A 57,671-nucleotide genomic window follows, 5' to 3' on the forward strand; every position below is an offset into this window, starting at 1 on the left:
TTTGTCAGGAGGTGCGACGTAAAGGACAGACAACACCTGTACTTTTTCTCACGGCTAAAGATACTATAGACGATCGCGTTCAAGGTTTAGATGCAGGTGCAGATGATTATCTCGTTAAACCATTTGAATTACGCGAGTTACTTGCAAGAGTTCGGGCTTTGTTGCGGCGATCGGGTGCTGAAGCGACAACATCGACATCTCAGAAACTACAAGTTGCTGATTTAGAACTTGATTGTGAGAATCAGCTAGCGTATCGTCAAGAACGAATGATTGAATTATCAGAAAAAGAAAGTCAACTACTCGAATACTTTATGCGTAATACTGGGCATTTGCTAACGCATACACAAATTCAACAACATTTATGGGGTGATGGCGAACCACCGAGTAGTAATGTGTTAGCTGCTTTAATTCGTTTGTTGCGTCGTAAAGTAGAAGCCCCAGGAGAAACACCATTAATTCATACTGTTTATGGTAAGGGTTATCGTTTTGGAGATGTTGGGTAATTGGTAATTGGTAATTGGTAATAGAGAGTTATGTTTATTTTTACCCACTTACTTGTTTTGTGTTTGGATAAATTCTGTATTCTAATAGATGAAGGATATTTCCATTCATTTTTTTATGTTCGTATGCTCTACTAATTTGACCTCCTAAAGCCTCTGGAATTTTTCGACTAGCAACGTTTCTGCGATCAACAGGATAAATAAGATATTCATATTTTAAATTAGCATCAACCCAATTTTTGATGGCTGCAATCGCTTCTAGTCCGTATTTATTACCATGTGCTGCTTTTTTTAGCCAAATTCCTAATTCAGGTTGTTGCTGCTCAATATCGTGTATGCCATGCATTCCAGCACAACCTAAAAATTCTTGTGTTACCTTATTTAAGATGACAAACCTTAGATCACTGCCAGTTTTTAAGTGAGTAATTCCTTCTTCAATAAATGTCTCTGTTTCTGATATTTCTTTCGGTGATTGCGGACGCAGATATGTAGTTATTTCTTCAGTGAACTCTGAAAAAATAACTTCTTTGTATTCCATTGAGATAGGTTTTAAGAATAATCTGTTTGTCACTATCTCTAGATCAAGTAAATTCATTTCAATACTGAATCCAGTTTAATTTCCTTGAATTTTCCTTTTTTTGGGCTTTAGGAATTCTATACTCTACTACATTTAGAGTCTTGCCACTCATATTTGTTTTGTAGTATTCATCGATAATCTTTCCTCCCAATGCTTCAGCAATCTTTCTACTAGCAATATTTGCTTTGTCAACTGGATAACGTAAATATTTGTACTCTAAGTTTTTATCAGCCCAGTCTTTAATAGCTGTAACTGCCTCTAATCCATATTTATTACCGTGTGCTGTTTTTTTGAGCCAAATTCCTAATTCTGGATTTTTCCGGTTTATACAATGAAGTCCAGCACAACCTAAAAACTCTTGGGAGTCTCTTTTCAAAATAACAAGTCCCAAACCCCAACCATCTACCATTTCACCGATGGAGTCACTAATAAAAGCTTCTGTTTCTGAAATATCTTGAGGTGGACATGGATACATATAAGTAGTAATTTCTTCCGTAAATTCTGAAAAAATTACTTCTTTGTAAATCATTGATATGGATTTTAATGTCAGTCACTCTGTAAATATTTCTATTTCAAGCAAATTCATCAGCGCTCAGAAATTTATTGTAGTAGTTAATTGATTAAGTTTTGCATTTTGTTACGTAGCGATTGTGCTTCTTGATAAGCACGTCGCCTTTTTGAATTACCATCTACTTTCAGCTCAGTTTTATACACAGGTTGAATGAAGTAGCACAAGCGCGATCGCATCGCCCAAACACCCATTGAAGGAAAAAGTGCAAATAGCGCTATTAAAGGGGAAAGTGGTAAAAAAGGAAGATAAATTTTTTTAGCTAAAGTTTTAAAATTGATTGCCCAAGGATGTAGATATTCATTACCAAGACAAACGACTGGAAGGATCGGGATATTGTAGCGATCGCTCAATTGAATAAAACTTGAATCAAACGTTTCTAATTGATATCTTTTATGCCATCCTTTCATTGGACCGCGTAAGCCTTCAGGCGCGTATAATAAAACTGTTTCTTGTGCTAATGCTGCTTCAAACTCGTCGCGTTCTGCTTTGACTCCACCTAAAACTTGTGCCCATCCAGAGGGTAGCCACCACCTCATCCAAGGGTGATCGAATAATGCTACACCTGCAAGTGGTTGTACAGTCCAATCGCGTGCTTCTGATAAGAGATAACCGAGTACCAAAAAATCCCACGGAAAGCACATTCCCGCATGGTTCATTACTATAAGCAACGGTGGATCTGGTAAATTCTCTATTTGTTTTAGGTCGGCGCGAAAGTAGAATTTAACTATTGGATTGAGAATTTCATTACGAAATGCTTGCTGATATTTAGGATCGAACAATTGTTGTTGATTTCTAGGGAAACGACAACCTAGGCGTAACCAACGGATAAACAATGCCAAATAAAAGCCGCAAGGAATGAGAAACAGAATATACTCTAGCCAATTCCAGCCATCAGGATCGGCGTGATAATGTTGCCAGTGGCGATTGAATAAAATTAACCACCCTGGGGGATACCACAAACAGAACCAGTCAAACCAGTTAAAGTTATAGCAATTCATTACTCTTGCACAGAACTACATTGATCCTAAACAAGGTGCTATGGAAATTGCTAAATCACTACTCTATTTTCTGGTTGCTGGATTTATATATATTTACGAAGAAAGCGATGCTATAAGCTTTTCAACTCTTTCTTTAACTTGTTCGCGCACTTCACGAAATTTATCTACTGATTCGCCTTCAGGATCGTCGAGTTGCCAATCTTGAAAGACTTCACGCAATACCCATGCTTCGGGTAAGTTAACACCACAGCCACACAAGGAAATGACTGCATTGTAGTCTTCTGGATTGAAATCGCTTAAAGGTTTGGATGTCTGATTGCTAATATCAATACCAACTTCTGACATGACTTCTACTGTGGTGGGATCGACTGCACTCGCTTCTAAGCCAGAACTTGTAACAGCAATTTTACCTTCTCCGATTGTACGTGCAAAGCCTTCTGCCATTTGGGAACGGCGCGAGTTTTTTTTGCACACGAACATGACTTTTTTCATTGTTTTACTGGTTGTTCGTTTTGACTTCTAAAGCACTATTGGCTATCTGGATAACTTCTTTTGCCGCTTTTTCTTTGCGTTCGCTGTATCTATCGGTGAGATAATCTATTTTGTCGCGCAGTAGTAGCGTGAATTTATAGAGTTCTTCCATCACGTCGATGACGCGATCGCGATAGGGCGAATCCTTCATTGTCCCGTCGTCATTAAACTCTTGATACGCTTTTGCAACCGAAGACTGATTCGGAATTGTAAACATCCGCATCCATCGCCCTAAAATTCGCAGTGTATTCACAGCATTAAATGACTGCGAACCACCACTCACTTGCATTACAGCTAGCGTTCTACCCTGCGTTGGTCTAACTGCACCTAAACTTAGAGGAATCCAATCAATTTGATTTTTCATAATGCCGGTGATATTACCGTGCATTTCAGGACTCGACCAAACTTGTCCTTCTGACCATAAACTTAATTCTCGCAGTTCCTGTACCTTATGATGTGTATCGGGTACGCTGCTATGAACAGGTAACTCACGCGGATCGAAAAACCGCACTTCTGCACCAAATTCCTCAATGATTCTTGCAGCTTCTTCTGCTAACAGACGACTGTAAGAACGTTCGCGTAAAGAACCATACAAAAACAAAATGCGTGGTTTGTGATTAAATGTCATCTCTTCAGACTTATTACTTGTAAGCACTAACACAACGAGGATCTCTTAAAGTTGCTTTTTCGAGTTCTCTAGGAAACCATGCTGCGGTTCGCTTACATACTTCAACCAACATCAACATCACAGGTACTTCGATTAAAACACCGACTACTGTAGCAAGGGCTGCACCTGAATTTAAACCAAAAAGGGTAACTGCTGTGGCGATCGCCACTTCAAAGTGATTACTCGCACCAATTAGCGCCGCTGGTGCAGCATCTTCGTATGACAATTTCATTTTCAGTGCGGCAACATACGTAATTAAGAAAATGAAGTTTGTCTGAATAAATAGCGGAACTGCAATGAGTAAGATGTGCAGGGGATTACTAACAATGAGATCGCCTTTGAAGGAAAATAGCAATACCAAAGTAACGAGTAATGCAGTAATTGCAATCGGACTCAAATATTTGAGAAACCTACGCTCAAACCACTCTCTACCTTTATGTTTAAAAATCCAGTAGCGGCTGTACATTCCTGCAATCAAAGGTAAGCCTACGTAAATCAATACCGATAAAACAATTGTTTGCCAAGGTACAGTCAAATCATTTGCTGCAAGTAACCATCGCCCTAAAGGTGCGTATAAAAACAACATTGCCAGCGAATTTACCGCTACCATGACTAGGGTATGTCCCTGATTGCTGTAAGATAAGTATCCCCACATCAACACCATGGCTGTACATGGGGCAATTCCTAACAAAATTGTTCCAGCAATGTAAGAATTTGCTAAGGTAACTTCAACGCCGCGAATCAGTTCTGTACCTGTGAGGAAGTTACGAAATAACCAACCTAAGAAAAACTGGGCAAACGCTACCATTGTAAATGGTTTTATCAACCAGTTCACCACTAAAGTTAGAATGACAGGTTTTGGGGCACGGATGGCATTTTTTGCTTGAGTAAAGTCAATTTTTACCATAATCGGATACATCATGAAAAAGAGACATATCGCGATCGGAATTGACACTTGATAGATACTCATTGCATCTAACGCAACCGCAACCCCAGGAAATAACCTACCGAGTAAAATTCCTGCAAAAATACACAAGAACACCCAAACAGTAAGGTATTTTTCAAAAAAACTGAGATTGCTACCAGCTTTAACTGCTACTCGATTTGCTTGAGGATTCTTTGTACTCATTGTTTGAACGAACCACGAAGGAAAAAGATAGAAATCTCAACTGAAAATAATATTTATGACCCATTACCCATTACCCATTACCTTGAGTAACTAAAACTTTGCTTGTCTACGTAATAATTCGCTAATTGTGATGTTGAGTTCTGCTTCTCCCTCAAATACTGTTCCGACTTTTCCGGTGTAGAAATGTCTCTCATTTAAGTCATACGCTTCTTCAGGTAAGGGGACATAACCTACTGAACTCACTAGCGTTGGGGCTTGCTTGTTGTAGAAATTCACAAAATCTTTGACTGCAGGTTTCTTCTGCGCGTACTGTGCATTAACGTAGATGAATAAAGGACGCGACAGTGGTTGATATTCGTTGTTTTCTACAGTTTGGCGCGAAGGTATCACCGCGCCTGCGCCGTTATCGACTGCTAAAGCTTTTAATTTGTTTTGATTTTCTTCTAAGTACGAAAAACCAAAGTAACCTAAAGCATCAGGATCTTTGCTGATTCCTTCTACTAAAACATTATCGTCTTCACTTGCTACATAGTCGTTGCGGCTAGCTCTTGTTTCTCCTACTACCGCCTCAGTAAAGTAATCAAATGTACCCGATTGTCTACCTGCACCATACAATTTAAATGGGCGATCAGGCCATGAAGATCTTACTTGGTTCCAGCGAGTAATCTTACCTTCTGCTGCTGGTTCCCACATTCTTTTTAACTCAGCAACAGTAATGTCTTGCGCCCAGTTATTCTGTGGATGTACAGCTACTGTTAGTGCGTCAAAGGCGACAGGAAGCTCAATGTATCTGACAGAATTTTTATTACAAGCTTCCATCTCTGCGGTTAAAATGGGACGCGAAGCCCCAGCAACGTCTATTTCTCCTGCACAAAACTTTTCAAAACCGCCGCTTGTTCCTGAAAAATCAACAGAAATTTGCGCTTGATTACCTTGAGTTGATTGAAACTCTTTTGCCACAGCTTGTGTAATTGGATAAACCGTACTCGAGCCATCAACTCTGACTGATGTATCTGCGGTGTTTGTTGCTGCGGTTAGCTGTGGTGATTGTTGCGTTTGTGTTTGTGTTGAGGAGTTGGGTGTCGTTGTGCAACTAGCAGTTAACGCCAACGTCCCAAGCGCGATCGCTTTGGGTGCTGCGCGTAGCGCAATCGCCAATTCTTTGAGCGTAACGTTCATTGTCCTCACCTAAATGGCAAGTGTTAATGGGATACCTCTATCATTTCAAAAAAAATTGATTTGTCAAGTAAAAAGATTTTACACAACGTAAATCAATCTTGAAATTGTTCAAACTAATCTGGACACGAACGACTCGGCATAATAGCACTAAAACGCCGAAATTCGGCTAAATATTGCTCTAAAGCGACAAATTGCTGTAAATTTAAGCTGTAGTAGATCCAACGTCCTTCTTGACGCGATCGCACTAAACCCGCTTCTTTTAATGTCTTGAGGTGGAAAGACAGTTTTGATTGCGTCACGCCTAAAGCATCGCACAATTCGCAAACGCACAACTCGCGATCGCGTAATAGTTCAATAACGTTAATTCGGATGGCATCAGATAAAGCATGAAAACCTAAAAAAACTGAGTCTGGAGATGTAACTTGCATCAAATTTAATTGAAACGTAACGGAACGATGTTTAAATGGTAGGCGATCGCCAAAGCTTTAAAGATGCTTTTCAAAGGCGAGAGAAGTTTTAATGTAGCTGTAGCCCATCTTTTCATAGAAAACGTGTGCCTGCTTGCGGATAATATTCGAGCGAAGATACACACTTTCGCAACCTTGCTGACTTGCCCACTGTTCCATTTGTAACAACAATTGCCGACCAATACCACTTTCACGATAGTTTTCATCAACAACCAAACCACCAATTTCGGCATGTAAGTTTGTTTGGAGAAGTAGACACAGGTGCGCGTGAATCCAACCAACTACACCAATGTGAGGAATTTCTGCGACATAAACAGCATGATTTGCTGAGTGCATTTGTGCCAGACGATGTAGTACGGCATTCGCAGTTGTAGGATAACCTAACTGATGAGATAGCTTCGCCAAAGCATTTGCATCGTGGGCGATCGCTTGTCTAATCACGTAATTACTGTTGCTCAACGTTGCATTATTTGCGATATGTTATTTAACCTTTAAATCATAACTACGCCCTAACGAATAGAATTCGTGGCTACACAAACGAAGTCTGCCTCCGCAGACTAATTATATTTCAGTTTACGGAGATGGAGCAAATATCTAGAGACGCTCAAAAGAACTAATGATGAAGCGCAATATTATTAAAATCGTTCAACTGAGTTTGATTATCTTACTTGTTGCTGTAGGCATCTGGTTTGTCAATCGCGTTGGCATTGAACAAATTAGAACAAATGTCGATCAGCTTGGTGTTTGGGCACCTTTGGCAGTGATATCTTTGCGGATGGTCAGCGTTGTAATTCCAGCACTACCAAGCACAGCTTACTCGATTTTATCAGGAGTGCTGTTTGGTTTTGTTCAGGGAATTGTGGTGATTGCGATCGCTGATTTGATTGCGTGTAACCTCAATTTTTACATTGCTAAACGCTATGGACGTAGTTTGGTGCAAAAGTTTGTCGGGCAAAGGTTTATGAGTAGAGTTGATTCACTCAGTCAAAAGTATCTCGAACGCAATATTTTTCTCGTAACGGGATTTTTGATGACAGGGTTATTTGACTTTGTTGCTTATGCTGTCGGACTCACGCAAATGAAATGGCGTAGTTTTATACTAGCGCTGATTCTTGGTATCGCCATTTCTACGCCGCCAATCGTCGCGCTTGGTGCAGGTGTTTTTGAAGGCGGTAGAATCTTACTCATTGTCGCCATGTTGGGAATCTTTGCGCTGGCAATGTTAACAGGGTGGTTAAGTCGGAAGAGAGTGGCTAGTGAGAGAGTAAAAGAGTAGGAGTGTGGGAGTGTAGGTAATAGAGATTTGTTAGCGTAGCGGTGCGTTAGCACGTTTTGTTAGCGTAGCGGTGCCTTAGCACATTTTGAATTGAAGAAAGTTTTATAACTCATAACTCATAACTCAACATTCATAACTCTCTTAGTTTCCCCGCCTACTCAACTACCCTACAATCCACCTACCCTCATACCTTATTAAATTGTGCGATAATTTTAGGAATTATTTGCAATAGTTGATAGCGCCTCCATGCCATGACAACCACTCTTTCAAAAGAAGCTTACTGGGAATTATTTGAAGATACGGCAACGCAGCAGGCGCATATCAACGATATCACTTATAAGTTTCCAACGCAGCTAGGGCAGGGCTATTGTCGTGATATTGATCTACGCGAAGGATTGGAATTGACGATCGCTAAATATCAACTGCATGATGACATGATATTAGAAATGCCAGAGCGATCGCACCCAATCGAGTATACATTCCTGCTTTCGGGAGTGGAACAATACGACGCACAAGTCATGAGTGCTGGACATTATAGCCTGTGTAGTAGTGGCATAGCGCCCAGAGAAAAGCCGCAATCTTTTGCTACTCAACTCATTTTTGCAATAAATGTTCACATTCAGCCAGAGTTATTTACCGCATTTTGGCACAGTGAATCGGAATCTACATTACCAGTAATACAGCAATTGTTAAAAGGTGACAAAGAATATGAGTTTTATTCTGGACGCACAACAATAGCAATGCAGACTGCGGTGCAGCAAATTCTCCAATGTCCTTATCAATCATTAACCAAGCGGATGTATCTCGAAAGCAAAGTTTGGGAACTGATGGCGTTGCTGATTCACGATCTAGAACGTCCACGCAATCTGTCTTATACTCCGCTCAAACCTGATGATATTGATCGGATTTACCATGCCAAAGAGATTCTACTACAACAACTAGACAATCCACTGTCATTAATTGAGTTAGCGCGACAAGTTGGTTTAAATGACTGTACACTCAAACGTGGCTTTCGCTACTGTTTTGGTAAAACCGTATTCGGCTATCTGCATGACTACCGCCTTGAACAAGCGCGTCACCTACTCGAACAACGTCGCATGAATGTTTCTGAAATTGCTCGCAGTGTTGGTTTTGCAAATCGCAGTTATTTTGCATCTGCCTTTAGAAAGAAGTTTGGGATGAATCCGAGAGATTACCTGACTCAAAAAAATTCCGCCTAGCGTTCAAAAAATTCCCGCTAGTAGTCAAAGCGATCGCCAATAGCACCACAATTTCTTTTACACTTCTTTTGAAAACATTTATCAACAGTCTAAAAGTTAATCATGTGGAGTAGGCATTCTGCCTGCTCTATCAAGATTCTCATTATTCTCATTGTTAAGAACTGGTGTGTAGAGTGATGCGGCATTATTGGCAACAATTAGCGTTATTAACAGGATTACTCCTAATTTCTCCTCCGGCTTGGGCACAAACCGTTACAAATGAAGCAACCGCTGTTGAACAGCAAAAGCAAATTGCGCAAACAATCACTCAAATTACTGGAGTGAGAATAGACACGACAGATGGCATTGCAGTAATTTTAGAGACGACTGCCGCATTATCTCCAACAATCTCAACCGTTGATAATACGTTAATTGCGGATATTCCTAACGCCGTGTTGGCATTACCTGAAGAATTTCAAGTCGCCAATCCAGCAGAAGATATTGCCTTAGTGCGCGTGACGAATTTACCTAACAATCAGGTGCGTGTCACAATTACCGGAATCGATGCACCGCCGACAGCCGAACAACAAGTTGCAGCAGAAGGACTCGTATTAGCAGTAACACCCCCCACAGACGATGAAGAAATTCAAATTGTCGTGACAGGTGAATTGGATTTAGAAGGTTATTCTGTACCTAATGCTACAACGGCAACTCGTACGAATACAGAACTGCGCGACATCCCACAATCAATTCAAGTTCTACCACAACGTGTTTTAGAAGATCAGCAAGTCAACCGTCTGAGCGAAGCTTTGCGCAACGTTAGCGGTGTCAGCGTCGGTGATAGCTTTGGCGGTAGCCTCGATCGAGTTAATCTTCGTGGCTTTCAGTCAGATGTATTGCTCGAAGACGGGTTTCGTCGTGGCTCATTTATCTTAAGAGGAACTTCTAATGACACTGAACTAATTGAAAGAGTTGAAGTTCTGAAGGGACCTGCATCGGTATTGTATGGCAATTTGGAACCAGGCGGTGTTGTCAGTGTCGTCACCAGGCAGCCACAAACTGATCCAGCTTATACTATTGGAACGGTAGTTGGTAGTTTTGGGTTAGTGCGTCCGAGTATTGACCTCACAGGACCGCTAGATCCCGATCAACGGCTATTATATCGCTTCACCGCACTGTATGAAGCCGAAGATGGCTTCCGCGACTACGAGCAGGATGTGAATCGCTTTGTGCTAGCGCCAGCACTCACATGGAATTTGAGCGATCGCACCGCTTTAACATTCAATTTTACCTACGCAGATGCAGAACGCCCGTTTGATCGCGGTCTTCCGGCGATTGGTAATCGAGTCGCAGATGTACCGCGCGATCGCTTATTTCAAGATCCGAGTGCGATCACTCAAACCGAAGAACTGAGCGCCAGCTATCGATTAACTCATAACTTTAACGACAATTGGCAATTGCGCAACTCGTTTCGCTACCTCTCGGTAGATACTTTTGACTTTCGCATTGATAGCTGGATTATTGAAGATGATGGCACGCTCGATCGCCGCTGGCGTTCTAACGACGACTATGATGAAGTTTATTCATTTCAAACCAATGTCGTTGGCGAATTCACCACAGGTAATGTTGAACATACACTTTTAGCCGGAGTCGATTTTAACCGCAGTACCACCCAAGGAACCCAGCGGCGTTTACCAGGCGATCCAAGTTTCTTTCTCAATATTTTTACTCAAGAAGGCGATCCAATTTCGCGTCCTAATCTAGACGATCTCACGTTGGTAGTGCGTAGTGACACCAGTCGAGAAAATAATGTTGGCTTATATTTACAAGATCAAATTACTCTGAGTGAAAGTCTGAAAATTTTAGCAGGTGGGCGATTTGACGTTTACGATTTGCAATCGGTAGATAGCTTATCAAATACCGAAGCCGAAGATACTGTACAACGTTTTACGCCTCGCCTTGGTGTGGTGTATCAGCCTAGTCGCGAAGTTTCGCTTTATGGTAGCTATAGTCAAGCTTTTACACCTAACATTTTTGGTCGAACTGCTGATGGCTCTTTTCTCGATCCAGAACTTAGCGAACAATTCGAGATTGGCGTGCGCGGCGAGTTTGCGGATGGTCGATTAATTGCCAACCTTGCAGCTTATAATCTGACAAAGCGGAATGTGGCAGGTCCCGATCCGCTCGATTCAGATTTTGCCATTGCAGTCGGTGCAATTAGAAGTCACGGAATTGAACTTGATGTCACTGGTGAGATTTTACCAGGGTGGAATGCGATCGCATCTTATGCGTATACAGATGCTGAAATCACAGAAGATAACTACTATCCTGCGGGGAATCGTCCCAATAATGTCCCCAGAAACAGCGCCAGCGTTTGGACTACATACGAATTTCAAAATGGCAATTTACAAGGGCTGGGCTTTGGTGTAGGTTTATTTTTTGTTGGAGAACGCACGGGTGATTTTGATAACACCTATGAACTTCCTAGCTATGTTCGCACCGATGCGGCATTATATTACCGTCGCGATAATTGGCGGGCTGCATTGAACTTCCAAAATTTATTCGACGTCAACTATATCCGTAATAGTGAAGGATATCGCGAAGCAAATGCACCGGGTGCGCCCTTTACGGTGATCGGTTCCTTATCTATCACGTTTTAAGGTAATAGCAAAATGCTTCATCGTATCTATCGTCGCATTCGCTTTGGCTTATTGACGATCTTGACGCTCTTGATTGTGGCTTGCACAAGCAATGCTCGTGTTACAGTTAATGCTGATTGTTACACAGTACAACACATTGCTGGAGAAACTTGCGTACCGCGTCAGCCTCAGCGAGTTGTGGCGCTAGATAGTGTAACGCTTGAATATTTGTTGTCTTTAGGCATTCGTCCGATTGGTGCAGTCTCTAGTGCATTTGCAGCAGACTTGCAGCAAGACTTAACAGGAGTTGCAGATATCGGTAGCACAGACGAACCTAATCTTGAAAAGATACTAGCACTCCAACCAGATCTGATTGTAGGTATAGACTACTATCAAACAATTTATTCGCAATCTTCGCAAATTGCACCCACTATCCTTTATGAAGTTGAACACAGTGGAAAATGGAATGAGATCTTTCTAAATTTTGCCCAAATGTTGCAAAAAGGCGAGGTTGCTCAGCAGGTGATGAACAATTACTACACGCGCCTAGAGCAATTCAAACAACAGATGGGGGAACGTCTTAACAATACAGAAATCTCTGTTGTTCGCATCTATCCAAACCAAATCAATCTTTACCTTAAAGATTCTTTCTGTGGCACTATTTTACAGGATGCTGGATTACCTCGTCCCCCAGCGCAGGCGATCGCCGCCGATGAAGCTCAAAAACAATTTGGCAACCCAATTCAAACATCAATTAGCCGCGAATTACTTGTGCAAGCCGATGGTGATGTCATGTTTATGTGGACTGGTGAAAACACTATTGAAGCCGATCAGCAAGCTCAACAAAAACTAGCACAATTGAAGTCCGATCCACTTTGGCAAAAATTGGAAGTGGTACAGCAAAATAAAATTTATCAAGTACCAAGTTATTGGATTGGTAGTGGTCCAATCGCTGCCAACTTAGTGATTGATGACTTGTTTAAGTATCTTATTGAGCAGTGAGGAAATACGTCTTCAAACAATAAAGTAACGCGCAATTTCAACCTAGAAAAATCAAAAATTGTTTATGTCACATATTCTTTTTGTCTGTGAAGCTTGCGGGTTTTCTGCCGATCAGGAATTACATGAAGGACAACCTGGTGGGACTCACTTGTTAAATCAACTCATGCCATTATATGAAAACTGGGCAAGAAAATCAGAACTTCAAATTCAAACCGTGAGTTGCTTGTGTGCGTGCGATCGTCCTTGTGCGATCGCGCTTGGCGCAACAAATAAAATTACTTATCTCTTTGGCGATTTACCACCATTAGAAAGTGCTGAGGCACTCCTGAAATTAGGTGAATTGTATCTCGATAGCGAAGATGGCTATATTCTACCTGCAAAACTTCCTATAGTTCTCAGGAACCACCGCTACGCCCGAATTCCGCCAGTACCAGCAGTGGTTAATATTGAATCATCGTGACTTATTCAATTATTTAGTTAATAAATAAAATATGAGATAGGCATCTTGCTTGCCTATGCTTGACAGATGAAAATACTACCTTCCTATTAATTTAGCTAACTTACTTATTGATAACTTTAATACGAATTAACGTCTAAAGTTATGGCAATTTTTTGAGAGCAATTGATTACAGCTAATAAGCTTAAAATTATCTATCCATCTCATCCCTTCTCCTATTGACAAAGCTCACTGATAGATACTCACTTGAAGGTAAAACTTATTTAAAACCTGCAAAGAGTAAATTTATGTTAAAAAATATATAAAAATCTTGCTTGGTGTCCGCGAAAAATTTCATAATTGGTTGCAGTCTGTATCTTAAGCTTTTGTCAAGATACAAAACACTGCTAGCTATGGCGAGTCAATAGCACAATTTTAATACTTTTTGCCAAGTTGATTGTAAAAACATGATGAATCTGGGCGAAATAAAAGGTAATATTTTGTTTTAGTTGTCTAAGGTTGCGGTTAAGTTTAGCGCATCAACGCTAGGAGCGATTGTCATGATTGGGTTTATCAAAAATATATTCAGCGGAATTTTATCCTTTTTTATTGGGCTTGTCGGTGGTAAAAAGTCTCAACAAGACCAGCCTAGTCTAGAAGCAAATAAGTCAGCAGGTACCAAAAAGAAGCGAAAAAACAATGGCTACTTTATGGAGCTTGAAGAAGAAGATACTTTACCTATCAATGGTCAGCAAGTCAAGCAAGCTTTAGAGCCTATTACAGCTAAATTAAATGAAGTTGCAAGTGGAGTTGCTCAAAAAGCTGAGCCAGTTACAGCTAAATTAAATGAAGTTGCAAGTGGAGTTGCTCAAAAAGCTGAGCCAGTTACAGCTAAATTGACTGAAGCTGTTCAAAAGACTGAAGAAGCCACACCAAATACTCAGTCTAATAAAGTTGAAACACCTAAAGTTAAAGAACCTGCAACAGTTGCTAAATCTACTAAATCTAGCAAAGCTGAAGAACCTGCATCAGCTACCAAAGCACCAAAAGTTCAGTTAGAGCAAACAGCAGAGGGAGTTAAACCTGTACCTGCTAAGCCTGCTGCTAGCAGTACAATTAACAAACCCCAAACTGAAAAGACGTTTGCGCCTAAATATCTTAATCCAGCGGTTAGCTCAAACGGTCGTCGTCGTCCTGGACCAAACATGAACTCTTTCCTAGATATGGCACGTCAAGTCAAAACTCCAGGATAGAATGCATCAAGACTAGCCCACTATATAGGTGAAATGCTGCATCCCAAGTTGTTTCGCTTCTTCGGAACAAATTGATATGAGACTTGAGGCGTCCTAGCAATTCTACTTGGTCAAGTACAGTATCTGCAAAATAGGAAAACCCCCGAATATCTGCTTGGGGTTTTTTTTGTTCAAAAATATGACTGAGGCAATTCCAGTTGAGTCTCACTGTTTGATTATTAGGCTGATCTATAACTTTAAATCCTTGTTGAAACTGGTAGCTGCGATCGCACAATCGTAAAATACACCATCTTTCAGGAAGATGAAGATCGCAAAATTGCGCATAGTCTTGAGTTTGTGTTTTGTACTGTAATTTACCGCGAACATCACGGTCTACAACTTGCTCAAATATCGGTAACTGCGCTGTAACTCGTTGATTCACTTCTAACCAGTCAAAGGTTAGTGCATCTTGTTGACCTTGCTCATTGTGACAGACAACAGTTGGAGGCGTCGCCGACTGGAAGTAGCTGACTTGCAAAACCTGAATTTTTTCAATTTCTGCCAGTGTTACCCAAAAACAAGGAATACCTGCAGCACGTAACTTCTCTCCTAAATAGCGCATTTCTCCAATTTTGCCACTCTTGTAAAGCCTCCAACCGCGTGTTGGTAACTTCAGACGTGCTGTGTAAGAATCTATTTGCATAATCTGAGCAAAGGTTTGAGCCGTTGAAGTTCTACTTTCTTGAGAGACTGGTTCTAAAACGAGTACACCTATTTGCGTATTACTAGGATCAGCAGTTGCTTGGGCGATCGCATCTTGTCTTTGCTGGCGTAACTTCTCTTCGACTCTCTGTAAACCTTGACGTGCTTGAAAAACAATCTTACTATTAGTTGTCTCTTGTAGCAGTTGACGATAAACGTTTTGTGCTGACGTAAACTTCTGAGAAACTTCGTGTAATTGCCCTGAATAAAGTTGCGCCCAAGGATTTTGTGGTGTCTCTTGAAGAATTTGTTTAATTAACTGAGCTGCAAGGCGATAATCTTGGGACTTCATTGCTGCAGCAACTTGCTCAATCATAAATCATAAAGAAGATATCTTCTCCTTAATTTACCCATCAAAAGCTGCTGATACTAACGACATCGCGACAATTGGCGCAGTAACGGCACGTAAAACTCTATTACCTAGCGAAACAAGTTGAAATCCTGCAGCGATCGCATTTTCAATTTCTTGTGTTGTCCATCCTCCCTCAGGTCCAATTGCAATAGCAATTTCTGCTGTCGTCGAAGGTGAGAGAAGTGTGTGTAAATGCGGTTCATTACGTCTTGCTACGCAAAAATACAAATATTTTGCTGTTGCTGCTGCAAGCGCTTGATTCAAAGGAATTGGTTCTAAGACGGTTGGAACTATGCTGCGTTCTGATTGTTCAGCAGCTTCTTTAGCAATACGCCGCCAGCGTTCTAACTTTTGCGGACTTGGTTGTAGTAAAGTGCGATCGCTTAACGCTGGTACGATACAGCTTACGCCAATTTCTGTACAACACCGCACGACTTCATCAAAGCCATTTCCTTTTGGTAATGCCAAGATTAAAGTGACAGGAACTTTTAACTCAGATTCGACAACAATTGACTCTACAATTTGCGCTTGGTTGCCTAAAAAAACAGCTAGCCAAGAATTCCCAGTCCCATCCATTGCAATAAAGCGATCGCCCTCATGTAGCCGTAACACTCGACCGAGATAATGTTGTTGTTCGGTCGCGAGCAAAATTTGCTCGTTGTCCAGTTGTGAGGGTGCGATCGCTAATCGTTGTAATTGCGCCATCAGTGTTTAGATGAATATCAAGTCCGGTGAATTACCTGTAATGTGACTAATGGCTAGTGCCGGAGGTGATACGATTAACCTAAAATTACAACTGATCTTTCAGATACGTCTCTAACGCTTCATTCACCATTGTAGTTAAGGTTTTTCCTTCACGAGTACCAATGGCTTTCAGCTTGTCATAAACATCATCGCGGATACTAATGCGGTGACGAGATCTTAGCTTACCGTTACTAACTGGAGTTTCAATAACAGCAATACCATTACCTGTAGGCTCGTCGCTAGTAGGTTGTACAGTTTCTTCGATAGCCTGCGGAGTATAGTTTGCGGCAAACTCTCGAATTGCTGGAAAACCGACGCGATCGCAAAAATCCCCTAATGATTCTTCCGCTTGGCGGGCTTGTTTATAGTAAACAAAGATTGGTTCAAATTCTGCCTCCATATTATGGAGAGGCATTTTCTCAATATAAACTTGTGCCAATCTCGTTTGATTTGGACTACCACCCAACCAAATTTGGTACGTTTCTGGACTAGTACCGACAAACCCTAGTTCTGCCATATATGGTCTAGCACATCCGTTCGGACAACCCGTCATCCGGATGACAAAATGCTCATTACTTAAACCTACTTTGTCTAGTAGCGCTTCAATGCGATCTAAAACGCTGGGAATAATACGTTCAGATTCCGTTGTTGCTAAACCACACGTTGGTAAAGCAGGACAAGCCATTGCGTAACGGACTAAAGGTTTAATTGCATTCGGATCAGCTTCTACATGATGGCGACTCAGAATTCCTTCAATTGCCTGCCGTTTTTCAGGCTCAATCTCGTAGAAAATAACATTATGGTGCGGTGTGAGCCGCATTGGTAAATTGAACTGTTCGACAATCTCGCGTAGGGCGGTGCGTAGTTGCATTTTTTCATCATCCATAATCCGCCCGTTTTGCACGGAAATTCCTAAAAAGAGTTTGCCGTCTCCTTGTTCGTGCCAACCGAGGAAGTCTTCGTATTTAAACTCTGGTAGTGGTTTGAATGGTTGTAATGGTTTACCAAAGTATTTTTCCACCATAGAGCGGAATTTATCAACACCCCAATCGTGAATGAGATATTTTAAACGGGCATGACGCCTATCTGTGCGATCGCCGTAGTCTCTTTGTGTCGCAACAATAGCTTTAACAATGTCGTAAACGTCTTCCTTATCGACATAACAAATCGGATCGGCTAAGCGGGCAAAAGTTTCTTCTTTATTATGCGTCCGTCCTAAGCCACCACCAGCATAGACATTAAATCCTTGCAACTCTTGCTGGTTCATCATCACAACCAACGTTAAGTCTTGAGAAAACAAATCAACCGAGTTATCTTCGGGGACTGTGACGCAGACTTTAAACTTACGCGGCATATAGTGAGTGCCATAAATTGGTTCCTCACCTTCATGAACAATTGTGCCACTACCGTTTTTCTGCCGTGCTTCTTTGACTGCAGGATCTTCTTCTGCACTAATTGCCTTTTCCCCATCCAACCAAATTTCGTAGTATGCTCCTGTTTGCGGCGTTAGCAAATCGGCAATATTTTGAGCATATTTCCACGCATATTGATAGTCAGCGCGATTTTTAAATGGGGCGGGTGGTGCCATAACATTGCGGTTCACATCACCACAGGCAGCTAGTGTTGAACCGAGATTTTCGATAATTGCCGCGATCGCACTTCTGAGATTTTTCTTCAAAATCCCGTGTAGCTGAAATCCTTGTCTGGTTGTCGCACGTAACGTCTGATTTCCGTATTCTTCTGCTAGACGATCTAGAGTTAAGTACAGCTGTGGTGGTACTAATCCCCCTGGATTCTTTGTCCGCAGCATGAATTGGTAATCTTTTTCCTGTCCCTTAACCCGATTGTCGCGGTTATCTTGCTGATATGAGCCGTGGAACTTTAAGATTTGAATCGCTTCTTCTGTAAAATGCGTAGTATCCTGTAGAAGTTCTGTAGCTACAGGTTCGCGTAAAAAACTACTGCGTTCTTTAATTCCTTCTACTTTAGAAGGCTTTTTTGTTGCGGGTGTAGGAATTGAAGAATTAACCATTGAATTTTGTTTAGCAGATTTTAACTTTATATAGATTTATTACAGACGCGAATAGTTAATTACACTATTGGCTACTGAATCTCCAGTAAACCAGTCGGCATTATGGTGAATATTTCGATCTTAACACGATAGAAAAAGGAGTTACCCTTATGGTGTTAAACAACTCCTGTGCAGTTAAAACAAGGATTATATAGACTTATTCCTTCATAATTAAGTTGGTTAACCATATTAAATTTTAGATATATATAAGCAAAATATCTACGCACGCTCAAAGGTCATTCTACGTATATTTGGGGTAAAGCTTGGGGTAATGCGATCGCTTCTGCATTTCAACCACTAAGTAATAATTCCTAAGCTGATTCCTCAATGGAGATTTGGGACAAACATTTGTTGATTAATCAGCATTCAGTTTCAATAGCTTTGTTTTGATCTAAATTTAGTCAACAACGTTTTCATCGATACCACAACTTGCAAGTGATTTCTGTATCAATTACACAATCCTTAAGGTAATACAGACAAAAATTAACTAATTTACCCTATTTCTTTAAGATTGCATCAATTCTCTGTTGATAGCTTACTAGATAGCTTTTATCCAAGATATAAAAGAATGGATAAAGCTAGGTATATTTTTTACCCACTTTTTAAAAAGTTAACTAATTAGCTCAAGCAGATAAAGGAGAGTATCAGGTGCCTTTACCAGTGGTTCGTGCTACTAGCAAATCTGAGATTATCAAGCGCATACAAGAGTTAGTTCCACTGGGTTCGCCAGAACCGCAAGATTCTCAAGTACTTGCAAGCTTAACACAATTAACATCAGACTTGATTCAAGCTTATCAAGCAGAAGAGCAATTACAAGAAGATCCTTTTACTGACGTGTGGGGACGCACAATTCATTTGTATAAGTCTGCAGTATGCAACAAAGTGCGCTCTAAGGTTGTTTTGGTGACAGGTGGAGAAGGCTGTGTTGGCAGTGAATTAGTCAAAAAACTTGTGGAATTAGGTGCAAGACAAGTTGTTTCAGTTGATAAAGCAAGGTGTGCGAGTTTATACGAGTCTAGACCAATCAAAGTGCAAAAGCAAGCGATCGCTTTATACGCAGCCGATGTCCGTAACTACCACGCCCTCAAGTATATTTTTGAAACAGAGAAACCAGACATTGTTTTTCATTTAGCAGCACAACGCCTTCCTGGGCTTGCAGAAATTCAAATTAGAGAAACAGTTTCCACAGCAATTTGCGGTACTCAACACATTATTCAACTTTGCGAAAAATACGGAGTACAACAATGTATTTTCTCTTCAACAGGTAAAGCTGCAAGGTACTTTACTGCAGAAGTTTACGCTGCTTCTAAAAAACTTTGTGAGTGGCAACTGGCACAAGCTGCACAAAAAAGCAATGTGACTTACGGAATGGTGCGCTTCACTCATATGTTGAATAACAGTTCTGTATGTCAACAAATATCAGACAAAGTACAGCAAGGCAAAATTATTAATATTCATACTCCCCATCGCTACATAACAGCACAAAACATTAACGAAGCCTTGCATCTACTGCTCAATGCCCTTGTCGTATCGCAGCCAAAAAAACTAAAATTTCTTACAGTACGCAATCTAGGATGGCCTACAGAAACATTAGAAATAGCCCTCTACAAAATTCTCGAATCAGGTAAAAAGCTACCAATTTATTTTCAAGGACTTCTACCAGGTTATGAAGAACCTTGTTTTTTAGGGCAATTTAATTGGAATAAGCCTACAGAAACTAATCTACTGATTAATGCTTTAGAAAACTCCCAATTAGAAGCATCAGGAGATATGATGATTGCAGAACTCGCTAACTTTTCTAGCGAAGTATTAGATAAACACTTAGCAATTATACAAATACTAATAGATAATTTAAGTTTACCAGAAAATCATATCAAATACGGGCTTAAAACAGCAATCAAAGAGATTACAGATTCTATTTTTTCTCAAACTTCTCCCCAAGCTTTACTCAAAATTTTAAAGTGGGGCACTAATCCTAAACAACTCTTATCAGAAGGAACCTCTATAGAATGCCATCAAGATATTGTTGAATTAGTTGTTAAGGGATTATATGGTAGACTCACTCAGAATTGTTTACTCAGTACTTATCAAAATACTTATGAATTTGAAGATTTAGTTAATTTGCTAAAAACAATACCTTCAATCAAACAAGAAGTAACATATCTCAATGCAGTACTTCAATACAATTGGTGTGTATTAAGTTCTGTAGTTAGTATTCCTCCACCTGCTTTTACAGTTTCTGTTTAGTTATCTTATTAATTTGACCTATTACAAGCTTGAATTACCAAGTGTGGGTAGGTAAGATGCCCACTCCACATTTTTTTAAAGACAAAAAAGGGCTGTCGCAGACAACCCCAAGTTGTAATTAAGAAGCAAGTTTTAAAATACTTACTTTTTTTGTATCAATCTAGAAGCGGTAAGCTGCACCAGCTTGGAAACTAACAGCAGAAGCTGGGCTATTTTCATAAGCACGAATACCTAACTTAGCATCGCTGTAAAGAACAATGTCTCTAGCTACTTGAGTTTCTACTCCTGTTGTTAAAACAAAAGAGTTTCTATTACCCAAAGGAGTAGGTCTACCGTTTTGTTCTACGAAAGAGTAACCTCCACCAACATAAACGTTGGTGTTATTAAAAACTGGTACGTCGTAAGAAACAATTGGCATGATAGCACTAGTTTCATCGCTGAAGAGAATAGCACCACGAGCTGAAACAGGAGTATTGGGAATTGCATAACGACCTTGAATATTTCCACCAAAGGTAGCAGCATCTCCTGTCTGTCCGCCATTTGTTACTCCAGCAGCAATACCACCACCAATATAGCTAGCATTGGTACCAGTTGGTTGAGCAGCAGCTTGTCCCGCAGAGAGAATAGGTGCAATAACTAATGCTGACAAAGCAGAAATTGTAGCGGCTTTTAAAGAGAGTTTCATAATTTTTACCTTACATTAATTTATTGTTTGGTGTCTTTAGTTATCAAGTCGATTATCATGCAAAAAAAGTTCCAAGTTTATTTCTAAAATACTCTCATTTATTTATCAATAACTCATTTAAAAATAATTGATTTTGAAGCATTTCTTGTGTTGTTTGTATAGCAACTAATTATATTATTAGTTATCTTTATAGACTGTTTTGCAACTGTCACACTGCTACAGCACTAATTGTTTAACTCAAATAGATAAAAACCTAGCTTAAGATAGATTGCTTTCCCTGGCAGCGATATCACTCTAGAGAAAAAGCTTGCAGCTACAAATAAGAGAAAGTCTAAAGTGAATGTGAGATTAAATGCGATTGATTATTTAACTTAGTAAAAAAGGTGGTGATATGATGGGCAACCACGCAGCAATAAGAGTTTAGCTGCTCAATTGGTGATGATATGGCTTGGTAAGCTAGCCTAGATCCAAAAAACTATGATTTTTTTACTGTTTTGCCTATCTTTGCGCATGAAGCACCCCTGCTTGACTTAATACCAATTTGAACTTGGTGAGTAAATTCGTAGGGAATTGTTTCTCAAATTGCACCTTCAAGTATGGCATTGAGTGAAATCAACGAATAAGGAAACGGGGGAAGGTTAAAGCACCATAATTTAGTACTTGTAGATGTATCTGTGCTACTCTGACCCCCGTCTGATCGCCGTCTAAAGATTGCCAAAACCTTTTTTCTTCTTGTCCTTTTTCTTTTTCTTGGCTGTGCCACCACCACTATAACCACGCCAACCTGGTGCTGAAGGACGATTACCGCCTGCGGCAAGAGGATTACCCATGCCACCACCGAACATTCCTGGCATACCAGGCATGCCGCCTTGAGTCATTTGTTGCATAAGCGATCGCATTTTTTGGAAATCACCCACCAACTTATTGACATCAGCTTCTTTGTAACCGGAACCACTAGCAATGCGTTTTCTCCGATTAGGAGAACTTGCCAGTAAATCAGGATCGCGGCGTTCTTGTGTTGTCATAGAATTAATCATTGCCTCAGCACGCTTGAGCTGGGTTTCGCCTTGCTTGAGTTGATCTTCCGATAACTTATTCATACCTGGAATCATTTTCATGATTCCCCCAAGAGAACCCATGTTTTTCAACAGCCGCATTTGCTTGAGAAAATCAGTAAAGTCAAATTTAGCTGCCATCATTTTTTCTTGCATCTTGGCAGCATCGGTAAGATCAATTTCCTCTTGCGCTTTTTCGACTAGCGTTAAGACATCTCCCATCCCCAAAATTCGCGATGCCATGCGATCGGGGTAAAACGGTTGCAATGCTTCGACTTTTTCCCCAACGCCAACAAACTTAATGGGTTGACCTGAAATTTGTCTTACTGATAGCGCTGCCCCACCTCGGCTATCGCCGTCAAGTTTGGTCAGAATGGCTCCTGTAATACCAATTTCATCGTGGAAGGTGCGCGTTAAATTCGCTGCTTCTTGACCTGTCATTGCATCCACAACGAGGAGAACTTCGTGAGGCTGCACTGTTTCCTTAATTTGGGCTAACTCAGCCATCATGTCTTGGTCAATTTGCAAGCGCCCCGCAGTGTCAATAATGACAGTATCTACACCTTCTGCTTTTGCTTGTTCAACTCCTTGTCGAGCAATTTCTACAGGGTTAGCATCACTTCCCATCTCAAACACTGGCACATCAATTTGTTTACCTAGTGTCACCAATTGATCGATCGCTGCTGGACGATAAACGTCGGTAGCTACCATCATGCAACTGCGTTCTAATTTGCGCAGATGTAATGCTAATTTGGCAGTTGCGGTTGTTTTTCCAGTTCCCTGTAAACCTGCCATCAGGACAATCGTCGGTGGCTGCTCAACTTGTGCAAGAGGAATGTTCGTTTCCCCCATCACCTGCACCAGTTCTTCATAAACAATTTTGATGAACTGCTGATCGGGCTTCACTCCAGCAATCACTTCAGCACCCTGTGCCTTAGTTTCGACTTCGGTGATAAAGTCTTTCACTACCTGCAAATTAACGTCTGCTTCTAGCAGCGCACGGCGCACTTCTCGGAGTGCTTCTTGAATGTTGGACTGGGTAATTTTGTCTTGACCCCGCAGCTTTTTCCACGCAGAGTCTAAACGGTCAGCAAGTGCATCAAACATAATTCGTCAAAATCCGCTCGTCTATAGAGTATTGTGTCAGCCGATTTATTTGCTTTCTATTTACTACCTTAAATGTTTAGCAACTAGGAAGTAGGTGAGAAGATATTGGAGCTAATGAAGGATTTGCGATCGCACTTTTACTAAATAAGAAAATTATAAATTTTTGTTAAAATAGCTCTTTTTGTATTTTTCGTTACAGAATTGTCTGATATAGTGAATATGGAAAGAAGAAAAATCAACATATTCAAATAAGGAAGCCAATATGTCTACCCAAGATCAAGCTCGTGCCCTAATGATGCGTCACCATCACCTGATTAGAAATCGTCAGCAGGCAATGCTCAATCGCGCAGCAGAAGAGATGGGTTTAGATGGCACAGAATATCTCCACTACATTCAAGATATTCAAGGCAAGGTCAACCCTAGCTTCCGTAGTACTTATGACCGCAGCTCAGCAACCATGAGCTAAGTGTAAATCCTAAATACTTGCACTCATCAAAGTATCACAAATAACTCAATAATTTTATCACTCTACAATCTGCCACGCAATTTTTCAGCGCGGGTAAAGCGTAAAAACTAACTTCCTAGCCAGGAAGATAACAACTATTCTGTTGCTTTTTGTGGGCGTTCTTTTTTATACAAAGAACGCCTTTGTATATGCTTGATATTCTGTCTTGGAACAAAAGAGATGACTAATTAATTACGCATGTTCCGAATTACGAATTATTAATTAGGAATTGCCGCCTTGCGGCTTGATCGTTGATCTCTACTTATAGTATCTGAGACAAAAACTTTCGCGTCCGTTCCTCTTTCGGGTTTTGAAAGAATTCTTGAGGTGTAGCTTCTTCGACAATCACACCACCATCCATGAGGACAATGCGATCGGCAACTTCACGCGCAAAGCCAACTTCGTGCGTGACAACAACCATTGTGATACCAGATTGAGCAAGCGATCGCATCACGTCTAAGACTTCCCTCACCATTTCTGGGTCGAGGGCGGATGTTGGTTCGTCAAAAAGCATAATTTTTGGTTGCATTGCTAAGGCGCGGGCGATCGCGACTCGTTGTTGTTGACCGCCAGAGAGTTGACCTGGATATTTACGCGCTTGTTCTAAAATTCCGACTTTTTCAAGTAGCTGCATCGCAACTTCTTCTGCTCTTTTTTTCGCCCAGCGTCTTACCCAAATGGGTGCTAGGGTAACATTATCAAGTACCGTCAGATGGGGAAACAAGTTGAATTGTTGAAACACCATCCCGACTTCTTTGCGAATTGCATCGATGTTGCGTAAGTCATGGGATAGTTCAATGCCATCAATTTCAATTCTGCCCTGCTGGTACTCTTCTAAAGCGTTAAATGTGCGAATAAAGGTTGATTTCCCTGAACCAGAAGGTCCCATAATAACAACAACTTCACCACGGTAGACATTAAGACTGACACCGCGCAAGACATGGAATTTATTACTGGCATACCATTTATGGACATTCTCAGCAATGATTGCGGGTTTTTGTGGTAGCGAAGCATCTGTTTGTGTTGTAATAGTTTGCTGTGTCATTATTATTTTTCCTATATGAGTAATATGACTAATTACGAATTTGAGTTTTAGAAGTAGGGTAGGAGGGTAGGAGGGTTCTAGAGAAAAATCGCAATTAAATCTCTCCCACACTCCCACTCACCCCTCAATCCTCACCCCTTCTACCGCTGACCAACATTTAACTTGCGTTCGAGATTGCGGCTGGCTTGCGACATTCCATAGCAGAAGATCCAGTAAATTAAACCAATAAATAAGTAAACTTCGGCGTAGCGTCCGATAAATTCTGGCTGTGCCAAAATAGAGCGAGCGATTCCAGTTAATTCGAGTAAGCCAAATAGTGCTAGTAGTGAAGTATCTTTGAATAAGCTGATAAACTGACCAACAATTGCTGGAATTACAGCTTTTAAGGCTTGGGGTAACACAATCAATGAAACTGTCAAAGGTGCGCTGAGTCCTAAAGCTTTGGCGGCTTCAGCTTGTCCGCGAGGAACTGCTTGCAAACCACCACGAACATTTTCGGCAAGATACGCAGCACTGAATAGTACTAGTCCAGCGATCGCACGTAGCACCCGATCCAAATCGCGAAACCACGGTGGAAGAAACAGGGGTAGCATTACTTGAGCTAAAAACAAAATGCCGATTAATGGCAAGCCTCGGATGACTTCAATATAGAGCGTTGATAGACCACGAACAACAGGAAGCGGACTTTGCCTTCCTAACGCTAGTAACACTCCTAAAGGAAACGAAAGAAGGATACTTGTTGTTGCGGTGAGTAACGTTAATAATAGTCCTGACCAAACAGTAGTTGGGGTAGGTGCTAAACCCAAGCCTCCTTTAATCAACCACCAGACAAGAAGAAACGCAACTCCCCACATGACAGGAAGCCAACTACTAAAATTTGGTGGTAATTGCCGTCCGGCTGCATAGCCAATAGTTGCCACAAGAGCGATCGCCAGTAACCACAACCGTGATGATAATGGTATTGGTAGCAAGATGACTGCAGCAACGACGACGCTCAAAGCAATCAAAGTAGAACGACTTAACCAACGCGCATCCGTGCGACTAAAACCCCAAGCAATTCCGGCTAGACAAGCAAGGACTCCTAATGATAACCAAACGCGCCAGTAGAGTTCGGGAGGAAATCTACCAACAAAGAATAACTGCAAGTTTGTTGCAACAACATTCCACTGCGCTATATCAAACACCCAGCGCAATAAATTACTGATTCCGACAACGATGACAACAACACAAACTATCGTCAGAATGACGTTGTACCAAGTACTAAACAAGTTGACACGCATCCATTCCCAAGGCGAGGAAGCGCGACTAATTGGAGGTGCAACAGGAGGAGGTAATTCAGTTTGCATAAGTTTAAGAGAGTTTTGAGTTTTGTTAGCGTAGCGGTGCCTTAGCACGTTTTGAGTTTTGAGTTAAGACACTTCTTTGTCATAAATGCCTCAGCACCTTTTTTCGCGAATTATTCAAAACTCTTAAATCGTTATCTTTCTTTGAATTGCACAGTACGATTAAACAGGTTCATAGCCAGAGAGATAATTAAACTAATCGTGAGATAGGTAATCATGATCAGAAACATCACTTCTACTGCACGACCTGTTTGGTTAAACGTTGTTGAAGCAACAAAATAAACATCAGGAAAACCAATTGCGATCGCTAGACTTGAGTTTTTCGCAAGATTAAGATATTGACTTGTCAGTGGCGGGATAATCACGCGTAAAGCTTGAGGTAAAACAACACTCTGCATGATTCTTCCTGATTTGAGTCCTAAAGCACGCGCTGCTTCCCACTGCCCTTGAGGAACTGCCTGAATTCCGGCACGGACAATTTCGGCAATGAAACTTCCTGTATAAACAACAAGTCCCAGAAGCAAAGTTCCAAATTCAGGTGATAAACGCAGCCCACCTTCAATTTGCTCGGTATCTACTATTTGTGGCAAAGTGATACTAAACGGAATTGCACCATTGATAATGTAAGCAAGTGCGATCGCCACAACAATTGGTGCTAATGCCCACAACATCTGATTGCCACGCACGCCACGTTCTTGCATAACTTGGGTTCGCCAACGCCACACTGCGATCGCTCCAGCAATGCCTAACGCAAGTAATAATAACCATACTCCCGCACCCGTACCTCCTTGTATCCACGGTAGATATAACCCACGACTTGATAAGTAAGTAGGACCAGGAAGAGTAATTTGGTTAGCAACGTTGGGTAATTGTAAGAAGAAAGCAAAGTACCAAAAGAAGAGTTGTAAAAGTAGCGGGATGTTGCGAATTGTTTCAACATACACTAATGCTAACTGCCGCACTAACCAGTTATTTGATAATCGGGCAATTCCTGCAACTAAACCTAAAATTGTTGCTAAAACAAGCCCAACAACAATGACGCGCAACGAGTTAACGAGTCCAACTAAAATCGCTCGACCGTAACTGTCTGCTGGATTGTATGAGATGAGAGTTTCACCGATGTCGAAGGAAGCTTGCGAACCGAGAAAGCCAAACCCTAGTTGAATGCCTAATGCACGCAGATTGTAGATAACGTTATCGACGACTAAAATCACCAATAACAAAAACAGCAATACAGCAATTACTTGTCCGGCGACTCGCCAAAATCGGGTATCTCTGAGTAAATCTTTAAATTTAGGTGTATTGCGTGTAACCCGTGGACGCTGTGTAGTCATCAGTTTGATTAGTAGCTAGTGGGAGTGTTGGCGTGTGGGAGTGTTGGCGTGTGGGAGTGTTGGCGAGACGAAAATGTTATTTTTCCCTCTCACCCACCTACCCAACTACCCGCCTACCCTGTGCAAACCTGCTTCTTTTACCGGAAGGGAGGTGCATAATGTAGTCCACCATCAGTCCATAACTCGTTTTGACCACGGGGGAGATTGAGTTGCGTATCAGGACCAAGGTTGCGGTTATAGATTTCGCCATAGTTACCAACTTCACGAATTGCCCGTGCGATAAAGTCGTTTGTTAAACCTAAACCTTGCCCTAAGTCACCTTCAGTTCCTAGTAGTCGGCGTACAACTGGATCTTCACTATTGGCAAAAGAATCGATGTTTTGTGAAGTAATTCCAAGTTCTTCAGCTTCAATTAAGCCAAAGATCACCCACTTTACGGTGTCATACCATTGCGGGTCGTTATTTCTGACCGCAGGTGCGAGTGGTTCTTTGGACATGACAATCTCTAAGAGAACGTGTTCGTCAGGGTTAGGTAAAGCACTGCGTTGCGCTACTAACTGCGAGCGATCGCTAGTGACTCCTTCACAGCGTCCTTGTTGATAGGCAGCAAAGGTTGCTTTGTCGTCTTCAAAGACAATAGGTGTATACTTGACTCCTAGCTTGCGCATTTGGTCAGAAAGGTTCTGTTCAGTACTTGTCCCTGTTTGAACGCAAACTGATCTTCCCTGCAATCCTTTTAAGTCTTTGATGCCGCTATCTTGTTTAACCATCATGCCCTGACCGTCGTAAAACACTGTAGGCGCGAATTCTAAGCCAGTTGATGTATCGCGACTAATTGTCCAGGTAGTGTTACGGCTAAGAACATCAATTTCCCCTGCTTGTAATGCGGTAAATCGCTCTTTGGCATTGAGATTGCGAAAATCTACCGCTTGTGGATCGTCAAACATTGCTGCGGCGATCGCCCGACAGATATCAACATCTAGTCCGTTATATTCACCTTGTTGAGTCACATAGCTAAATCCTGGCAAATTACCACTCACGCCACAAGATAACCTGCCACGGGTTTTCACCCGATTCAATACTGCTCCTGATGCCGCACCACCTTCTTGGGCAGATAATTGGGGATATAAAAACCGACTACAACCCGATAGCGGAGCCGCCAACAGTGCTGCACTCAACAGCAGGGAACTCCATTTGAGCATATTTTTCTTCCTGTATTTCCTCGTGTCGTTATCTACACCCTTAAACTCAAGCTCAACTGCAATTTTTTATAAAAGTTAATATTGCCAATTTGACAGCCTTAACTTCGGTTTAATCTTATAATTTGATATACACGGTAAATGCAGTTGCTGATACAGTTTGTGATTTTTATTTACTAAATAGTACAGCGAAGAAATACGCTAATAGCTAATTGCTAACAGCTAACTACTAATAATGAGTTCTCCATTTATTCCTGTTATTCATTCGCTGCCTTCAGGAAAGGCTTTAATAGAAAAGGTGTTATGCTATTATCCTATAGCGACGCAAAAGTGTAAGATATACAAACGCGGTCTTAATGATACTTATTTAGTCGAAGCCGAACAAAATCATCAATACATTTTGCGCGTTTACCGCCACGGATGGCGAACCTTGGATGCAATTAATTTTGAACTAGAACTATTACATTATCTGCATAATTGCAATTTACCTGTTGCTTACCCAATTGCTAAAACAACAGGTGAATTTACACAAGCGATCGCATCCCCAGAAGGACAACGCTATGCTGCTGTTTTTTCCTATGCACCAGGTCAGGCGATAGGCAAAAATATTAATCGCGAACAAAGTCAACAATTAGGAGAAGTTGTTGCAAGTATTCATCAAGCAACAAATAATTTTACTAGTCGTTTTAGTCGTCCAGAGTTACATTGCGCGTATCTTTTAGATTGGGCAATGGCAGCAATTTCATTAATATTCCAGCATCGCAATAGTGATATCAATTATCTCTTCAATTTAAGTGCGCAAATCAAAGCTCAGTTAGTCAATTTAGCGTTACCTCAAACATCACCCTATTATGGAATTTGTATCGGTGATGTCCATTCAGAAAATGCCCATTTTGGAGGAAATCAACCAACGCTATTTGATTTTGACCAATGCGGCTACGGTTGGCGGGCATTTGATATTGCCAAATTTATTCATACAACCCACCGTTGGCAATTAGATGCCAATATTAATAAATCTTTTATGCAAGGATACCAAAAAATCCGGCAGTTGAGCCAAACTGAAGTTAACGCGATTCCTCTTTTTACACAAGTAGCACACATCTGGGTAATGGGAATTGCTTGCGCTGTCGTAGAAGAAGTTCTACCTTACGGCGAGTTTACCGAAGAATGGTTTAATAGCAAGCTAGCTTTATTAAGTAAGCTTACCTAATAGATTTTAATACTTATTGATAAAAAAATAAAATTAGTAGTTTCCTCTGAAAGTTGTAGCACTTTGTGTAAGAGACTGAAAATCATTTTATCAGCAGTTATTGTATCATTTGTATAATAAGTTAGTTTAATTTTTGTACAAATTTGTTTTTTGACTACTTGCTATATCTTTAGAAAGATGTGGCATAAATCAAATAAATATTAAGTTACACATATTACAGTATTTGGTATATTCTATTTGATAGACGCCTGTTGTTGGGCACGAAAAAATGTGTCTTCAGGTAATCAAGCGCTACTGTAATACTTGCCAACTAAATTTCAAAGTTGTTGATATTTACAATCTGAAACAATTTTTGTGAAGTTAGCTGAACTTTTTCTACTGTTTTTTAAAACATAGTAGATTTGCTAACAAATGCCGAAATTTGTTCATTCAGATAGTTAAATTTATTCCTTTGCTCATGAGTTGATCGTGAATGTTGATTGAAAAATGTTGTACCGCAAACCATTAAACAAGCTGCAAAGATTTTTAAGAAGACAAGGTTTTTTGCGTGTAGGTGTTTTTAGTGCTTTTTTCCTCGGCATCGTACTTTATAGCTGGATAGCACTATCACAGCAACCAGTAACACTGAATTTACTCATGACTGCCCCTGATGCGCAACCTTGGCAACAGGGAATTGTGAGAGACTTTGAGGCGAAAAACCCTGATATTCGCATCAATATTATTGAAGGTCCTAACGCTACTAACTTATTAGAAGATCTGTATACTTCGGCATTTATTTTGGGTGATTCTCCATATGATCTGATTAATATGGACGTGATTTGGACACCTAAATTTGCGGCTGCGGGTTGGTTGTTAGATCTGAGCGATCGCATATCTCCAGAGGAATTAGCAGAATTTTCTCCTGCTGATGTCGAAGGTAGTCGCTACGAAGGTAGGTTATATAGAATTCCGATGCGTTCTGACGTAGGGATGTTATATTACCGCACGGATTTACTCGAACAAGCCGGATTAGAACCACCAGAAACCTTTAGCGATCTAATTAAAGCCTCGCAAACATTGCAACAAAAAGACTTAATTAACTGGGGTTATGTTTGGCAAGGGCGGCAATACGAAGGACTCGTCGCTATGTTTATCGAAGTTTTAGAGGGCTTTGGTGGATTTTGGGTGAATCCAGAAAACTTAGAAGTAGGATTAGACAGACCAGAAACGCTGCAAGCGATCGCCTTCTTAAAAGACACCATACAACAAGGAATTTCGCCGCCAGGAGTGACAACATACCAAGAAGAAGAAACACGACGCTTTTTCCAAAGCGGTCAAGCTGCGTTTTTACGCAATTGGCCTTATGTTTGGCCCTTAGCACAAGAAGAGGGTTCGCCAATTGAAGGTAGAATTGCAATTAAGCCGATGGTTGCAACTCCTGGAAGAACAGGTGGTGCGTGTCTTGGTGGTTGGGGCTTAGGAATTTCCACATCGACGAGACATCCCGAAGAAGCATGGCGGGCAATTCAATACTTCACCTCTGAAGAAGCACAAAAGAACTTTATTTTGAATGCTGGTTTTGTTCCTAGTCGGCGCTCGTTATTTACCGATCCAGAAATTGTTGCTAAGTACCCTCACTATCCGCAGTTACTCGAAGTCGTGCAGCAAGCAGTATTACGTCCACCGATCGCGCAATATGCTCAAACATCGGATATTTTACAACGGTATTTGAGTGCAGCATTAACGAATCGGATGACTCCAGAACAAGCCATGCAAGCTGCTGCAAATGAAACTCGCCGCTTATTAAGTAGGGGTTAATGGTTAGAGTTTTGAGTTTTGAGTTTAAGAGAGTTGAGAAAGTTCTTCCATTCAAAACTAACCACTAGCCACTAGTCACTAGCCACTCTTTCCCTCTACATTCAACACTTTTGGAAATCTAGAACCTTTCTTTCAAACTTCGATGTTTAATACAAAGACAATTCGAGGACGCGAACAACGGACAGCATGGATTTTGATTGTACCAGCCTTGCTGATGCTGTTGTTTGTTTTTGGTTATCCCATTCTCCGTGCTTTTTGGCTGAGTCTGTTTACTCAAAACTTGGGAACGCGACTGCAACCTGTCTTTTCTGGGTTTGACAATTATTCACGCATGGCAGGAGATGGTCGTTTTTGGCAAAGCTTCTGGGTAACAATTATCTTCACGGTTTCCTCAGTTGTGTTAGAGCTAATTTTAGGATTAGCGATCGCACTTATTCTTAATCAAAAGTTTTTTGGACGCGGTTTAGTGCGGACATCAGCGATTATTCCTTGGGCTTTACCAACAGCATTAATTGGTTTAGCTTGGGCGTGGATTTTTAATGACCAATTTGGGATAGTCAACGACATCTTACTGCGGCTGGGGATAATTAATACGGGAATTAACTGGCTAGGAGATCCGACACTAGCAATGTTTGCGGTGATCTTTGCTGACGTTTGGAAAACAACGCCATTTATTAGCATTCTGCTATTAGCAGGCTTGCAATCGATTTCACCTGACTTGTACGAAGCGCACTCGATTGATGGTGCGACACCTTGGCAAAATTTCCGGCAAATTACCTTACCGCTACTGCTACCGCAAATTTTAATTGCAATGCTGTTTCGATTTGCGCAAGCGTTTGGTGTTTTCGACCTCATCCAAGTTATGACTGGTGGTGGTCCTGGTGGTGCAACTGAAGTGGTATCACTATACATCTACTCAACTGTGATGCGCTACCTCGATTTTGGTTATGGCGCAGCACTCGTCGTAGTAACATTTTTGTTGCTGATAGTAGCTGTCGCGATCGCCAGCCTCCTCCTTAATAAATTACGCGCCAGAACATCTGGTACAACTTAATTCTTCATAATCCAAAATTGCCATGACTGCAACTCCTGAAGTAGTTTCAACAACTCCTAGACAAGCCGGTGGGGCAAAGATTCCTTGGAGGAAGATATTAACAACCATCGCAGTCATACTTGTTGTCATATTTTGCTTAGCGCCAGTAATGTGGCAGGTTTTAACTTCATTCAAGGTCAATGAAGATATTGCTGCTGTCCCAACCGTGTATTTTCCAACGCGTTATACCTTAGATCACTATATCGAGTTATTTGTGCGACGCCCATTTTGGCGTTACATCCTCAATAGTGCTTTTGTGTCAATTGTTTCTACCGCACTAGCTTTAACTCTTGGCGCACCGGCTTCTTACGCGCTAGCACGGTTACGTCCTTGGGGTGGTAAAGTGATTTTGGCAGGAATTCTAATCGTTACATTATTCCCAGGGATTTTGCTATTTATAGGACTTTTAGAAATTATCCAACAATTAGGATGGGGTAATAACTACCTTGCACTGATTGTTCCCTACACTGCAATCAATTTGCCATTAACAATTTTAGTGCTGCGCAGCTTTTTTGAGCAACTACCAAAAGATTTGGAAGACTCTGCTAGGGTAGACGGCTACAACACGTTTCAAATGCTGTGGCAGATCTTACTCCCGATGACACTTCCAGCTTTAGTCACAACTGGAATTCTCACCTTTATTTTTGCCTGGAACGAATTTATCTTCGCGTTGACATTCATAACTCGTGAGGAACTCAAAACAATTCCTGTTGCCGCAGCCCAATTAGGCGGGGCTTCGGTATTTGAAATTCCTTATGGTCCGATCGCTGCGGCAACTGTTCTTGGTACATTACCACTAGTTTTGCTGGTTCTCTTTTTCCAACGCAAGATCGTTCAAGGTCTTACTGCTGGCGCTGTTAAAGGTTAGTGGCTAGTTGCTAGTCACTAATCACTAATCACTACTCCCTACTCCCTAATAAAATGGCTAGACTCGAACTCAAAAACTTAAATAAAACCTTTTCTCCTAAAGTTATTCCGGTTAAAGACGTTAGTCTCACCGTAGAAGACGGAGAATTTTTAACATTACTTGGTCCTTCAGGTTGTGGTAAGTCTACAGTGTTAAGGATGATTGCGGGACTTGAGGAACCAACACGCGGTCAAATCCGGCTGGGGGGTGAAGATATCACCTTTAGACGTCCAGGCGATCGCAATATGGCAATGGTATTCCAAAGCTATGCATTGTATCCTCATATGACTGTCTCTGAAAACCTGGCTTCAGGACTCAAACTCAAAAATATTCCCCGCGCTGAAATCAAGCAGCGTGTTGCTGAAGTTGCCCAACTTCTTGGATTAGAAGAGTTACTCAACCGCAAACCAGGTCAAATGTCTGGAGGACAACGCCAGCGGGTTGCTGTTGGTCGGGCTTTGGTGCGTCAAGCCCAAGTATTTTTACTCGACGAACCTTTAAGTAACCTTGATGCATTACTACGCGAACGTGTCCGCGCAGATCTCAAACAAATTTTTGCGACTCAAAAAGCCCCAGTGGTCTACGTTACCCACGACCAAACCGAAGCAATGACACTTTCTTCTAAAGTTGCAGTGCTAAACAACGGCTATGTTCAACAACTCGCACCACCAGATCGCATTTACAGTCATCCTGCTAACTTATTTGTTGCAGGATTTGTCGGTAGCCCGCAGATGAATCTCCTTACTTTACCTTGTCGCGGGCGTTATGCACTACTTGGAGATTTTCAAATTCCGTTATTGGATATTCCCACAGTTCCCCCACAAATTGTGTTAGGAATTCGCCCAGAAAACGTCCGTGTTGCACAACCAGAAGAAGAATATATTATCCAAGGTAGAGTCTTTTTAGTCGAACACTTGGGGATGCACAACTTAGTGAGTGTCCGTATCAATAGTTCGCATTCAGAACCGCAAACAGTACGTGCATTGTTACCCACAGACCAAGTTTGGAGTAACGAAGAAATTACTCTTGCTTTACCACCACAAAGTATTCACTGGTTCGACGTTGAGTCAGGAGATTCATTGGTGGGAAGACAAAGAGTAGAAACGATGAGTTAGTGGCTAGTGATTAGTGGCTAGAGTAATAATATCTCATTGGCTTCTCTAGCTACTTTTATTGTGATGCAGCAATTATCGAATTTACAATTTCCCTCTACTGAGCAAATTGCAGCCGTCAGAGCATATATTAAACAAAGTTGGCAAACTTTGTCACGATCGCCTGCAGATATTCTAGCTGCAGCTAATGATTCTAAAATTGAACGTAGCGAAAATGCACCTTGGCTTGTCTATGTTTCTTCCAAAGAAGACCGTTTAACAGTTGAACAATCATTACAACAAATTCTAAGTAAAGAAGAATTTGATGCCATAGAAGTTAAAACTTTACCCGCAGATTCCCAAATCCAAGAACACGGGTTACTTTATTTGCCAGGTTCCTACGTTGTTCCTGGAGGACGTTTTAATGAAATGTTTGGTTGGGATAGTTATTTTATTTTATTAGGGTTACTGCAAGATCGAGAATTAGAACTTGGGCAAAGCTTAGTCAATCAACTTGTCTACGAAGTTGAACATTACGGCACAATTTTGAATGCTAACCGTACCTATTTTTTGACGCGATCGCAGCCTCCTGTATTAACTTTAATGGTGCTAGCACTGTTTGAGCATACGCAAGATAAACAATGGTTACAATCAGTACTTCCGGCAATTGAAAAGTATTACACCTTCTGGACTACAGAACCACATCTCCACCCAGAAACAGGGCTTTCACGTTTTTTTGACTCTGGAACAGGACCCGCACCTGAAGTTATCAGTGATGAAAAAGATGATGTGGGAAGAACTCACTATGACAGAATTTTAGAGTATTATATTACACAAGAAATCGCCGGACTGGATGCGTATTATGACTCAGCAAGCGGCTTCACCGAATCATTTTACCAAGGCGATCGCTCGATGCGCGAATCAGGATTTGATTGTTCGCATCGCTTCGGATTGTTTAATCTCGAAATTACTCAATATTTACCTGTATGTTTAAATGTTTTGCTGTATCAAATGGAGCAAGACATAGCACAAATTCATCAAATCTTAAGTGAAAAATCATTAGGAAAAATATGGAGCGATCGCGCAACCAAACGCAGTCAAATTATTAATCAATTAATGTGGGACGAACAAGCAGGACTTTATTTTGATTATAACTTTGTCACGCATCAACGCAGTCAGTATGAATTTGCTACTACATTCTATCCTTTATGGGCTGGGATAGCTTCGCAAAAACAAGCTGAAAAAGTAGTGGAAAACTTATCAAAATTTTTAGCGCCAGGTGGTTTACTAACTAGTACTAATGTAACAGGCAATCAATGGGACGCGCCGTTTGGCTGGGCACCTTTACATTTAATGACCGTACAAGGTTTAAGCCGTTATCATTATCTCTCGCAAGCTAAAGATGTTGCTCAAAGATTTATGACATTAGTTGTTCGAGAATTTGAAAAATCCGGCGCAATTGTTGAGAAATACGATGTAGTTAAATGTTCTGCCAATGTCTCTGATGAAATTCGCTTTGGCTATAGTTCCAACGAAATCGGTTTTGGCTGGACTAACGGAGTATTCTTAGAACTACTTAGTTTCTTAAGTCAGTAATGAGATTAGCATTTAGCACCGCACAAGCTAATAGCTAATCGCCAACTGCTAACTACTTCACCCAAAGACAAAAATATTTATTTCTCAATTACCCATGACAATTTTACAATTTACTGAGTTACTTGCTTCTTGTGATTTCAACGGTAATTTTGCCACCAAAATCAGGAATTGGGGCAGCGAGTTTTGTTAAGCGAACTTGAACTTGTTTGACGCGATCAGATTCTAGAATAGATGTAGTGATCGCATCCACCAAGCGCTCGATCAACGCATATTTTGAGGTTTTAACCAAGTGCTGCACGTCATTAATCACGCTACGGTAGTCAAGAGTATCCTCAATCGCATCACTCTTACCTGCTACGGATAAATCCAACCATAGCGTCAAATTTACCTCAAACCATTGACCCAAAACCTGTTCTTCGGGCAAATAACCTGTGTAACCGTAGCAGCGAATTCCTGTTAAATGAAAACAGTCCATGAAAAGATATCTCCTGTAGCGATTTAGGATAGATAAGGTAAGAGGTGAGTGGCTAGGGATGAGTGGTTAGTTGATTAAGAAAGAGTGATGACTTCTCCTCATTATCTCAACTTCCGCATTCTAAACAACTCTAGGCTGCAATTCTCGTTTAAGTGTGGTTACTGTAGTGATTGATTGGCGAAATACAAATTCTGTCTGGGGTTCGATATTAGCAGAGACTTTTGGGCGGCTAGGATTAACAACAGCCGTGATTTGTCCAGGTTCGCGATCTACACCACTAGCGATCGCCTTTGCCCAAACTGATGGAGTTGAAGCAATACCTATTTTAGACGAACGTTCCGCAGCATTTTTTGCATTGGGAATTGCTCGTCAAGCAGGACGCCCAGTAGTATTAGTTTGTACCTCAGGAACCGCTGCTGCAAATTTCTACCCCGCAGTTATTGAAGCACGAGAAAGCCGAGTTCCTCTCATCATCCTCACCGCAGATCGTCCCCCAGAACTACGTGATTGTCATTCAGGACAAACAATCGATCAAACAAAGTTATACAATACATACCCCAACTGGTACGCTGAATTAGCACTACCTTCATTAGATATTGAAATCTTGGCGTATCTACGCCAAACACTGATTTATGCATGGGAGCGGTCGCGCTATCCTGTTGCTGGAGTAGTACATCTCAACATCCCCTTTCGCGATCCTTTAGCACCCATCCCCGACACCACCGCAGCTGCATTACGATCGCAATTCAATCCACAAAACTTCTTCAACAGCATCCAATTACCAATTACCAATTACCAATTACCAATTCCCCATCCTAAAGAATGGAAACAATACGAGCGCGGAATTATCATCGCCGGAATTGCCCAACCACAACAACCACGCGAATATTGTGGTGCGATCGCCCAACTTGCTAAAACGCTCAAATTTCCGGTACTCGCCGAAGCACTTTCCCCAGTCAGAAACTACGCGGATCTCAATCCTTATTTGATTTCTACCTACGATTTGATTGTGCGCAATCCGCAACTAGCACAACAGCTACAACCAAAAATCGTGATTCAAATCGGGGAACTTCCCACAAGTAAAGATTTGCGTCAATGGTTAAGCGTTACCCAACCCCAGCGCTGGATTGTTGATTCTTGCGATCATAATCTCGATCCACTGCATGGCAAAACAATTCATTTACGAACCACAGTAGAACAGCTAGCGCAATCTATCGAACCGAAAGCACCAACTCCATATTTACAGTTGTGGTGTGATGTGGAAGCTAAGGTAAGGTTGGCATGCGATCGCACAATGACGGAAATTGAGCATTTATTTGAAGGTAAAGCTGCCTGGTTACTGTCGCAAGTTCTCCCATCAGAAACACCCTTATTTATCGCCAATAGTATGCCCGTACGCGATATGGAGTTTTTCTGGAAACCGAGTAATTCTAATATCCGCCCATTTTTTAACCGTGGTGCCAATGGTATTGATGGCACATTATCAACTGCCTTAGGAGTAGCACATCGCAATCAAAGTAGTGTGTTACTAACAGGCGATTTAGCTTTATTACACGACACCAACGGTTTTTTAATCAAAAATAAGTTTGCTGGACGTTTAACCATTGTTCTGATTAACAATAATGGCGGTGGTATTTTTGAAATGTTACCTATTTCTAAGTTTGAGCCACCCTTTGAAGAGTTCTTTGCTACACCACAAAATATAGATTTTGCTCAACTATGTGCTACTTACAATGTAGAGCATGAGTTAATTGATTCTTGGGAACAATTGCAAAAAAAAATAAATCCACTTCCTACAACAGGAATTAGAGTGTTGGAATTAAAAACCAATAGAAAAGCCGATGCGCAGTGGCGAAAAGAGAATTTAGGAAAGCTTGCAGCGATTACTATGTGAAATTATTTTTCTTGATAAATTGAATATGCGCTCATAACATAGCATTCCAAAGTTGACTTACCTTACTTTGCACTCTTCGCCAATCTTCTAGTGTTAATATTCCTAAGCGGCGCTCAACCAGACGCTTTTCTAGCGTTGCTATCTTATTTACCCGAACTACTGAGGCAAGTCGTAAACCTGATTGTTGCCAATCTAAAAGCTCTACATCAAACATTCCCTGAGTGATTTGACTTGTTATCCGAGCAACAATGATATCTTCATCACCAGTATCCAGCAGTACCAGTGCTGGACGACGTTTTAACTCAGTAGCATTAGCAAAAGGGAATGATAGCAGGATTATATCTCTCGACTCATAGCTTTGCATGAGTTACAGTGTGTCGTAGATATTATCTGACTGCTCATATCCAGCAAAGAATTGCTCTGCTGTCAGCTTAGACCAATCTGCTTGTGAAGAATCTGTTTGTTCGTTAACTAGAATAATAACCTTCACTTCTTGATTGCTTGGCAAGATTTCTAGCAGCCAGTCAGGAATTTTGATTCCCTCAGACGTAACTTTGGCACTCGATTCGTATGCTTTCACTTTGCACTCCTGAAATATTGTGTGCAGTTATTTTTGCTTGCCTCATTGTTCAACCAATACAGTTTTTCAACAACTGCACAAAACGAGCGATCGCTTTCATTAACAAAGTTACAGCATTTTCTAATGTAGTCCTACTTCACTCACTCTAAAAATTCGATTCCGTACTTACGAGCAATTGTAGCCATCGATTTGTTATCCGAGAACTTTGGAATTGTAGAAGCAGATGTTTCATCTGTGACTCGGTTTCCCAAGCTGTTGCTTATCTCATATTCAAACTTTTGAAACCAAAGTTGCCCTGGGTTTCCTGCAATTGAGGTAAAAAGTAAGTACTTTCCTGGAGTTGTCCCAACATTTTTGTAGGCGTGAGGCGCACCAGAGGGAATATGAATGAAGTCTCCAGTAGTAGCTTTAACTGTGTCTTCTGGTGAAGCACCATAAAACTCAAATTCTCCATCGACAATGTAAAAAACTTCTGGTGGATGTTTGTGCAAAGGTGGTCCTGATTGCGGAGCAGCCGTAATTTCGATAACTGACAGTTCTCCTGGAGTGTCCTCACTGAGAGTTTTGAATGTGATAAAATCGCCTCCAACTTGAAATCTTTCACCTTCTCCAGGTTGAATCAATTGAATAGGTTGATTTGATGTGGAAGGGATGGCAATCGCTGCCGATGCATTCAGCGGCATTACAAGTATTAAAACAATGAATAGGACAAAAGCAATAATCGTTTTTTTCATTTCTCAGAATTAGAAGATTTCTTAAGAGAATACTGCTCTTACGCACTCATGTCTTGCGAATTATTGCAAAATTTGTCGCCATCTTGCACAACTTACAAACCGTCTCGGTAGACTTTCGGTGTAATACCAACGTAGCGATGAAACAGATGAGTAAAGTGACTTTGGCTTTGAAATCCAACAAGATGGCAAATTTCGACAATTGACAAGTTTCGCTGGGCTAATAGCTGTTTAGCTTTTTCAATACGACAGGTGGTTACATATCGATGTAACGTAACTCCCATTGATCGTTTGAATAGTCGGATAAGATAATACTTGCTTGTTTGGGCAATACTTGCTAGCTCGTCAAGGCTCAACTCGTGCTCAAGGTTACTATGAATGTAATCAATGACTTGCCGTAACTGATACTTGGACAAACCGCCTGGAGTTTGTGTGAATGATGTCCAGTGAGCGTGATGTCTTAAAAGTTGTATCGTTAAAGTTGCCATCATCGACTCAAGATAAAGCTTTCCCCCCAAACCCTGGCTTTGTAATTCGGTTTTCAACGCTAAACCAATTTGATGAATAAGAGAATCTTGACGTTTGTAATGAGGTATTAATTCCAGCTGATAGCGATCGCTCAACCCCAACACCATTTGCTGCATATAAACAGGCTCTAACTGCAAAAGTAGAAATTCAATTGGTCGATCCCAAATGACTCGACGATTCATCCCTATCGGCAAAACCGTAAAGTTTCCCGTGTCCATCTGACTTTGCTGATAACATCCGTCGTACCACTGTTCCACATTGTAAGAATTGCCAAGATTGAGGATAATTCTGTGTTCCGTCAGTAAACAGGATTCTGGTAGCTCATAGGCAGGTTGTTGAAAAAGCTCAACAACAAAACGATCGAGCGTTGCTCTACCTAAGCAAAGCCGAGATGATGCAGTGCTAATTTCTTCATTCATAGGATGCTGCTTATCTCTTCTGCAACTTAATCCTATTGATAAAACATCTTAGACGATTGCATAAGTCTATACTATTTCGGCAGAGTGCATAATAAAGTCACTTAGAGAATAAAACCTGCGCTAAAATTCTCAAACTGGAAGCGCGATCGCACACTCTATGCAAAACTGGCAAACGGCTAAAACCTACGAAGATATCCTTTACCACAAAACTGACGGTATCGCCAAAATTACAATCAATCGTCCGCACAAGCGAAATGCGTTTCGTCCCAAAACTGTGTTTGAACTTTACGATGCTTTTGTTGATGCGCGTGAAGATACGAGCATTGGTGTTGTTTTATTTACCGGTGCAGGACCACATACAGATGGTAAATATGCATTCTGTGCGGGGGGCGATCAAAGCGTGAGAGGAACTGCAGGCTATGTTGATGATGATGGTGTGCCTCGGTTGAATGTATTAGATTTACAGCGTTTAATTCGTTCGATGCCGAAAGTCGTCATCGCCCTTGTTGCTGGGTATGCGATCGGTGGCGGGCACGTACTACATCTGATTTGTGACTTAACTATTGCTGCAGATAACGCAGTATTTGGTCAAACAGGTCCCAAAGTTGGTAGCTTTGATGGTGGGTTTGGTGCAAGTTACCTCGCCCGCGTTGTGGGACAAAAAAAAGCGAGAGAGATTTGGTTTCTCTGTCGCCAATATACAGCAGCCCAAGCATTGGAAATGGGTTTAGTTAACTGCGTTGTGCCTGTAGAACAATTAGAAGCCGAAGGAATTCAATGGGCAAACGAAATTCTAGAAAAAAGCCCGATCGCAATTCGCTGTCTCAAAGCAGCATTTAATGCTGATTGTGACGGTCAAGCTGGTTTACAAGAACTTGCCGGAAACGCAACTTTACTCTACTACATGACTGAAGAAGGAGCCGAAGGAAAACAAGCTTTCTTAGAAAAGCGCAAACCCGATTTTCGTCAATACCCTTGGCTACCTTGAGAAGGGGTGAGGGGTGTGGGATGAGGAGTGAGGGAAAGAAAATGTCGGCTTGCTTCTAATGAAGTATGGTTAGATTCACAAAATATTGTCGATGGTTTAGGCACAAGTGCTGGCTCATCGGGCACAATCATAACTTTCTTAAGATCCCACGACGGGGCAAAAGCTGGAAGTGATAATTCACAAGCTTTCCAACTTCCTTGAACTGGTGCTCCCAACAGTTGACAACACCCACCACGCCTTCCTTCTGGTTGATAATAGCGACAGTAGCGACAGGCAGAAGTTGGATTTACATTTTTCATAGGAATGCTGTTTAGCAATTGTCTATCGCCTGTTATTGTGCCGCTATATAAATATTTCTTAAAGTCAGCAAATGATTAATTGGTATGGCTTTCAGCTATTTTTCTAAAACAGAAAATTCATGATTTCTTTATATTCTTGTTATATTGCGATACAAATGTATGAGTGAAAGGCTACAGCTTTTGATTAAAACAACCAAGGGATCAGCAAGAAACAAAATAAACTCCTTTACAGACCCAGCTAAAATTTATTAAAAATCGGTATAAATATGGATAGATTTAGATGAATACTATGAGGTAAAATGTATTTTCCAGTAAATCCGGCATTGACATTTTTAAGGTTTTTTGATATGAGGCTCAATATTGAATTGTCCAAACACTCAATAACTAGGCTAATTGATTGATTTGATTAGTTGTTTACCATCTTTTAGCAGCACAAAAAGAGCATACTTCCCATCGCTGTAGTTCTCCAGGTGGAGTAGGAGATTGACATTGAGGACAAAGTGGTAACCCTTGCGATCGCGATCGCGTCGTCTCTTGCCAATGTTGAAACGCAGCACGCGGATTTTGAATAGCAGCCTGCGCTTTATTTTTACGACTACCCGCTGTGACAATATAGCTAGGGTGAGCGTTTTTTGCTGGAGTATCTTTTTTATCTACTTGCGATCGCTGCCATCCTGCTGTAGAAAAACGAATATCGGTTAAGGGATCTAGTAAATAAGGGTTGAGTTTCGTTAAGATGCGCTGGCGTTCAAAAGTAAGAGTTTGCGCCCAAGCCGCGCTAGATGTTGCCACCCACAGTATATTGCGTTGAATCGAAAGTGGTCGCGTATGCGATGCAACAGCAACACCAACAACATCAGACCAACACTTGACAACACGTTGCAACGGTTGCTCATGCCAAGCAGTTTGCTCAATAAAAGCACCCACGAGTTGCTCAAGGGATTTGAAAGACATTTTTGATAGGTGCTAAGAGGTGGAGGTTACGGAGAGAAAAGGTACGATACCATGATTTTAATACTCCGACTAAGATGTTACCAATTTGGTGAGTTGCGGTCGGAACGGGCAAGATGCAGCTTTTGTAACCAAATGGAGAGCCATCATGGGACTGATTGACCGCATCGGGCGGGTATTTAGAGCGAATGTCAATTCTATAGTCAGTAACGCAGAAGATCCTGAAAAAATTTTAGAGCAAACAGTCTCACAGATGCAGGACGATCTGGTACAACTGCGGCAAGCGGTAGCAAGTGCGATCGCCACGCAAAAACGCACAGAACGCCAGGCACAACAAGCAGAACTTACTGCTGAAGAATGGTATCGTCGCGCTCAACTAGCGTTACAACAAGGAAATGATACCTTAGCCCGCGAAGCCTTGACAAAGCGCAAGTCTTACCAAGAAACTGCCACCGCCATGCAAGCGCAAATTGAACAGCAAAATTCAATAGTAGCTCGCATGAAAAAGGACATGCAGACACTAGAAAGCAAAATATCTGAGGCAAAAACCAAAAAAGATATGTACATTGCACGAGCGCGTTCTGCACAAGTAACAGCAAGACTCAATGAAACCCTAGGCGGAGTTAATACTAGTAAATCATTAGGAGCTTTTGAGCGCATGGAAGAAAAAGTCATGCAACTCGAAGCCCAGTCAGATCTCATCGCCGAAATGGGAACTGACGATTTACAAAAACAATTTGATACTCTCGCAGCAGGTGATGATATTGATGATGAACTCGCGCAAATGAAAGCACAGCTTACAGGAACGCCAAATTTGCCTCAGTTACCTGCTCCTACTAAAGATAGAGATATCGAGCGTAGGGAATAGCATTTTGGATAAATTAAGCAAGTGAAAGCAAATATAACTTAAAGGCTGGTAATTGGTAACTGGTGACTGGTAATTGGTAAATAGCTTTGTCTGCTCTTTATTCCCATTACCTAAGATAAAAGAGAAGCTCTTTTAATTTCGGTGTTGAACTAAATAACATAGTATTGCACCACGTTATAACCTCAACCTATCTTGCACACCTTAAGAGAACAAAGTTATGGGATTATTTGATCGGATCAGTCGGGTTGTCAAATCTAACCTCAACGACATGGTTAGCAAAGCTGAAGACCCAGAAAAGATGTTGGAACAGTCACTGCTGGAAATGCAGGAAGACTTGGTTCAACTACGTCAGAGTGTCGCCCAGGCGATCGCAGCACAAAAACGCACTGAGCAACAATATAATCAAGCTCAGAATGAAGCAAATAAGTGGCAGCGCAATGCACAGTTAGCACTGCAAAAAGGTGATGAAAATTTAGCACGCCAAGCACTTGAGCGCAAAAAAAACTATGCAGAAACTGCCAATGCCTTACGCGGTAGTTTAGATCAGCAAACAGGTCAAATCGATACGCTCAAGAAAAACTTAATTGCTTTAGAAAGTAAAATTTCTGAAGCAAAAACGAAAAAAGATATGCTCAAAGCACGCATTAGTGCTGCGAAAGCACAAGAGCAACTTCAAGGTGCTGTTGGCAGAATGGGAACAAGTAGTGCCTCGGCAGCCTTTGAGCGCATGGAAGAAAAAGTCATGTTGCAAGAAGCCCGCGCCCAATCAGCGGCTGAGTTAGCAACAGATAATCTTGAAAGTCAGTTTGCCGCGCTAGAAGCAGGAAGTGATGTTGATGATGAATTAGCAGCACTCAAAGCGCAAATGTCCCTCCCAGGATCTTCACCGCAACAATCACTACCACCATCAGAACAGCCCTCTAAATCTCAATCTGAGCCAGTTGACGCCGATTTGGAAGAATTGAAAAAACAACTAGATCAACTCTAAATCAGCAATTATTAACTTGATAAGATGTAAGCCTTGATAGATACCTTGATGCAAAGGAACAATCAGGGCTTAGCTACCGCACTTGTCAAATTTTGTCTTCTACAATGTTTGTAAAGCTGCAAAACAAGTCAAAATACTGTAGTCAGTAATTTTGTTTGAAGAATAACGCCATGAGCAGCGTCACTACAATATCAGATCAAGAATTTGAAACCGAAGTTTTGCAAACAAACCAGCCAGTATTAGTTTACTTTTGGGCTTCCTGGTGTGGTCCTTGTCGTTTAATGTCGCCAACAATTGATTGGGCAGCAACAACTTATAGCGATCGCCTAAAAGTTGTCAAAATGGAAGTAGACCCCAACCCTGAAACTGTCAAGCAGTATCAAGTTGAAGGTGTACCGGCACTGCGACTATTTCAAAATCAAGAAGTGTTGGAAGCAAGCGAAGGTGTTATTCCAAAACAAAAATTGATTGATATCTTAGAAAATCATCTGTCTACTTAAGGCTAGAGCAACACTGCTATTACTGCTGCGCGGAGTCATAAATGATGTGATTACAAGATGAAATGGCTTCACACTTGAGATAAAGCCCCTAAATTGTAAGTTTTGAGCGCAACTCAAAACTTTGAAACTATGTATCGGGTTAACTCAAAACTTAAAACTCAAAACTCAAAACTTTTATGGAGTTTGCCAAGCGTTTAGAATATCTCCAAGCAAATGTCTTTGCAGATATGGATCAAGCAAAGGCAAGAGCAATCGCAGCAGGAAAAGACTTGATTGACTTGTCGTTAGGATCTTCAGATCTTCCAGCTGCCCCCCATGTTCTTGATGCGATCGCTCAATCTTTACCAGATCGCAGCACTCATGGTTATTTGCTGTTTCACGGTACTCGTGCATTTCGGGAAGCTGCTGCAAGTTGGTATACTCAAAAATTTGGGATTCCTGTCGATCCAGAAACCGAAGTACTACCGTTAATTGGTTCCCAAGAGGGTACGGCGCATTTACCACTTGCAGTATTAAATCCAGGTGATTTTGCTTTGTTACTCGATCCTGGCTATCCTTCACACGCTGGTGGTGTCTACTTAGCAAGTGGACAAGTTTACCCGATGCCATTACGGGAAGAAAACGGATTTTTACCAGTATTTGCAGATATTCCCTCTCCCGTACTCGCACAATCACGGATGATGGTACTAAGCTATCCCCATAATCCCACAAGTGCGATCGCTCCTTTGGTATTCTTCCAAGAAGCTGTCGCGTTTTGCCAACAGCATAATCTTGTCTTAGTTCACGACTTTCCTTATGTCGATCTCGTTTTTACCCAAGCAAGTCAGAATTCCCAATCTCTAGCACCCTCGATTTTTCAAGCCGATCTCGAAAAATCTGTATCGATTGAGTTTTTTACACTCTCGAAATCATATAATATGGGCGGTTTTCGTGTTGGGTATGCAATTGGTAATGCCAAGCTAATTCGAGCATTACGTCAAGTCAAGGCTGCAGTTGATTTTAACCAATATCGCGGAATTTTAAACGGTGCGATCGCTGCTTTAACTGGTTCGCAAACTCAAGTTGCAACAGTAGTCGATACTTTTCGTCAGCGACGTGATGCGTTTGTCAATGCTTTGCATCGCATCAACTGGCAAGTGCCTACTCCACATGCCACAATGTATGTCTGGGCAAAGCTACCTAAGTCACAAGACAATTCTATTAAGTTTTGTACTCAACTTGTTGAAGCTACAGGCGTCGCCGCCTCTCCTGGTGCTGGCTTTGGTAAATTTGGTGAAGGTTATGTCCGATTTGCTTTAGTACATGACCCAACTATATTAGAAACAGCTGTTGAGCGAATTGAGATGTTTCTACATTCTCCTTAAACTTGTCGTGTTGAATAATAAATGCTTAGCTATGCAATGAGCAATGAAATACGTTGCTATATTTGCTTTGCTAATGTTATATCTTGCACCAAGCCTTACGAATGAAATTCGCGGCTATACAAACTCTTTCCGCCTGCGCGGAATAACAAAAAATCGAGGTTTTTGTAACCTGCGTAAGCAGGTTTTATCTGATTAGCTGCGGTTTCAACCGCTAAGTGCAAGATGTGAACTAATCGCACTTATCAGGAGTTATCTTGCTAGAAAAAGTATTTTTGCTGATATGTAGCTTTTCCATTTTTTTAGGTATATAACTGTTGAATAAAGATAAAAAAATAATAAATGTTTTTTTGTACTCAATAAATTTTCAAGAAAACATGCTAATTCTATGACACAAGGAGAAATCTTTTCATAAATGTTACGGTTAGAAACCACTATATCCCAAAAAAACTTGTGAGCAGCGAACAGCAAAGTTCTACAGATGACACAGGTGCCATAATCTCATCCTCTACTACCCGTACCAAAATTCTTATCGTAGAGGATAATGATTTGAATCGCCAAATGCTTGATGATTACTTAAGTTTTTGCGGCTATGAGATATTAAGCTTAGCCGATGGCACTTGCTTTTTTCAAAAAATGACAGAGTTTCAACCCCAACTTATTTTGTTGGATCTGAAGTTACCAGATATTGATGGATATAGCTTACTTGAGAACATTCAGCAAAGAAGCAACTGGCGGCATCTTCCCATATTTGTTGTTTCTGCCTTTGCGTTCAGTGCAGATCAACAACGTGCATTGAGGCTAGGAGCAACGAGGTATTTTGTTAAGCCAGTGAATCTGACAGAGTTAAAACAGGCTATTAAAGAAGAATTATCTGCTTTCAATCAATAGAATAGTTGATTTTTTGCTATTTTGTTTTCTGTTCGCTAATAAACTCTTCTACTGTTTGGCTAAGGTTTTGCAAATCTTTGCTAACACTAGCAATATTTGCTTCTAGTTGTGCCAATAATAAAACTGTTGTTTGCAGTTGATTGAGACTGCGATCAATCGTGCTGCGATATTGAGACTCAAATTCTTCCAAATTCATGGCTATGCTTTAGGTAGTAGTGAAGCTTATAAGTATAAAAGTTTATATTTTAGCGTCTAGATACTAATCTATGCTTTAGCAATAAAAATGTCAGTCTTACTTGCTCCTACTTGCGATAATTTCATGTTTGCAAGCCTGAATTTGATGGCAACTTTAAACGCAAAGTTTTCAAGTATTATATCAAACCATAATTTAAATTAAAATCAGTAGTATCACTAAAAAACCTGAATAACAAAATGCTGTGGTTCACCCTAGGATTGATGTAGGGAGATCAGTAGATCTGCATAATTCAACTAAAAATGCCAACTATTAGGATTATGAATCAAGGTTCAGTGGTCAAAAATTATTTCTCAAGCTTTTGAGATTCTACAAGCTGTCATCGTCCCTTAGTAAGTAACATTACAAATTTTTCAGATTGAAACAGATAAAGCTTCTCTCATCAGCCAAAGGTGTAATTTAACGAATTTTCAATTCTCTGATTAACAATGACATCGGATACACTGTCAGAATCACCAGTCACAAAAACACTGCCACTCGTCAAAGAACCAGAACGTTTGGCGCAGCGTTTAAAAGAAATTCCTGCCGAGCCAGGTGTATATTTAATGCGTGATGCCAGCGATCGCATTATGTATATCGGTAAATCACGGAAACTACGATCGCGGGTGCGTTCTTATTTTCGGGAATCACAGAAGTTGAGCGATCGCATCGCGATGATGGTGCGGCAAGTCACTGAAATTGAATTTATAGTCACGGATACTGAAACCGAAGCTTTAGCCCTTGAAGCCAACTTAATCAAGCAGCACCAGCCTTATTTCAACGTCTTACTCAAAGACGATAAAAAGTATCCCTATGTCTGTATTACTTGGTCAGAAGAATATCCCCGCATTTTCATCACGCGCAACCGCCGTCAAGGTAAAAAAGAAGATAAATTTTATGGTCCCTACACTGACTCGCGGTTGTTACGCACTATCCTGCGTCTGTCCAAACGAATTTTTGCTTTGCGACAACGTCCCCAACCACTGTTTAAAGATCGCCCGTGTCTCAACTACGATTTAGGGCGCTGCCCTGGAGTGTGTCAACAGTTAATTTCTCCTGAAGAATACCGTAAAACTGTCCAAAAGGTAGCAATGGTATTTCAGGGCAGAACTCAAGAACTGATTGATATTCTCACCCAACAAATGCACAAATCAGCAGAAGCACTGAATTTTGAATCAGCAGCCCGAATTCGCGACCAAATTACTGGATTAAAGTCGCTGGGTGCAGAACAAAAGGTATCGTTGCCCGATGATACTGTATCGCGCGATGCGATCGCCCTCGCCGCAGATGACAAACTTGCTTGTGTTCAGCTATTTCAGATTCGTGCGGGACAATTAGTAGGGCGTTTAGGATTTGTTGCAGATGCTCATGCTGAACCTGGAGCAATTCTAGAGCGAGTTTTAGAGGAACATTACCAAACTGCTGATTCAGTCGAGATTCCCATCGAAATTGTGGTGCAACACGAGTTACCCGATGCCGAAATGTTAGCAACTGTGTTGAGCGATCGCAAAGGGCGGAAAGTGACGATTGTTGCGCCGCAGCGGGCGGTTAAAGCTGAATTGGTTGAGATGGTAGAACGTAATGCGGAATATGAATTAGAACGAACACAGAAATTGAGCGATCGCAATACGCAAGCAATGGAGGATCTTGCAGCCATTGTTGATTTACCTGATTTACCACACCGCATTGAAGGTTACGATATTTCTCATATTCAAGGCTCAAATGCTGTAGCGTCTCAAGTTGTCTTTGTTGATGGTTTACCAGCAAAACAGTACTATCGCCACTATAAAATTAAGAATCCGACAGTCACATCTGGTCACTCAGATGATTTTGCCAGTCTTGCCGAAGTGATTGGGCGACGTTTTCGTAAATATGCTCAAGATCCACAATTACAACGTGCAGGAAATCCTGATTGGCCCGATCTTGTGATGATTGATGGTGGTAAAGGACAGCTATCCTCGGTTGTGGCTGTATTGCAAGAAATGAATTTGATGGATGAATTGCGGGTTGTCAGCCTTGCTAAGCAACGCGAAGAAATTTTCTTACCAGGGGAATCGCAGCCTCTACTCACAGAAGCTGAACAACCAGGAGTACAACTTTTGCGGCGACTACGTGATGAAGCACACCGCTTTGCTGTAACATTTCATCGTCAACAGCGGAGTGACAAGTTACGGCGATCGCGCTTAGACGAAATACCTGGTTTGGGGTATCACCGCCAAAAGCTGCTTTTAGCTCATTTCCGCTCAATTGACTATATTCGTCAAGCTAATCCTGAACAGTTAGCAAATGCACCAGGTATCGGTTCTCACCTAGCTCAAGAAATTTATGATTATTTTCATCCTTCTTAAGGTAGAAATTAGTTGCTGTATTTTTGGTAACTGCTGATATTCCAAGTATCAGCATTTTCACCGTGTATAAATCACAGATGCCTTATGGCTTTCTTTGAGGCTACTACAAACAAAGTGTGCTTCCGCTATCAGCAATTTGATGAATAAGTCTACAGAGGCGGGAAAAGTTTATCTAGCGGCAGATTCATTCACGTAAGAATCGAATCTATCCTCAGACAGAACCGAAATCTTAAGTAAATATTAAATATGGATATGGAAAGCGCCACTGTAAGGCAAATTAGAGATTGTTTTGTAGTATAGATAACACTCTTTGCAAAATAATTTAATTAAAGTTAAATTTCTACTTTAATTAGACTAAACCAGTACAATTCAAAAGATATTTCATTGGGGATCAGCAAGAATAAAAGTAAGTTCTAATTTTTCGTATTAATTTCTACGCCCAAAGTGATATGACAACTTTCCTTATACAATGGCAATCTAGATATAGGAAACATATATTTCTTAAATAAATAAGGTGTGATTTATCTACTAATTTAAGATTTGTTGCTTTTTGTTTAATCCTGTATGTTCATTAAGTGCCGAGTTTAATTTTCTTTTTTAAAAATTGCTTGCTTCAAGAGGTTTAAAATGCTTGTACAAAAAATTCGGTGTCCTAATTGCGGTAGTGAGGGCGAACGCCATCATATTACTCAAAGTCGTTTGATTCGGACACAATGCTCCTGCTGCGATTACTTGATGGTGACTTGTGCTGAAACAGGTAAAGTAGTAGAAGCTTACGCGCCAGGTGTTGACGCACATCGTTTAAAATTGCGTTGTCCGCAGTTGTCCACAAGCAGCATCAGCCTCCAAACCACGCGAGTAACGCACGCTAACCGCAATCTGATGTTCATGCAAGACGTCAACGAAAGCTTGAATTCCTCGAAAACTGGGACGTTGATAGGTCGCTTCCCGAATGGGGTTGTAAGGGATTAAGTTAACGTGAGTTTGAAACCCTCGTAGCAGCTGAGCTAACTCGGCTGCTTGTTTTGTCATATCATTAACTCCAGCAAGGAGAATATATTCAAAAGTAATCCGACGACCTGTTATTTGTACATATTGGCGGCACTCATCAATTAAATTCTCTAATGGATAATGACGCGCGCTCGGAATCAGTTTTTCTCGCAATGCTTGATTAGCAGCATGAAGGCTTACCGCGAGTGTGACTTGTAGCTGATGCTGTGCTAAGCGTAAGATATGTCCAGGAATGCCAACAGTAGAAAGCGTCATACAGCGCTGTCCAATACCAACATCTTGATTGAGCGATCTAATCGCTGCAACGACATTGGGAGTATTCAGCAATGGTTCACCCATACCCATAAACACGATATGACTGACACGTCGTTGAAAGTCTTCTTGAACTGTGAGAACTTGATCGATAATTTCATGAACGGCTAAGTTACGCATAAAGCCGCCTTTCCCCGTAGCACAAAAATCACACGCCATTGGGCAACCAACTTGTGTAGAAACACAAACCGTTAGGCGCTTTTCTGTAGGAATACCAACAGTTTCAACAATCTTGCCATCAGCTAATTGTAGGAGATACTTGACAGTTTCATCCGGTGCGACAGAACGATAGTGAATTTGCGATCGCCCAATTGCAACATCAGCAACCGCAGCACGCCATGTTTTAGGAAATACAGAAATATCACTCAGCGATCGCACGCCCTTTTTGTAAATCCATTCATATAACTGTCGCCCGCGATAAGTAGGTTGTCCTTGAGCAACTACCCAGTCAGTCAACTCAGATAAACTTAAACCTAGTAGGGGAGAATCTGGATGCTTTTGTTGCGTTGTCAGTGGAACTGTTTCTAACTCACGATCAATACTTTTACTACTCATAATTGAATTTTAAATTGCAACAAGCCTGTTATTGAAATAGTTTTAGTTCGACATATACGACATTAACGTAATTTCACTACTTACGATGGCAACTTCCCTCGCCCCTCACTCCTCGCCCCTCACTCCTCTTATGATGTAGTAACAACCAATTCAAAGTGTTGCTAATGACACTAGTTTTTCCTTTAGCACAGTTTGCCTCTCCTGGCCCTATTTTCATTGATATCGGACCAATTACAATTCGCTGGTATGGTTTACTAATCGCTTCAGCCGTATTGATTGGAATTACACTTTCCCAGTATCTTGCCAAGCAACGCAAAGTTAATCCTGATTTGATTGGTGATTTGGCAATTTGGTTAGTGATCGGGGCAATTCCTGCTGCTCGTTTATATTATGTTTTATTTGAGTGGTCAGAATACGCCCAAAATCCAGAACGAATTATTGCGATTTGGCAAGGCGGTATTGCAATTCATGGAGCGATTATTGGTGGTTTGCTTGCCGCATTAATTTTCGCACGTATTCGGCGAGTCTCCTTTTGGCAGTTAGCAGATTTAGTTGCACCATCGCTGATTTTAGGACAAGCGATCGGACGTTGGGGTAATTTTTTCAACTCTGAAGCTTTTGGTAGTCCGACAAATTTGCCTTGGAGATTGTATATTCCTCCGCAAATGCGTCCGCCAGAACTTGCCAATTTTGCTTACTTCCATCCCACCTTTTTGTATGAATCGTTGTGGAATTTGATGGTATTTGCATTGTTGATAACTCTTTTCATGAGAGATGTGCAGGGTAAGCAACGCCTCAAGACTGGCACACTATTTCTAACTTATCTTGTTGCCTACAGCCTTGGGCGAGTTTGGATTGAAGGGCTACGTACTGATAGCTTAATGCTAGGACCACTACGCATAGCACAAATAGTGAGCTTAACAGGAATCGCAATCGGATTAGCAGGCTTGGTGTGGCTGTATGTCTATAAACGTGCTTTACCTGATGTGGTGGAAGAAGGGGCGAGGAGTGAGGGATGAGGGGGTAGAATCAATATTCTATACTCACGTTTACTAATGAATAACTCAACAATATTGCTATCACCAAAAGTTTATCTTGTAGGTGCAGGTCCAGGCGATCCTGATTTATTGACGATTAAAGCACAAAAGATTCTAGCACAGGCAGATGTCATCTTATTTGCTGATTCGCTTGTACCGCGCGAAATCTTGCAGTATTGTCGCTCAGATGCAGAAATCATCCGCACGGCGAATAAAACTTTAGAAGATATTTTGCCTGTCATGGTGGAACGAGTGCGATCGCATAAATCAGTTGTGCGACTTCAATCAGGCGATCCGAGTCTCTATAGTGCTATTCACGAACAAATGCAAGCCTTAGCCGAAGCTGAAATTCCCTTTGAAGTCATTCCTGGAATTAGTGCTTTTCAAGCTGCCGCTGCTAAACTCAACGTTGAGCTAACAATTCCTGGAAGTGTACAGACTATCATCCTAAGTCGCATTAGTGGACGGACACAAGTCCCCGAAACAGAAGAATTAGCTTCACTTGCAGCACATCAAGCTAGTCTTTGTTTATATTTAAGTGCGCGCCACATAGACACAGCCCAAAACCAACTGTTAAAACACTATCCACCAGATACACCAGTGGCGATTTGCTACCGCATTGGTTGGTCAGATGAGAAAATTGTTCTCACATCACTAACAGAAATGGCAAAAGTGACTCAAGAAGAACAACTCATTCGTACCACACTCTACATCATCAGCCCTGCACTTTCAGCAACCCCAGCCCGTTCTCGCTTATACCATCCCGAACACACTCACTTATTCCGCCCACGCCAGTCCACAGCACCATAACCAAAACTGCTGTAAATACTACCCCATTACCAATTACCCTTTTTACAACTCACTTAGCCTCTGCGTCTAGAGTAGTTCGTTAAACTTAGCGATGTAGCACCCATATAGGAGAACACCCCTTGTTAGACGAACAAGCCAAAAAAACCATGCTGCGGAAAATTCCCCACGGTTTATACATTTGTGGAGTAAAAGACGGCGAAGAAGTCAATGGCTTTACTGTTAGCTGGTTGATGCAAGCTTCTTTCAAACCACCTCTTGTGGTTAATTGTGTCAAACAAGACTCTAAATCTCACGAAATGATCAAAAAAAGCGGAGTGTTTGCTATCAGCTTTCTAGATGCTTCACAAAAAGAAGTCGCACAAAAATTCTTTCAACCACAGCGCCGTGTTGGCAACAAATTTGAAGATGTAGAATTTTATATTGGTGAAACTGGATGTCCCATTATCTCCGATAGTTTAGGCTACATTGAATGTCAAGTAGTTGATGCAGTAGAAAAAGGCGACCATACTGTCTATGTTGGCGAAGTAATTGCTGCTGGTATTCATCGTGAAGGTGATTCCCTACGGTTAGAAACTACTGGTTGGAACTATGGCGGATAGAAAATCCTTCCTCCCACCGACTTCAGTCGGTGGCTAGAGAAACAAAGTGTGCCTCCGCACACTGAGACAAGATTTTTATTAGTAAGTCCACGGAGGTGGACTTTGTTTGTTTAGCAGCGAATTCATTCGCAAGCGGATTCTGTGCCTAATATCTTGTTCAATTTTCCTGATGTATGTCTTGCGCAAGAAGTTGCATTTCCTGATAAACAGCTTCTAACTCCATCAGAATGCTATCTAATTCAGATTCTTTGAGTTGCAGTGATTGAGAAACTTTTGTTAATTCTAAATCAGTGTACTCAAGCTTTTTGTTTAGTTGTTTGTAGTCAGTTGTTTCAAAAAATGTCAATGTGATTCCTAGAAATTGGTTTTTCCAATTAAAGACGGGTGCAATCGCAATATCAAAATACTTTGTGCTATTGGCTGTCCTCCATTCAATATCCTTCAAAGCTACCGAACGATGATTACACTGAAATGCTGACATTGAAGCGTAAGAGCCAATTAGCTTCCCAGGTTCAAGTTCGCAAAAAGGACGCTTCCAGTCGTCGATTGTTAATCCAAATAAAAGACTTGCTGGCTCGTTCGCACCGATCAAGTAACCATCAAGCTTAACAGCTAATTGAGCAACAGGGCTAGTCTCAAATGCATTTTGCCAAAAGTGATTTTGAGGTGTTGACGGCTCAATTTCTTGGTTTTTCCGAAATTTGGGATTGATGGATAAATAATCCTTCAGTTCTAGATCTAACCCCTTGCCATAAACCCGTTGATTTAAATTGATCGGCGTAAAAATATGTCTGCGATTAGTTAATGTTTCTACCTTACCTAGAAACAAAAAACCAGTATCTTTGAGCGCAAAGTGAAAACGCGTCAGAATAGAAGCTTGAGTTTCTGGAGTGAAATAGATCAGCACATTGCGGCACATCAGAAAATCTATTTTAGACATAGGAGCATTTTTAGCTAAGTCATGCAACCCAAAAATGATGTTGCGACGAAGTACGGGGTGAAAGACATAACCTTGACTAGTTGGCTCAAAATATTTTTGGAGAAAATGGGGAGGAACTTCTGCAATTTCTACCTCGCTGTAAGTAGCTTGTCGCGCTTCTCTAAGTGCTGCTGGATCGATATCAGTTGCATAACACTGAACGCGTTGTAAGCAAGACTCAAGTCCTAAAGCTTCTGCTAATAGGATGAGGATACTACAGATTTCTTGTCCGGCTGCACAGCCTGCACTCCAAACTCGAATTGGTTCATTAGGTTGTGTTGCAATAATTTTTGGGATAATCTCGGCTGCTAAGTAATCCCAAGCATCGCGATCGCGAAAAAAACAGGTGACATTAATTAGAACATCGTTTAGAAGGGCACGACACTCTTGTGAATGGCTTTGCAAATATTGTAGGTAGCTTTGATAGGTATCAATGTTAATGTTTCGCATGCGATGCTGAAACCGCCGCATCAAAGTCGAGCGCTTGTAGCCCGTCAAATCACAACCTTGACTGTGCTTGAGGTAGTCTAGTAATCTTTCAAAATCTCGCTCAGCTTGAGGTAAATTCATAGAATTTGAGATTTATCCTCCACCTTAAGCTTACATCGAAGGGATGATCGCTCTTGTAAAATTGGCAGCATGACGCTAAAAGTTACCCCTTGCCCTTTTCTTAAACTTGTGGCGTGGATTGTACCGTTATGGAGTTCAACTAGGTGACGAGCGATCGCATCGTGAGAGATAGATGAGTTGAAATGTCTCGTGTCCAAGTATCTTCGGCAGCACCCAAGATGAGAGTCAGTAGTGTGCGACATTCGTGAGAAACGTTATTGAAGAAGGTAGTTTTGGCGCGATCAAGTTCTGCTAAAGCTGCACTTCGTGCCGTTTTGCAAACAAGGCGTTTGCATTCTTCTTCGTAAGCAAAAGAATTAGCGATCGCTGTCGTTACCTGTCCTGCAACCAAGTCAAAGAAGCCTCGGTAATCATCATCAAGTGGTCTTAAAGCACTAATCCCAACAATGAGAAACCCGAAGGTTTTTTGGCCAGGTTGAGTCAACGGCAGTACAATTGCACTCCCATCCTGCTACCGCTTGTAAATATATTGATACAAGTGCTTTGTCCAGTTGTGCTGGAATCACTCATATCACCTCTTATGCTGAAATTAGTTCAGTCTGGCTCAATTTTCTATTCAATACGCATTATGGTTTTGTTGAGTTAACTGAGTTACCATCGCAATCAACTCAGTAGGCTGAGCTAGCTTATGCAAATGTGCCTCAAACCCAGCAGAAAGTGCTTTTTCTCGATCTTCTGTCAAATAGGCAGTAAATGCCACCGCCGGAATATGCCAGCCTTGAATGGCTTCTAGTTCTCGCACTTTACGAATCAAGCTATACCCATCTCCATCAGGCATGCAAATGTCGCTTAACAACACATCGGGATGACATGTCTCTAGTGCTTCCAGCGCAGCAGCGGTACTAGCAACTGCTGTTACACGAATACCATGTGATTCTAAGACAGCGGTAATAAAGTCACGAGCATCAGTTTCATCATCTACAACAAGTACTTGCAATCCATCAAGATGAGGTAGTTGCGATAGTGGCTTGACATCTGCTGTGAAGATCTCTTGCGAGTTCAACTTTGGTGCAAATTGATTGTGCTGATACAGATTCATATTATACACCCCAATCTGCAAAGCTTCAACACAACCAGAGATATTGCAAGTCGCAGATATATGCAATTGAGCATCAAATGGCTCTTTCTGTCGCGGGCAC

Annotated in this window: 56 protein-coding genes (2 of these 56 cut by a window edge); 26 read left to right on the top strand and 30 right to left on the bottom strand. The window is 41.3% G+C overall.

Annotated features, from left to right (window positions below):
- Positions 1–503, top strand: the 3' portion of a protein-coding gene (gene rppA, locus CSQ79_RS12350; protein WP_099701484.1) for a two-component system response regulator RppA. Its footprint begins 184 nt before the window's first position; 503 of the gene's 687 nt are visible here — the last part of the coding sequence; the start codon falls outside the window, past its left edge; it ends in the stop codon at positions 501–503.
- A gap of 40 nt (positions 504–543) precedes the next feature.
- On the opposite strand, the gene CSQ79_RS12355 is transcribed toward rppA, so the two are convergent.
- The 9 genes from CSQ79_RS12355 to CSQ79_RS12395 form a co-directional block, all read right to left on the bottom strand.
- The gene (locus tag CSQ79_RS12355) at positions 544–1,095 is read right to left on the bottom strand and encodes a GNAT family N-acetyltransferase (RefSeq protein ID WP_099701485.1); all 552 of its coding nucleotides are present in this window, start codon (positions 1,093–1,095) and stop codon (positions 544–546) included.
- 1 nt (position 1,096) lies between these two features.
- Positions 1,097–1,606 carry a GNAT family N-acetyltransferase gene (locus tag CSQ79_RS12360; protein ID WP_289501078.1) on the bottom strand — a complete coding sequence of 170 codons (510 nt, stop codon included), beginning with the start codon at positions 1,604–1,606 and terminating at the stop codon, positions 1,097–1,099.
- 83 nt (positions 1,607–1,689) lie between these two features.
- On the bottom strand, positions 1,690–2,646 hold the full coding sequence (locus CSQ79_RS12365) for a 1-acyl-sn-glycerol-3-phosphate acyltransferase (RefSeq protein ID WP_099701486.1): 957 nt from the start codon (positions 2,644–2,646) through the stop codon (positions 1,690–1,692).
- A gap of 93 nt (positions 2,647–2,739) precedes the next feature.
- Positions 2,740–3,138: an arsenate reductase, glutathione/glutaredoxin type gene (gene arsC, locus CSQ79_RS12370; protein ID WP_289501079.1), complete on the bottom strand. Its 399-nt coding sequence runs from the start codon at positions 3,136–3,138 to the stop codon at positions 2,740–2,742.
- A 4-nt stretch (positions 3,139–3,142) separates the two neighbouring features.
- Complete coding sequence (gene arsH / locus CSQ79_RS12375) at positions 3,143–3,805, bottom strand: arsenical resistance protein ArsH (RefSeq protein ID WP_099701487.1); 663 nt, start codon at positions 3,803–3,805, stop codon at positions 3,143–3,145.
- A 13-nt stretch (positions 3,806–3,818) separates the two neighbouring features.
- Positions 3,819–4,973 (bottom strand): ACR3 family arsenite efflux transporter, encoded by a 1,155-nt coding sequence (arsB, locus tag CSQ79_RS12380; protein ID WP_099701488.1) that lies wholly within the window; start codon positions 4,971–4,973, stop codon positions 3,819–3,821.
- Positions 4,974–5,063: 90 nt separating this feature from the next.
- Positions 5,064–6,152, bottom strand: a complete 1,089-nt coding sequence (locus CSQ79_RS12385) for a PstS family phosphate ABC transporter substrate-binding protein (RefSeq protein ID WP_099701489.1) — start codon at positions 6,150–6,152, stop codon at positions 5,064–5,066.
- Positions 6,153–6,265: 113 nt separating this feature from the next.
- A complete protein-coding gene (locus CSQ79_RS12390; RefSeq protein WP_099701490.1) occupies positions 6,266–6,580 on the bottom strand; it encodes an ArsR/SmtB family transcription factor in 315 nt (104 codons plus the stop codon).
- 57 nt (positions 6,581–6,637) lie between these two features.
- Positions 6,638–7,078 (bottom strand): GNAT family N-acetyltransferase, encoded by a 441-nt coding sequence (locus CSQ79_RS12395; RefSeq protein WP_289501080.1) that lies wholly within the window; start codon positions 7,076–7,078, stop codon positions 6,638–6,640.
- Positions 7,079–7,235: 157 nt separating this feature from the next.
- On the opposite strand from CSQ79_RS12395, the gene CSQ79_RS12400 reads away from it, so the two are divergent.
- From CSQ79_RS12400 to CSQ79_RS12425, 6 genes are all read left to right on the top strand, one after another.
- Positions 7,236–7,895 carry a TVP38/TMEM64 family protein gene (locus CSQ79_RS12400; protein ID WP_099701491.1) on the top strand — a complete coding sequence of 220 codons (660 nt, stop codon included), beginning with the start codon at positions 7,236–7,238 and terminating at the stop codon, positions 7,893–7,895.
- A gap of 251 nt (positions 7,896–8,146) precedes the next feature.
- Entirely contained in the window at positions 8,147–9,115 is a 969-nt protein-coding gene (locus CSQ79_RS12405) for a helix-turn-helix domain-containing protein (RefSeq protein WP_099701492.1), read from the top strand.
- Positions 9,116–9,291: 176 nt separating this feature from the next.
- Positions 9,292–11,754: a TonB-dependent siderophore receptor gene (locus tag CSQ79_RS12410; protein WP_099701493.1), complete on the top strand. Its 2,463-nt coding sequence runs from the start codon at positions 9,292–9,294 to the stop codon at positions 11,752–11,754.
- 12 nt (positions 11,755–11,766) lie between these two features.
- Entirely contained in the window at positions 11,767–12,735 is a 969-nt protein-coding gene (locus CSQ79_RS12415) for an iron-siderophore ABC transporter substrate-binding protein (RefSeq protein WP_099701494.1), read from the top strand.
- A gap of 64 nt (positions 12,736–12,799) precedes the next feature.
- Complete coding sequence (locus CSQ79_RS12420; RefSeq protein WP_099701495.1) at positions 12,800–13,195, top strand: DUF1636 domain-containing protein; 396 nt, start codon at positions 12,800–12,802, stop codon at positions 13,193–13,195.
- A gap of 536 nt (positions 13,196–13,731) precedes the next feature.
- The gene (locus CSQ79_RS12425; protein WP_099701496.1) at positions 13,732–14,424 is read left to right on the top strand and encodes a hypothetical protein; all 693 of its coding nucleotides are present in this window, start codon (positions 13,732–13,734) and stop codon (positions 14,422–14,424) included.
- Here CSQ79_RS12425 and CSQ79_RS12430 read toward each other — a convergent pair.
- The 3 genes from CSQ79_RS12430 to sir all read right to left on the bottom strand — a co-directional run bounded on the left by CSQ79_RS12430 (position 14,408) and on the right by sir (position 18,293).
- Entirely contained in the window at positions 14,408–15,481 is a 1,074-nt protein-coding gene (locus tag CSQ79_RS12430; protein WP_099701497.1) for a tetratricopeptide repeat protein, read from the bottom strand. The two genes, CSQ79_RS12425 and CSQ79_RS12430, sit on opposite strands and share 17 nt — an antisense overlap.
- 30 nt (positions 15,482–15,511) lie before the next feature.
- The gene (locus CSQ79_RS12435; RefSeq protein ID WP_099701498.1) at positions 15,512–16,222 is read right to left on the bottom strand and encodes a 16S rRNA (uracil(1498)-N(3))-methyltransferase; all 711 of its coding nucleotides are present in this window, start codon (positions 16,220–16,222) and stop codon (positions 15,512–15,514) included.
- 85 nt (positions 16,223–16,307) lie between these two features.
- Complete coding sequence (sir, locus tag CSQ79_RS12440) at positions 16,308–18,293, bottom strand: sulfite reductase, ferredoxin dependent (RefSeq protein WP_099701499.1); 1,986 nt, start codon at positions 18,291–18,293, stop codon at positions 16,308–16,310.
- 687 nt (positions 18,294–18,980) lie between these two features.
- Between sir and CSQ79_RS12445 the strand changes: the two genes are divergently transcribed.
- Positions 18,981–20,579, top strand: coding sequence for a polysaccharide biosynthesis protein (locus CSQ79_RS12445; RefSeq protein ID WP_099701500.1), 1,599 nt, complete (start codon positions 18,981–18,983; stop codon positions 20,577–20,579).
- Positions 20,580–20,739: 160 nt separating this feature from the next.
- Here the strand turns inward: CSQ79_RS12445 and CSQ79_RS12450 are convergent, their stop codons facing one another.
- Together CSQ79_RS12450 and ffh are read right to left on the bottom strand one after the other, a co-directional pair.
- Complete coding sequence (locus tag CSQ79_RS12450) at positions 20,740–21,264, bottom strand: outer membrane beta-barrel protein (RefSeq protein ID WP_099701501.1); 525 nt, start codon at positions 21,262–21,264, stop codon at positions 20,740–20,742.
- A gap of 704 nt (positions 21,265–21,968) precedes the next feature.
- A complete protein-coding gene (ffh, locus tag CSQ79_RS12455; protein ID WP_099701502.1) occupies positions 21,969–23,426 on the bottom strand; it encodes a signal recognition particle protein in 1,458 nt (485 codons plus the stop codon).
- A 262-nt stretch (positions 23,427–23,688) separates the two neighbouring features.
- On the opposite strand from ffh, the gene gifA reads away from it, so the two are divergent.
- On the top strand, positions 23,689–23,892 hold the full coding sequence (gene gifA / locus CSQ79_RS12460) for a glutamine synthetase inactivation factor IF7A (RefSeq protein ID WP_099701503.1): 204 nt from the start codon (positions 23,689–23,691) through the stop codon (positions 23,890–23,892).
- A gap of 301 nt (positions 23,893–24,193) precedes the next feature.
- Here the strand turns inward: gifA and CSQ79_RS12465 are convergent, their stop codons facing one another.
- The 4 genes from CSQ79_RS12465 to CSQ79_RS12480 all read right to left on the bottom strand — a co-directional run bounded on the left by CSQ79_RS12465 (position 24,194) and on the right by CSQ79_RS12480 (position 28,855).
- Entirely contained in the window at positions 24,194–24,976 is a 783-nt protein-coding gene (locus CSQ79_RS12465; RefSeq protein ID WP_099701504.1) for an amino acid ABC transporter ATP-binding protein, read from the bottom strand.
- A 140-nt stretch (positions 24,977–25,116) separates the two neighbouring features.
- A complete protein-coding gene (locus CSQ79_RS12470) occupies positions 25,117–26,322 on the bottom strand; it encodes an amino acid ABC transporter permease (protein ID WP_099701505.1) in 1,206 nt (401 codons plus the stop codon).
- A 131-nt stretch (positions 26,323–26,453) separates the two neighbouring features.
- Positions 26,454–27,653, bottom strand: a complete 1,200-nt coding sequence (locus CSQ79_RS12475; RefSeq protein WP_099701506.1) for an amino acid ABC transporter permease — start codon at positions 27,651–27,653, stop codon at positions 26,454–26,456.
- Positions 27,654–27,790: 137 nt separating this feature from the next.
- A complete protein-coding gene (locus tag CSQ79_RS12480; protein WP_099701507.1) occupies positions 27,791–28,855 on the bottom strand; it encodes an amino acid ABC transporter substrate-binding protein in 1,065 nt (354 codons plus the stop codon).
- Positions 28,856–29,087: 232 nt separating this feature from the next.
- Here CSQ79_RS12480 and CSQ79_RS12485 point away from each other — a divergent pair, with 232 nt between their 5' ends.
- The 6 genes from CSQ79_RS12485 to CSQ79_RS12510 all read left to right on the top strand — a co-directional run bounded on the left by CSQ79_RS12485 (position 29,088) and on the right by CSQ79_RS12510 (position 36,546).
- Entirely contained in the window at positions 29,088–30,062 is a 975-nt protein-coding gene (locus CSQ79_RS12485; RefSeq protein ID WP_099701508.1) for a phosphotransferase, read from the top strand.
- Between the two features lie 486 nt (positions 30,063–30,548).
- Positions 30,549–31,859 (top strand): ABC transporter substrate-binding protein, encoded by a 1,311-nt coding sequence (locus CSQ79_RS12490; protein WP_099701509.1) that lies wholly within the window; start codon positions 30,549–30,551, stop codon positions 31,857–31,859.
- Positions 31,860–32,001: 142 nt separating this feature from the next.
- Positions 32,002–32,913, top strand: coding sequence for a carbohydrate ABC transporter permease (locus CSQ79_RS12495; protein WP_099701510.1), 912 nt, complete (start codon positions 32,002–32,004; stop codon positions 32,911–32,913).
- Between the two features lie 22 nt (positions 32,914–32,935).
- Complete coding sequence (locus CSQ79_RS12500) at positions 32,936–33,820, top strand: carbohydrate ABC transporter permease (RefSeq protein WP_099701511.1); 885 nt, start codon at positions 32,936–32,938, stop codon at positions 33,818–33,820.
- A 53-nt stretch (positions 33,821–33,873) separates the two neighbouring features.
- Positions 33,874–34,974, top strand: a complete 1,101-nt coding sequence (locus tag CSQ79_RS12505) for an ABC transporter ATP-binding protein (protein WP_099701512.1) — start codon at positions 33,874–33,876, stop codon at positions 34,972–34,974.
- Between the two features lie 63 nt (positions 34,975–35,037).
- Positions 35,038–36,546, top strand: a complete 1,509-nt coding sequence (locus CSQ79_RS12510) for a trehalase family glycosidase (RefSeq protein WP_099701727.1) — start codon at positions 35,038–35,040, stop codon at positions 36,544–36,546.
- A 118-nt stretch (positions 36,547–36,664) separates the two neighbouring features.
- Here CSQ79_RS12510 and folB read toward each other — a convergent pair whose 3' ends face one another.
- Positions 36,665–37,021 (bottom strand): dihydroneopterin aldolase, encoded by a 357-nt coding sequence (folB, locus tag CSQ79_RS12515; protein ID WP_099701513.1) that lies wholly within the window; start codon positions 37,019–37,021, stop codon positions 36,665–36,667.
- Positions 37,022–37,175: 154 nt separating this feature from the next.
- On the opposite strand from folB, the gene menD reads away from it, so the two are divergent.
- Positions 37,176–38,915: a 2-succinyl-5-enolpyruvyl-6-hydroxy-3-cyclohexene-1-carboxylic-acid synthase gene (gene menD / locus CSQ79_RS12520; RefSeq protein WP_289501082.1), complete on the top strand. Its 1,740-nt coding sequence runs from the start codon at positions 37,176–37,178 to the stop codon at positions 38,913–38,915.
- Positions 38,916–38,946: 31 nt separating this feature from the next.
- Here menD and CSQ79_RS12525 read toward each other — a convergent pair whose 3' ends face one another.
- The 4 genes from CSQ79_RS12525 to CSQ79_RS12540 all read right to left on the bottom strand — a co-directional run bounded on the left by CSQ79_RS12525 (position 38,947) and on the right by CSQ79_RS12540 (position 41,173).
- Positions 38,947–39,279 carry a type II toxin-antitoxin system PemK/MazF family toxin gene (locus tag CSQ79_RS12525; RefSeq protein WP_099701514.1) on the bottom strand — a complete coding sequence of 111 codons (333 nt, stop codon included), beginning with the start codon at positions 39,277–39,279 and terminating at the stop codon, positions 38,947–38,949.
- 3 nt (positions 39,280–39,282) lie between these two features.
- Positions 39,283–39,495: a hypothetical protein gene (locus CSQ79_RS12530; RefSeq protein ID WP_099701515.1), complete on the bottom strand. Its 213-nt coding sequence runs from the start codon at positions 39,493–39,495 to the stop codon at positions 39,283–39,285.
- A 140-nt stretch (positions 39,496–39,635) separates the two neighbouring features.
- Positions 39,636–40,229 carry a cupin domain-containing protein gene (locus CSQ79_RS12535; protein WP_099701516.1) on the bottom strand — a complete coding sequence of 198 codons (594 nt, stop codon included), beginning with the start codon at positions 40,227–40,229 and terminating at the stop codon, positions 39,636–39,638.
- Positions 40,230–40,321: 92 nt separating this feature from the next.
- Positions 40,322–41,173: a helix-turn-helix domain-containing protein gene (locus CSQ79_RS12540; protein WP_099701517.1), complete on the bottom strand. Its 852-nt coding sequence runs from the start codon at positions 41,171–41,173 to the stop codon at positions 40,322–40,324.
- A 157-nt stretch (positions 41,174–41,330) separates the two neighbouring features.
- Here CSQ79_RS12540 and menB point away from each other — a divergent pair, with 157 nt between their 5' ends.
- Positions 41,331–42,161, top strand: a complete 831-nt coding sequence (menB, locus tag CSQ79_RS12545; protein ID WP_099701518.1) for a 1,4-dihydroxy-2-naphthoyl-CoA synthase — start codon at positions 41,331–41,333, stop codon at positions 42,159–42,161.
- Here the strand turns inward: menB and CSQ79_RS12550 are convergent.
- Positions 42,140–42,460 (bottom strand): hypothetical protein, encoded by a 321-nt coding sequence (locus tag CSQ79_RS12550; protein ID WP_099701519.1) that lies wholly within the window; start codon positions 42,458–42,460, stop codon positions 42,140–42,142. The two genes, menB and CSQ79_RS12550, sit on opposite strands and share 22 nt — an antisense overlap.
- 414 nt (positions 42,461–42,874) lie before the next feature.
- Positions 42,875–43,414 (bottom strand): DciA family protein, encoded by a 540-nt coding sequence (locus CSQ79_RS12555; protein WP_099701520.1) that lies wholly within the window; start codon positions 43,412–43,414, stop codon positions 42,875–42,877.
- 145 nt (positions 43,415–43,559) lie between these two features.
- Here CSQ79_RS12555 and CSQ79_RS12560 point away from each other — a divergent pair, with 145 nt between their 5' ends.
- The 5 genes from CSQ79_RS12560 to CSQ79_RS12580 all read left to right on the top strand — a co-directional run bounded on the left by CSQ79_RS12560 (position 43,560) and on the right by CSQ79_RS12580 (position 48,019).
- Positions 43,560–44,279: a PspA/IM30 family protein gene (locus CSQ79_RS12560; protein WP_099701521.1), complete on the top strand. Its 720-nt coding sequence runs from the start codon at positions 43,560–43,562 to the stop codon at positions 44,277–44,279.
- A 217-nt stretch (positions 44,280–44,496) separates the two neighbouring features.
- Positions 44,497–45,267: a PspA/IM30 family protein gene (locus CSQ79_RS12565; protein ID WP_099701522.1), complete on the top strand. Its 771-nt coding sequence runs from the start codon at positions 44,497–44,499 to the stop codon at positions 45,265–45,267.
- A 170-nt stretch (positions 45,268–45,437) separates the two neighbouring features.
- Positions 45,438–45,767, top strand: a complete 330-nt coding sequence (trxA, locus tag CSQ79_RS12570; RefSeq protein ID WP_099701523.1) for a thioredoxin — start codon at positions 45,438–45,440, stop codon at positions 45,765–45,767.
- 176 nt (positions 45,768–45,943) lie between these two features.
- A complete protein-coding gene (locus CSQ79_RS12575; RefSeq protein ID WP_099701524.1) occupies positions 45,944–47,131 on the top strand; it encodes an LL-diaminopimelate aminotransferase in 1,188 nt (395 codons plus the stop codon).
- 450 nt (positions 47,132–47,581) lie between these two features.
- Positions 47,582–48,019, top strand: coding sequence for a response regulator (locus tag CSQ79_RS12580; RefSeq protein WP_289501083.1), 438 nt, complete (start codon positions 47,582–47,584; stop codon positions 48,017–48,019).
- 16 nt (positions 48,020–48,035) lie between these two features.
- Here CSQ79_RS12580 and CSQ79_RS12585 read toward each other — a convergent pair whose 3' ends face one another.
- Positions 48,036–48,215 carry a hypothetical protein gene (locus CSQ79_RS12585; RefSeq protein ID WP_099701525.1) on the bottom strand — a complete coding sequence of 60 codons (180 nt, stop codon included), beginning with the start codon at positions 48,213–48,215 and terminating at the stop codon, positions 48,036–48,038.
- Between the two features lie 485 nt (positions 48,216–48,700).
- On the opposite strand from CSQ79_RS12585, the gene uvrC reads away from it, so the two are divergent.
- Complete coding sequence (uvrC, locus tag CSQ79_RS12590; RefSeq protein ID WP_099701526.1) at positions 48,701–50,599, top strand: excinuclease ABC subunit UvrC; 1,899 nt, start codon at positions 48,701–48,703, stop codon at positions 50,597–50,599.
- Between the two features lie 801 nt (positions 50,600–51,400).
- Here the strand turns inward: uvrC and rlmN are convergent.
- A complete protein-coding gene (rlmN, locus tag CSQ79_RS12600; RefSeq protein ID WP_099701527.1) occupies positions 51,401–52,477 on the bottom strand; it encodes a dual-specificity RNA methyltransferase RlmN in 1,077 nt (358 codons plus the stop codon).
- 164 nt (positions 52,478–52,641) lie between these two features.
- On the opposite strand from rlmN, the gene lgt reads away from it, so the two are divergent.
- The 3 genes from lgt to CSQ79_RS12615 all read left to right on the top strand — a co-directional run bounded on the left by lgt (position 52,642) and on the right by CSQ79_RS12615 (position 54,923).
- Positions 52,642–53,496: a prolipoprotein diacylglyceryl transferase gene (gene lgt / locus CSQ79_RS12605; RefSeq protein WP_099701528.1), complete on the top strand. Its 855-nt coding sequence runs from the start codon at positions 52,642–52,644 to the stop codon at positions 53,494–53,496.
- 36 nt (positions 53,497–53,532) lie between these two features.
- Positions 53,533–54,324: a precorrin-4 C(11)-methyltransferase gene (cobM, locus tag CSQ79_RS12610; protein ID WP_099701529.1), complete on the top strand. Its 792-nt coding sequence runs from the start codon at positions 53,533–53,535 to the stop codon at positions 54,322–54,324.
- Between the two features lie 119 nt (positions 54,325–54,443).
- Positions 54,444–54,923, top strand: a complete 480-nt coding sequence (locus tag CSQ79_RS12615; RefSeq protein WP_099701530.1) for a flavin reductase family protein — start codon at positions 54,444–54,446, stop codon at positions 54,921–54,923.
- 157 nt (positions 54,924–55,080) lie between these two features.
- Here CSQ79_RS12615 and CSQ79_RS12620 read toward each other — a convergent pair whose 3' ends face one another.
- The 3 genes from CSQ79_RS12620 to CSQ79_RS12635 all read right to left on the bottom strand — a co-directional run.
- Positions 55,081–56,472, bottom strand: a complete 1,392-nt coding sequence (locus tag CSQ79_RS12620; RefSeq protein ID WP_099701531.1) for a CheR family methyltransferase — start codon at positions 56,470–56,472, stop codon at positions 55,081–55,083.
- A 139-nt stretch (positions 56,473–56,611) separates the two neighbouring features.
- On the bottom strand, positions 56,612–56,956 hold the full coding sequence (locus tag CSQ79_RS12630; protein WP_289501084.1) for an ATP-binding protein: 345 nt from the start codon (positions 56,954–56,956) through the stop codon (positions 56,612–56,614).
- A 132-nt stretch (positions 56,957–57,088) separates the two neighbouring features.
- Positions 57,089–57,671, bottom strand: partial view of a response regulator gene (locus tag CSQ79_RS12635; protein WP_099701533.1) — the 3' portion only. The gene runs 446 nt beyond the window's last position; the window shows 583 of its 1,029 coding nt (coding positions 447–1,029); its start codon lies beyond the right edge, outside the window — the gene reads right to left on this strand; it ends in the stop codon at positions 57,089–57,091.

This window comes from Gloeocapsopsis sp. IPPAS B-1203 (genome assembly GCF_002749975.1).
In the GTDB taxonomy this organism is placed as follows: domain Bacteria; phylum Cyanobacteriota; class Cyanobacteriia; order Cyanobacteriales; family Chroococcidiopsidaceae; genus Gloeocapsopsis.

What these genes read in the sequence shown, in the direction of transcription:
- CSQ79_RS12435 (WP_099701498.1), bottom strand. Translation starts at nt 16,222, where the DNA reads ATGGCGCAATTACAACGATTAGCGATCGCACCCTCACAACTGGACAAC.
- CSQ79_RS12410 (WP_099701493.1), top strand. Translation starts at nt 9,292, where the DNA reads ATGCGGCATTATTGGCAACAATTAGCGTTATTAACAGGATTACTCCTA.
- CSQ79_RS12575 (WP_099701524.1), top strand. Translation starts at nt 45,944, where the DNA reads ATGGAGTTTGCCAAGCGTTTAGAATATCTCCAAGCAAATGTCTTTGCA.
- CSQ79_RS12535 (WP_099701516.1), bottom strand. Translation starts at nt 40,229, where the DNA reads ATGAAAAAAACGATTATTGCTTTTGTCCTATTCATTGTTTTAATACTT.
- CSQ79_RS12500 (WP_099701511.1), top strand. Translation starts at nt 32,936, where the DNA reads ATGACTGCAACTCCTGAAGTAGTTTCAACAACTCCTAGACAAGCCGGT.
- rlmN (WP_099701527.1), bottom strand. Translation starts at nt 52,477, where the DNA reads ATGAGTAGTAAAAGTATTGATCGTGAGTTAGAAACAGTTCCACTGACA.
- CSQ79_RS12490 (WP_099701509.1), top strand. Translation starts at nt 30,549, where the DNA reads ATGTTGTACCGCAAACCATTAAACAAGCTGCAAAGATTTTTAAGAAGA.
- CSQ79_RS12540 (WP_099701517.1), bottom strand. Translation starts at nt 41,173, where the DNA reads ATGAATGAAGAAATTAGCACTGCATCATCTCGGCTTTGCTTAGGTAGA.
- arsB (WP_099701488.1), bottom strand. Translation starts at nt 4,973, where the DNA reads ATGAGTACAAAGAATCCTCAAGCAAATCGAGTAGCAGTTAAAGCTGGT.
- CSQ79_RS12560 (WP_099701521.1), top strand. Translation starts at nt 43,560, where the DNA reads ATGGGACTGATTGACCGCATCGGGCGGGTATTTAGAGCGAATGTCAAT.
- CSQ79_RS12360 (WP_289501078.1), bottom strand. Translation starts at nt 1,606, where the DNA reads ATGATTTACAAAGAAGTAATTTTTTCAGAATTTACGGAAGAAATTACT.
- CSQ79_RS12450 (WP_099701501.1), bottom strand. Translation starts at nt 21,264, where the DNA reads ATGAAACTCTCTTTAAAAGCCGCTACAATTTCTGCTTTGTCAGCATTA.
- menB (WP_099701518.1), top strand. Translation starts at nt 41,331, where the DNA reads ATGCAAAACTGGCAAACGGCTAAAACCTACGAAGATATCCTTTACCAC.
- CSQ79_RS12480 (WP_099701507.1), bottom strand. Translation starts at nt 28,855, where the DNA reads ATGCTCAAATGGAGTTCCCTGCTGTTGAGTGCAGCACTGTTGGCGGCT.
- CSQ79_RS12510 (WP_099701727.1), top strand. Translation starts at nt 35,038, where the DNA reads ATGCAGCAATTATCGAATTTACAATTTCCCTCTACTGAGCAAATTGCA.
- uvrC (WP_099701526.1), top strand. Translation starts at nt 48,701, where the DNA reads ATGACATCGGATACACTGTCAGAATCACCAGTCACAAAAACACTGCCA.
- CSQ79_RS12470 (WP_099701505.1), bottom strand. Translation starts at nt 26,322, where the DNA reads ATGCAAACTGAATTACCTCCTCCTGTTGCACCTCCAATTAGTCGCGCT.
- CSQ79_RS12495 (WP_099701510.1), top strand. Translation starts at nt 32,002, where the DNA reads ATGTTTAATACAAAGACAATTCGAGGACGCGAACAACGGACAGCATGG.
- lgt (WP_099701528.1), top strand. Translation starts at nt 52,642, where the DNA reads ATGACACTAGTTTTTCCTTTAGCACAGTTTGCCTCTCCTGGCCCTATT.
- arsC (WP_289501079.1), bottom strand. Translation starts at nt 3,138, where the DNA reads ATGAAAAAAGTCATGTTCGTGTGCAAAAAAAACTCGCGCCGTTCCCAA.
- trxA (WP_099701523.1), top strand. Translation starts at nt 45,438, where the DNA reads ATGAGCAGCGTCACTACAATATCAGATCAAGAATTTGAAACCGAAGTT.
- CSQ79_RS12620 (WP_099701531.1), bottom strand. Translation starts at nt 56,472, where the DNA reads ATGAATTTACCTCAAGCTGAGCGAGATTTTGAAAGATTACTAGACTAC.
- CSQ79_RS12505 (WP_099701512.1), top strand. Translation starts at nt 33,874, where the DNA reads ATGGCTAGACTCGAACTCAAAAACTTAAATAAAACCTTTTCTCCTAAA.
- CSQ79_RS12430 (WP_099701497.1), bottom strand. Translation starts at nt 15,481, where the DNA reads ATGATTGAGCAAGTTGCTGCAGCAATGAAGTCCCAAGATTATCGCCTT.
- CSQ79_RS12415 (WP_099701494.1), top strand. Translation starts at nt 11,767, where the DNA reads ATGCTTCATCGTATCTATCGTCGCATTCGCTTTGGCTTATTGACGATC.
- CSQ79_RS12555 (WP_099701520.1), bottom strand. Translation starts at nt 43,414, where the DNA reads ATGTCTTTCAAATCCCTTGAGCAACTCGTGGGTGCTTTTATTGAGCAA.
- CSQ79_RS12390 (WP_099701490.1), bottom strand. Translation starts at nt 6,580, where the DNA reads ATGCAAGTTACATCTCCAGACTCAGTTTTTTTAGGTTTTCATGCTTTA.
- CSQ79_RS12565 (WP_099701522.1), top strand. Translation starts at nt 44,497, where the DNA reads ATGGGATTATTTGATCGGATCAGTCGGGTTGTCAAATCTAACCTCAAC.
- CSQ79_RS12485 (WP_099701508.1), top strand. Translation starts at nt 29,088, where the DNA reads ATGAGTTCTCCATTTATTCCTGTTATTCATTCGCTGCCTTCAGGAAAG.
- CSQ79_RS12525 (WP_099701514.1), bottom strand. Translation starts at nt 39,279, where the DNA reads ATGCAAAGCTATGAGTCGAGAGATATAATCCTGCTATCATTCCCTTTT.
- CSQ79_RS12420 (WP_099701495.1), top strand. Translation starts at nt 12,800, where the DNA reads ATGTCACATATTCTTTTTGTCTGTGAAGCTTGCGGGTTTTCTGCCGAT.
- CSQ79_RS12405 (WP_099701492.1), top strand. Translation starts at nt 8,147, where the DNA reads ATGACAACCACTCTTTCAAAAGAAGCTTACTGGGAATTATTTGAAGAT.
- sir (WP_099701499.1), bottom strand. Translation starts at nt 18,293, where the DNA reads ATGGTTAATTCTTCAATTCCTACACCCGCAACAAAAAAGCCTTCTAAA.
- CSQ79_RS12400 (WP_099701491.1), top strand. Translation starts at nt 7,236, where the DNA reads ATGATGAAGCGCAATATTATTAAAATCGTTCAACTGAGTTTGATTATC.
- CSQ79_RS12550 (WP_099701519.1), bottom strand. Translation starts at nt 42,460, where the DNA reads ATGAAAAATGTAAATCCAACTTCTGCCTGTCGCTACTGTCGCTATTAT.
- arsH (WP_099701487.1), bottom strand. Translation starts at nt 3,805, where the DNA reads ATGACATTTAATCACAAACCACGCATTTTGTTTTTGTATGGTTCTTTA.
- CSQ79_RS12425 (WP_099701496.1), top strand. Translation starts at nt 13,732, where the DNA reads ATGATTGGGTTTATCAAAAATATATTCAGCGGAATTTTATCCTTTTTT.
- CSQ79_RS12585 (WP_099701525.1), bottom strand. Translation starts at nt 48,215, where the DNA reads ATGAATTTGGAAGAATTTGAGTCTCAATATCGCAGCACGATTGATCGC.
- CSQ79_RS12385 (WP_099701489.1), bottom strand. Translation starts at nt 6,152, where the DNA reads ATGAACGTTACGCTCAAAGAATTGGCGATTGCGCTACGCGCAGCACCC.
- CSQ79_RS12355 (WP_099701485.1), bottom strand. Translation starts at nt 1,095, where the DNA reads ATGAATTTACTTGATCTAGAGATAGTGACAAACAGATTATTCTTAAAA.
- CSQ79_RS12465 (WP_099701504.1), bottom strand. Translation starts at nt 24,976, where the DNA reads ATGACACAGCAAACTATTACAACACAAACAGATGCTTCGCTACCACAA.
- gifA (WP_099701503.1), top strand. Translation starts at nt 23,689, where the DNA reads ATGTCTACCCAAGATCAAGCTCGTGCCCTAATGATGCGTCACCATCAC.
- cobM (WP_099701529.1), top strand. Translation starts at nt 53,533, where the DNA reads ATGAATAACTCAACAATATTGCTATCACCAAAAGTTTATCTTGTAGGT.
- ffh (WP_099701502.1), bottom strand. Translation starts at nt 23,426, where the DNA reads ATGTTTGATGCACTTGCTGACCGTTTAGACTCTGCGTGGAAAAAGCTG.
- CSQ79_RS12365 (WP_099701486.1), bottom strand. Translation starts at nt 2,646, where the DNA reads ATGAATTGCTATAACTTTAACTGGTTTGACTGGTTCTGTTTGTGGTAT.
- folB (WP_099701513.1), bottom strand. Translation starts at nt 37,021, where the DNA reads ATGGACTGTTTTCATTTAACAGGAATTCGCTGCTACGGTTACACAGGT.
- CSQ79_RS12475 (WP_099701506.1), bottom strand. Translation starts at nt 27,653, where the DNA reads ATGACTACACAGCGTCCACGGGTTACACGCAATACACCTAAATTTAAA.